A 57068-nucleotide genomic window follows, 5' to 3' on the forward strand; every position below is an offset into this window, starting at 1 on the left:
ATAAGCCGCACTCAGGCCAACAGCCATTGCCCCGGGGAGAAGACTTTTTAGCTCTTTGTCGACTGCTTCAAACCGACCTGTCGATTTTGACAAGAGAGTCTCAAACTCTTCAATGTTTGATTTCGACAGTTCTTCGTACTGGATGCGAATTTCAGAGAAGGCATCATCTACTCTGTCGCCTAGATTTCCTAGGTTTTCAGAGAGCGCTGTGTAAGCAGATTCCAATTCGTCTTTAAGACCTGGTACGTGAGATACCTTTCCATCCGTCGAGCTTATATCTTCACCATGAATTGCCTTGTGAATGGCATCGATCTCAGTTTTCTTTTTTACTGCATTATTAAGAAGTAGTTGAGCACTTTCGCCGTTCTTCTTAATCTCTGCGAGTAATTCCTTTGTCTCCACGAGACATTCTGGAAGTTTTTTACTTTCCTCTAAATAGGCAGTGAATTCAGTCGCCTGCTTTTCGAGCAACACAGCAGCCTTGTCTAGCTCATTCTTTTTTTGGTTTACTTCTGCGATAAGCTGCGTTGCTTGAGCCTGAAGCTTTGTGATTTCATCCCGACGCGTGGTTGCATCGGTGACTAATGCCGTAATATCTGCTCGCTCTTTGATGGCCCCAGTCTTGAGCGTACCAATTTCTTCTAGAGCGCTTGTAAAAAGGCCTTCAATGTTCTTGACGTTGCTCTGACTCTCTACCGCTTTTGCGGCCGCTTCTCTGGCGGTGCTCTCTGAAATAGGCGAAGTCGTCCTGACTTCGTCGCGTAGGCTAACTATCTGCTCCTCGGCCGAGCGCTTGTCTTCGGCTACTGCTTTCTGCAACCCCTCTAAAGTGACCCAGATTTTATTTTTGAATTGGTCAAATTCTTGTTGATCGACTTTGGCGTCGAACATCCCCATTTTTCCCCCTTGTAGATTAGATAAAGCTTCTTTTTATTGTTAAAACTGTCAAATAATAATTGATTTTATGTTAGGCGGGAATGCAAGCCTGTTGATTTGCGCGCAGAATTGATCCTTTCCATTTTCCCATCACTCACTGACTTCCGAAGGCGGCTACGCGGTCATCGCCAAAAGTGCAGCAACACTCAGCGCTTTCGGCAACGACCCGGCAGTTGAGATATAGAGAGGAAGCGTGCTTGCGTTACTTGCTGCAGTGTCGCAGTGGTTCCAGAGCGAGCGCGCGCGTGACATATTTGATGTTTCCTTGGCGAAGTTTAGCGAGCGAGAGCGATCCAATATCCAATTAAATCAACGAGTTAATCCAACTCATAATCCGTTGGTGCCGTGTTCGACTCACGGGGGGCACCAGTAAGCAAAAGGGTTGCAGACCGATGAGATCTGCAACCCTTTTCTCTTTTTTGCTTGTGTCACCGCCGTGTGTCAACAGGCACATCGAAACGAAAACTGCGAATAATGCTGCGCCAGCAGTTGCAGCATCTCCGGTTCGGTCAAGGGCGGGCCGTCGACCTTGATGCGGGCCGGGAAGAATGTGCAGCGTTGGGGTTCGATCTTGCCCGCCAGGATGGGGCTGGAGGCAATCGCCGCCGTTACCGCGTAGGGAAAGATCGCATCGGTATGCGTCAGGTCCGATTTCATCACTAGCCCGGCGCGGATCTGGGTGACGGCCGAATTGTCGGCGATACAGACCACATAGACATTATCAATGCTGCCATAGGTCTCGGGTTCGACCTGGTACATGCAGTGCGTGGCCGATTGGTCGGCGTCGAACAGGCAGTCCAGCAAAGGCATGGCAAACGCCGCCGAAAATACTTTCCCCATTGTGATTCTCCTTTTCAAGTCGTCATGGCCGCGCGTCGATCAGGGCGGCGCTCGTGCTCAGAATGTTTCCGTGATGCCCTGCGGTAGCCGGATGCCGCCGCTGACGATGCGCAGGAACAGTTCGCCGCTGTGAGCCGGGTCGCTACCTTGCGGCAGCAGGGCCACCGGCGCGTTATAGGATTCGGTGCGGGAACTCTGTTCGCTGGCATAGGATTCAGTACGGGAACTCTGCTCGCTGGCGATTACGGGAGGAGGGGCGCGCAGCGTGAGCGTGCCATCCATGTAACGCATCACGTAGTTGTTCGAACTCAGGCCCGACACGCCGATGCGGTACTGCCCAGCCTGGGTTGCGCCTTGCGCATTGCCGCCATATGCCAGGGTGCCGGTCAGCGAAGCTAGGCTGTCGCCGCCGACGAAACCGCTGTAGCCTGCGCCGTTGCCGCCGGTCCACGGCGTGCCGGCAGTGGCGGCAGCATCATTGGCGGTGACGATCAGCGTGGCAGGGGCAATGCGCAGGCTGGCGCCGCTGATGGCGATGTCGTAGCCCTCCTGGCCGGAATACAGGCTCCCCAGGCGGAGCGTCCCGGCACCGGTGCTGTAGTTGCCCGCGTCGCGCGCGGCGCTGGTATAGGTCAACGCGCCCGACAGGACGGCGCCATTGCTGGTGGTATAGCTCAGGGTGCCGCCGGTGGTGCCGTCATAGTCGCGCACGCCGCTAACGACGGTGACCGTAGTCGGGCGCAGGAAGCTGCGCAACAGCGGCAGCGTATTGCCGTCATAGATGCGCCACTGGCTGCTGCCGGTGCTGTTGCCGATGTCCCAGCCGGCCGCAGCGTAGGTCGAGGCCAGGCTGGCCTGGCTCGCAGTCAGGCCGCGTGTGAGGGCATCGATTGTGCCGTCGTTGCCGCCGTATCCGGGGCCATTGGCATCCAGCCAGAACGATGACCGGATGCTGGAGACCGCTCCGTTGTAGCCCACCAGTGCGCCCTGGTACCTCACCGCTGCGCGCACCGACCCGCTGGCGTAGCTGTAGGAGATGGTGGCGCCCGGCACGTTGTAACCTGCCAGCCCGCCCACGTATTCATCGCCGCTGACGTTGCCCGAGGCGTAGCTGTTGTTCACCGTGCCGCTGTTGGAACCCACCAGCCCGCCGACGGAGCGCACGCCGCCGACTGTGCCACTGCCCACCGAATCGACGATCCAGCCGGAACTGCCGCCGGCGACGCCACCCACGTTGGTCACGCCGTAGACGGTGGCGGCGTTGATGATGTGTTCGCTGCGGGTGTAGTTTTGTCCGACCACGCCGCCGACGTTGTTGTTGCCCGAGACGTTGCCGCTCACGCGCACGTTATAGAGTTCACCGAAGCTGGTGCCGACGGCGCCGCCGACGTTCTCGTTGCCGCTGATGTTGACGTTGGCCAGGTTGAGGTTGCGCACCATGCTGCCGCCGCTGGTGTAGCCGATGAAGCCTATCCAATCGCTGGATGGCCGCTGTATCGTCAGGCCCGACACCGTATGCCCCAGGCCATCGAAGATGCCGCGGAACTCCGCGCCCCTGGTGCCCAGCGGGACAAAGCCCAGCCCGCCGTTCCAGCCGGCCGTGGCGCTCGCATCGATATTGCTGCCCAGCGCAAAGTAACGGGTGGTGACATTGTCCAGGCTGGCGTTGACGGCTTGCAACGTGGTCAGGTCATTGATCACGGTGTAGTTGTTGCCGGCAATGGACAAGCGCGGATTGCTGCCCGACAGGGTGATGGCGGCGTCGCTGACGGTGAAGCGACCGGTGCCACTGGCGGCGCTGCCGCCATTGGCGGTGTTGGGATTGATGACCAGTCCGGCATGGTTGCCGGTGGCCGTGACATCGGCCTGCACCTTGACGTCGTTGGCGGCCGTCAGGGTCAGCGTGGTGTCGGCGCTCCAGCTGACGCGGTCGGTGACCAACAGGTCGCCGCGTCCGGCGCTGCCGCCGCGGCTGCTCTGCAAGACTACGTTGCTGGCGTTGAGGCTGGCGCTCAATGCGGCGCCGCTGATGTCGCCGCCGCTGGCGGCGACCTTGAAATCCACCGGATCGATCAGCCAGGTGCCGGTCGCGCCGGCAGCGGCGCGAGTGTCGATCCGCACGTCGTCGGCCACCTGCACGCGGGCGGCGCTGGTCTCGATGAAGCCGCCATCGCCATTGCCGTTGGTGGCGGATGCATCGAGTGTGCCGCCCACCTTGACCAGGCCGTTCTGCATGTCGCCGATCAGGACGATCTCGCCGTGGCGCCGGTCGACGCTGCGCGCCTGGATCACGCCGGTGTTATTGACCACCGCCTGCGCCAGTGCGTCGGCCGCTTGTGCACTCAACAGTACGGTGCCGCCATCGGCCACGATCAGCTGGCGGTTCTGCGCCAGCGCCTGCGCGGTGCCCTGGTCGATGCGCACCTGCAGCAGGCCATCGCCATTGAAATCGAGCGTCATGGCGCTGCCGGCGGCCAGCGTCACGTTGCCCAGTCGCGCCGTGAGCGTACCGTCGTTGCTGACCTGGCCTCCCAGCAGCGCGATGAAGCCGCCATCGGCGGCCGTGATCTGGCCGCGATTGGTGACGTTGCCGGCATTGCCGCTGAAGCGCAGTTTTCCATTCATGAAATCCTGGTCCGACAGACCAAGGGTGGAGGCCACCAGGCCGTTGACGTTGACGCTGGCGCCGGCGCCGAACAGGATGCCGTTGGGGTTGATCAGGAATACCCTGCCGTTGGCGTTGAGATTGCCGAATATCTCGCTGGCGCCGCTGCCCAGTACCCGGTTCAGTGCGATTGCATCGCGCGAGGGCTGCACGAAGTTGACGGTTTCCCTGGCGGCGATGTTGAAGCTGTTCCAGTTGATGGCAAGCTTGTCGCTGCCCTGGGTGATGGTGGTGACGGCGCCATTGCTGGCGATGTTGCCGTTGCCCGCGGTGACCACGCCACCGGTTGGGGCGGCACTGGCGGTGGCGGCTGCCAGCAGCAGCAGGGGAAACAGGGTGGGGCGGCCGTAGGCACGACCGGCGTGACAGAGAAGTCGAGGCATGACGTGTTCCTGTAAGGGTCTATCGGAGGGGAGTCAGAAGCTCTTGGCCAGTTGCAGCCAGAAGCGCGGCGACTTGTCTGGCTCGGCGGTGGCGGCCGGGCCGGTGCGCCAGGCCAGTGTCGTTTGCAGGCGATATCCTTGTGGATGGTTCCAGCGCGCCCCCAGCCCGACGCCGGACAGATGGCGCAGATTGGCGCCATCGCTGGCCAGCGGGCTGTGGTTCAGGCGTCCGCGTGCGGCGTCGACGAAGGAAAATGCCTGCCATTGATATGACAGGGCGCGGCGCAGTTCGACGTTGAGCATGACCGCATCGTCGGCCGGGGCTTCGCCGGAGGGGGAGGCACGCACGGCATAGGGGCCGCCCATCGAGAATTTCTGTGCCGAATCCAGATTGCCCGCGGCATATTGGGCGCTCAGCTGAAGCAAGCCCTCCCATTGCGATCCCAACGCCTGCAGCCGGGTGGCCTGCAGGCTGCCATAGGAAAAACGGCCTTCGGTACGGTGCCCGATCTGATCGTCGGCGACCTCGGTGGCCGGCAGTTGCAAGCGGCCCAGCGTCACACCCAGCAGGGCCCGACTTTGCCCGCCGCCCAGCCAGCCGTCAGAGCTGTCTACCGTCACTGCGGTAGTGGCGGCATCGATGCGTTTGTTGCGGCGCGAATCGATGAGGCCGATGCGATCATTGAAGCGCTTGGTTTCCAGGCGCAACTGCAATCCCACATTGAGGCGGCGGCTGCGCACCAGCGGGTAGGCCAGGACTGCCGATCCCAGTCGCGCGCTACCGGACGCATCGAGCCGCGAAAAGTCGGAGCCCACCCGATACGCCATGGCCGCATACGAAACATTGAGGGTGGCGCCAGCCGCTCCCAGCGGCAACTGATAAGCCAGGCGGCCGTAGTTGAATCCGCTGCCGGAGCTAATGGCGTTGAACTGCAGCTGGTCGCCGATGCCCAGGGGATTGTTGAGCGCCAGCGCGGCGTTGGCATGCACGGCACCGGTATAGCGATTGCCGTGGTTGTCCAGGCTGACTTCGCCTTCGACATTGCGCTCATCGGCCACCTGCACTTCGAGGTCGGTGCTGCCCACCGAGCTGCCCGGGGTCAAGGCCGAGCGCACTGCCACGCCCGGCAGGTCGTTGATCAACAGCAGCTCCCGTTCCAGCCGGGTGCCGGCCAGCGGCAAACCCAAGCCGATCCGGTCCAGCCGTTGCCGCAGCGTGGCGCTGTCCATCCGCGATTCGTTATGCAGCCGGATTTCACCCAGCCGTCCTTCCAGCACCAGCAGGCGCACCAGGCCCTGGTCCAGCCGCTGGGCGGGCAGATAGGCGCGCGCCAGCAGGTAGCCATGCTCGCGGTAAAAGCAGGTGATGCGGGCGGTGGCTTCATTGAGCGTGGCCAGGCTGCGCTCCGGGCCGATCAGGTCTTGCAACAGCTGGGCCAGGATGTCTGGTGAAAACGCCACGGCGCCTTCGATACGAAAACCGCTCACGGCAAATTTTTCCTGACCGATGTCTGCCGGCGGCGGCGTGGCCCCGAGCGGCGCTTCCGGCGGGAGGCTCTGGTTGCCGGGCGCGGCCAATGGCTGCGCCGGCCGCAGGTCGCGTAGCAGTTCGCCGGCACCCGGCAGGCTCTGCGCGTGGGCCGCCGAGGCGGCCAGGCTCAGTACCGGGCCGATGACCCATAGCGTGCGCCGGGACATCTTGCGATTATCCGCACGCAAGCCGGCGGACCACTCCCCTGTTGTGTTTATTGAGGCAACCACGTCGCTTCCCCTTTTTATCGCCGGGCGAGAAAGCCTGGCTGTCGACACTGCTGGTTTTGTTGCGCCTGTTTATTCGAGGCCGGCGCGTCGAGGCGCTGGCGTGAAAATACTGTAGGACAATTCGCCGATCGAATGTCTCAACATTCCTCACGCCGGGGAACCGATGTAAAAGTGTTATCGGGCAGTGCTGTCGGGAACAAATGCAGTTTGAACCTTGAAACAAAAACGGCGCCCGAGGGCGCCGTCATCAAGGTCACTGCTTGCTGAAATAATGTTACGGGAAGACGCCGAACAGATCGTCGACGTCGTATCTGCGGTGGGTGCCAGCAGCGGGGCCCGGGTTGGCAGGTTGGTAGTGCTGGTCCACCTCACGCGAAGCGTCAGGCAAGACCGGCGATGTCGTCTGCGGTTTCACTTTGCTCCTTTCTCGATCGGTGCGTCTCGCTTGTCTGGTCCGGCCGTTACGTTCCCCCAAGCCTTGCGAACAAGGGGCCGGTCTCTCGTCTGTTTCGGTCAATGCCGGGGAACTGGCCGCAGCGATATTCTGCTGCGGCCGGATGCGCTATTAGGGTCAGGCGCCTGACCAGGTTTGCCGAGCCATCGGCCGCAGTCGCACGGAGCGCCGTGTGAACGTGGCTGTTCGGCGGGAAGCGCGGTCACCGGCCAGGGCGAAGCAGGGGGGGATTCCGCCTTCGCCGGTGCCGTTGCGGTGCGACCGATATCGCTCGCGCAAACCATGTTCATGAATGTTGCCGGAGCAGCTATGGTTCCATCCAGGCATCATTTTCCTGCTGCTCTTGCTCGTGATGGGCGACATCAGGCTCATCCATGCGCAGCAAGGTCAACAGCAGGCTTGCATGTTCCTGCGCGGGCGCGTCGCCGGTATCAGCGCACGGGTCCCACTGCGGGTCATGCCTATGCGCCAGCGCCTGCAGGATCATTTCTTCGGCCAGGGCCTGGCAGGCTTGGCTACGGCGTTCGCGTTGCCTGCCGGCAGTCAGGTTGCGCCGTTTTCCCTTCGGGTGTGGTGGCGCGACAGTTGCGGCCAGATGCAGCGCCAATTGGCGCGTCAGGTCGCGCAGGCCTTGTGCTGCTTCATCGCGCATCTGGAGCAGCTCCCGGGCGCGGAAGGGATCGGCTTGCATGGCGCGCAGTTGCGCCAGGGGCGGGGCGGTGTTCATCGTGTTTTCCATCATTTGCTCCCGGAGGCTGCAGCGGCTGGGTAAGCACGGCTCAGCGCATGCTGCAGGCGCGAGGCATGTTGCCTGCCTTCGACGCTGGTCAAGGAAGTGGAGAAGACGTTCCGGTACTTCTGGGTCAGGAAGGTTTTCATGAAGGGGGCCGCGTGCGTCTCCCAGGTTCGCTTGTAGAGTTCATCGTGCAAGCTTGTTACCTGCTCCGTCGTCAGTGCCGCAAAGCGTTCAGGATTCTTCTCTTCCGCTCCGGCAAGAAGTTGTTGTACATAGTCCCGGTAGGCTTGCTCAACGGTGAGGGGGAGATCGGGCAGGTGATAGTGCCGGTTCACGAACAGAGAAAGTTCTTGCCCCAAATCAGTCAACTGCTCTTTCGATAACCTGTCGCTAAGCTGCTTGACCACCGCTTTGGCAGTGGCCAGGGTCGGTTTGGGTGCTTCCATGTCCGGATGGTTGTCCCCTTTCGCCGTCTCCCATTCGGCGCCGACCAAAATCAGTTTGGGCAACGGTTGGCCGTCTGCGGACTTGGGGGAAATCGGTTCGATCTGGATCTCGATAACTTCCTCGGTTGGCGCGGCCGGTGTTGGCGGTGCAGATGGAAAAGTCTGTGCACGTTGAGGTCCTCCGGCGTAAGGGACGTCGCCTGGCATGCCATTCCAGGTGGATGCGCGTCGGGCGCTTCCAGCCCCAAAACCCGGTTGTGGCGGAGTAGCATAGGCGGCGAAATTCGGCGCCTGATACAGGGCTGGATCAGGGGGGCGGGCGGACCAGGAAGGCGGCGGCGGTGGAGCATAGCCGCCGCTAAACGGCGGGCGCGTATTGAAACTGTTTCGGCGCGGCATGCCGCCACCGCCGAAGCCGAACGGCGGCGGAGGAGGTGGTGGTGCGGTATTTTCAGGCGGATCGTAGGCGTGAGCGTAACGCGGATCGAAATTCGATGAAAATGGATTCGATGCATCGGCGCGCACAAACTTTGGATTCTGCTCGAACGGGTTTTTCCGGTCGAACCTGCGTCGGGAAGTCGATGCGGCGGGACGCGTGCGGGGGGGCGAGGTTTCGTCCCCTTCTTCATCCGACGAGAGCTGGCCGTAATAGCGCCGGGACTCGCGAATCGGCGTTTCATCTTCTGGCCGCCCATCTTCAAAGTATCCCGCATTGCGCGCGGCGGCAGCGGCAGCCCGTGTCTGCTTCCTGGCCTCCGCGGCTTCGGCCTTCGCTGCTGCAAGGGCCTCCACTTTCTGCTTGAGCTTGTCCGGCGGCGTATCCAGCACCACATAGTACTCATCTTTGTGAGCGGGAATGGCTATTTCTCGATAACCGTCAAGGTTGAGGAGAACCGGCTTGGGCCGATCGGGAGCCACCACCACATAGGCCAGTATGACACCGGTCACGCCGGAGAGGTCGCGATGGTGCGTCCTGACCTGTGCCTGGTTGCCGAGGCGCTGCCGGAGCTTGGCAGGCAAGGTATGGAAATTGTAGCTGTACATCTCGGGCCGCGCGGCGGTTTCCGGTGCGGCGGCCCGGCCGGCATCTTCCTTGGCGCCGGTGGACACCTTGGCATAGCCCCTGGTGGTGGGCTCTTCTGCTTCAGGCGCTGCGGGCTGGGCTGGCGCCGGGCGTCCGATCGTTTCCTTGCGGCCACTGACGTTGGGATAGGTCGATGCACTCGAGGCGGCGGGTTGCACAGTGGCGGTGCTGGACACCGGGAGCGCACCGCGGCCGACCGCTTCCTCCTTGCCGGAAATGCTTGGGTAGGACAAAGCAGTCGAGGTGCGTTGCGATACCTTGGCGGCGGGCGGCTGTGCCGGTTCTTGCTGGCTGGGTCGATTGACGCCGGGCTTCACGGCCGCCGTCGCAGGCGGCGCGGTTTGTGCCGACGCGACCTGCGCCTTGGCCACGTCCTCTGGCGGCGCCTGCTCGGTTACCCGCACGGGCGGCGCACTGCGCCAATCCGGCTCTGGCGACGGGAGGGCGGTCTTCTTTTCCGGCGTCGCTTGTTGCTCGTTGGCCTGCGCCGAGGGGGGCGTCGTGCTCACCACAACTGCTGGTGCATTACGCCAATCCACCGCTTGCGATGTTTCGGTTTCTTTTGCTGCGGTCATTGTGGGCTTTGGGGCTTTGGCAGGACTTGGCGCCACAGTCGCTGCCGGTGTTTCGACGGTGACCTGAGTGACCTTCGGCACGGCAGTGGACGCGGGTGTCGCGCTTTTGTCCGGCGCTGTAACCGGTTTGATGACGGCCACAGGCGGTGTCGGGGACGCCGTCGCTGGTTCCGGGGCCTTCGACGTCTTGGCCGGTTCCGACTGCCGTGTGACCACACGAGGGCTTGCCTGGCTTGCGGCGGGTGGTGTTTCTCGCGTGGTCGTTGGCGATGTGGACGGTTTGCTGGTTGCCACAGGGGCAGGCTGAGCCGAATCCTGCTTTTGCGCTGCCAAGGTTCTGGCCTGGGGCGCGACCGGAGTTGAAGCTGCCGATGGCGCGGGTACGGCATTATCCACTGCGCCGGTACTGGCCATTGGCATTGGCGTCACGATCTTGGTGGCTGCATTGCTGGGGGGGGCCACGGGTTTGGTCGCGTTGTCGACGGCTGTCACCGCTGATGGCTTGGGCTGCTGGACCTTGGGCGTCGCGGGTACGGACTGTGTCTTTGCCTGCACCGTGTTGCTGGCTTGCCCTGCCGGGCGCGTGACGACCGCAGGCACTGCCTGGCTAACGGCAGGTGGTGTTGTTTGCGATGCCGATGTGGGCGTGGAGGACTTATTGGCACCGACTGGAGCGGCCGATACGTTATTGGATACAGCTGGCGATGGTTTGGTGACGGTGCTCGCGACAGGCGTGACGGCCTGACGTACAACGGTTTTTTCCGCTTCCGCCACGACCGATGCGGCCGGTTCAGCATTGGTGGCAACACTATTGCTTTGTTGAGCAGGCGTCTTGGCCTGCTTGTCTGCGGCCACGATAGGAGCGGTCGATGCCTTTGCCGGCATCGGGGCAGTGTTTTTTTGCGGCGCGCGTTCGGCAGCCTCGGGTATGGGGTGGCTCACGTGGCCGGGTGCCTCTGCCGTTGCTGTCGTTGCTGCAGCTTGTTTTCTTTCAACTGCTGGGACAGGCTGGGACGGCGTGACGGGCATCGACGCTTGCACCGTGACCGGCTTGGTCTGGCTTGCGGCCGCGGTGACGATTGGCGTTGACGCTATCGATGGTGGTGGCGCGGCAGACGTGGTCCCGCGGGTGCTGGCAGTTGGCTTGGGACCGACGTTTTTCGCGGCGGCATTGGCGGGCGTGCCGCCATCCTGTTGCGGCGCAGTGTTGCGGGTCTCACTGGCAACTACGGGCGCTGGCCGGGCGGCGCGGTCGCGCGTCACTGACGGCGCAGGAGTGTCTTCATCCTGGGCGTCTTCCGCCGTGGGCTTGGGCGGTTGTGACTGTGGGGCGGGCGTGGGCGCCGGCGAAGAGACTGCGCTCTTTGCAACCGGGCTTGGTGCCGCATCAGCGTTGACATTATCCGTGACAGCCACCGCTGCGGATACTGATACTGGAGGCGCATCCTGCGGTTCAAGCACCGACTCCACCGCATGCTTCTCTGCCACCGGAGTCGCCGGGTCGCGCTTGCGATGATGGGCCGGCGCGCTGGACTTCTTGGTGTGCGATGAGGAAGCTTTGGTGCGGGCAGGTGTCATGCCCATGCTGGCGGCCATCCATCCAGCGATGCCGCCAGGCGCTGCCTTCTTCTTGCTCTCGCTACTGGTGCGACCAGCGCGCACGGAGCGCGTGTCATCATTCTTGTCCGACTGGCGTGCAGGCTTTTCCTTGGCCGGCGGCGTTGATTTTGCTGCAGGGGTGGAATCCCGGCGGGGCGCCTTGGAGGGCGTGGGCGCATCGTCGTCCGAACTTTCAGTGTCGCTGTCGGATTGGTCCAGCTTGTCCAAGACTTGCTGTTCCAGCTTGGCCAGTTCGGCATGTACCGTATCGAGCAGGCCGCGCAGCTTCTCGGCACTCTGTGCGTACTGGCGCGGCGGCAGACTGCCGTCTTCGGACAGCGGAACCGGCATGTCGTCGATTGCCTTCAACTGGCCCTTGAGCTTATTGTTTTCCAGTTTCTCTTCATCAATCTCTTTCAGCACGTCGCGTATTTTCAGTTCCGTTTCCCGGCTGACACCGGCCGCATCGAGTTTGTTGTTGAGCGCCGTGAATTTTTCGTCATATTTGGGTAGCTCGTTCCTGAGGCCATCTCGTCGCTTCTTCAGTGTGGCGATCTCGACATCGATGTCATCCATTTCGGAGGTGAACTGCGCGATCTTTTTATCGAGCGCCTGGCTGCGATTCTTGTAATCGCTCTTCCTGATTTCGTTGCGGTCGTGGCGCCGCTTCAGGCTTGACAGATCGTGCTTGTATTCGTGACGTTTTTCCTTCAGATCTTTGCGTTCGTCATAGTACGAATCGATGTTTTTTTCCACATCGGTCAGGCCGATGCTTTGCTCGGTGCTTTTTTCGTCCTGTACCAGTTCATGTTTTTCGCGCACCAGGGCGTGCTGCGATTCGGACATCTTGCCAAAACCGTCCAGCTTCTCCTGATGGGCTTGCAAGCGACTGTCCGACTGCGCCAATTGCTCCTGCAGGCCTTGGTAAGTCCTGGTATCAGCGGCGAGCCGTGCGGGAATCGACTGCGCCGTGGCGCTCAGCTTGATGAAACGGTTATAGAGTGTGTTCTCGGGTGAGCCGGTAGCGGCATGCTTGCCGTACTTGGTGATGAACGAGGGGACCGTGACCTGGATCTTGGCTCCAGGTTTTTCGGATTTTTCGCGCGATGTGCGCGTGTGGCGCGACGCGTGGGATGACGGCTCCGCATGGGATTGGCCGCCTTTGATAAATGCCTTTGGCATGACTGTTTGCTCCAGATGTTGGTGAACTGGGCCTTTCGGTCGATGCTTGCCGCAAGAGGCTGATTGCCTGATGAATCCTTTCTCGCAAGAAGACAGGGCGGGATGACAACGGAACCCGGAAAAGCCCTTGCTTCTGAGTCGGGCGCCGAAGCAAGACGGTTCCGTGATATCGGTAGCGCTGCATCGATATCGCAGCGCCGCTGGTCAATGCAGTGCGCGCGGGCGCGGGCCATGCAGCGTCGAGAAGCACCAGGTGCCGCTGTCCGGTGAAAAGACGGCGCACTCATCGCCTTGCCCGGTATCGCTCCACAGGGTGTGGTACTGGTGCCTGCCCATGATGGGTGCCTTGGACAGGGCGTCATCGGCGCAGAGTGCAAGCTGTTGGTCAGACCAGTTTGAGGTCAGGCGCACCTGTTGGCTGTACTGTTCGCCGCCGACGCGTTCCCACCATTGCTCGACGAAGTCCAGCACCTCGCGCTCGATGTGCAGCTGCGATATGCCATGCAGCGAATGCGCCATGAGGACCGGCACCGGCAACAACGGCGTGATCAGCATCTGCTGGTCGTCGAGCAGCAGGTCGTTGGTATCGGATGCGAAGAATCCCAGCGCCAGCATCAACCTGCGTTGCTGTTCCGGTTGGCCGGACATGATGCGTTCGAGGTCGATGCGTTCCAGCGGGGCGCGTTGCCAGCCCGGCAGCCCCAGGCCCAGCAACTGCTGGCGGTAGATCTCGGCGTCCAATGCGGAGGCAAAGGCCAGCACCCCGGCTTCGCCGCCGTTGCGAATATGAAATGTGTGATGGCTTTCTTCGCCGGGCAGGCAGCCGTCGGCCGCCTTTACTAATCCCCACAGGCGTGGCGCAATGGTTTGGTCGGCAAAAGTCGGATCGAACATGTCGCGCTCCTGGCTCATTGTTGTTGTCAAGCAGGCCGCGCGGGGCGGCCTGCCAACATGAGTAGCGCAATGTTGCCGACCGGTTCCGCCGATATTTTCTTTCAGTAGCCGCTTATGCAGATGCGGTTGAGACGGGCTACATCAGCGCCAGAGCTTGCGCGGTCTCATCCACTGCGCGTCCCAGCTTGTCGATCAGTTCGTCCAGATGGGCGTGCTGTGCGATGAGTGCCGGCGCGAGTGCCAGGCGATCGCCCACGGCGCTCACCAAGAGGCCATGCTGCTGCGCGCGCAAGCTGCAATAGTGCCCGGCCAGGCCCACTTCGTCGAAGCTGGCCCTGCCCTCGGGAGCCGGTGACAACTGCAGCGCAGCCACCATGCCGCTGCCCTGGATCTGGCCTACCATGGGGTGGCCGTCGAAGCGCTCGCGCAGGCAATACTGGAAATACAGGCCGGTATCGTGCTCGACGGTCTTCATCAGACCGTCGTCATCCAGCACGCGCAGGGTGGCCAGTGCGACTGCCGCCGCCAGTGGATGCCCCTGGTCGGTAAAGCCGTGTGCGAACGGACCGCCCAGGCTGGCGAGCGTGTCGGCCATGCGCTCTGATACTGCCAACGCTCCCATCGGCACGTAACCCGAGGTCAGGCCCTGGTCCAGGATCATGGCGTCGGGACGGATACCGAAGTGGTCGCTGCCGAACCACCGGCCGCAGCGGCCGAAGCCGCTGACAGCCTCATCCATGCACAGCAGGATGTCGTACTGTTCGCAGATGCGCTGGATTTCCGGCCAGTAGCTGTAGGGCGGATAAATGACGCCGCCGTTGCCTTGAAACGGTTCGGCCAGGAACGCACCTACACGTTGCGGCCCGAGCTCCAGCAGTTTGAGTTCCAGTTCACGGGCTGCAGCCAGGCCGAATTCATATTCGGTCAAAAATCCGTCGTAGCCGAACCAGTACGGCGGCGCGATGTGGCACACCTGGTCCAGCGGCAGATCGTCGAAGGCATGGCCGGCGCCATGGCGGCTGCGGCGGTGGCTGATGATGATGCGCTTGTCTGGCTTGCCGGCCAGTTCCCAGAAATGCCGCACCGAACGGCAGAGCAAGTCGTTGGCTTCGGCGCCGGAGTTGGCGTAGAGCACACGCTGCATGCCTGGCGGCAGCAGCTTGAGCAGCTTGGTGCCGAGCTCGGACAAGGGCGCATGGGTAGCCTGGAGAAATTGGCCGCTATGGCCCGGCGCGTCGAGCTGGCCGGTCGCGGCGTGCACCAGGGCTGGATGGCCATGACCGAGCGTGGCGCAGGATTGGCCGCAGACGCCGTCCAGGAATCTGGTGGCATCTGCGTCCCACACATACATGCCTTCGGCTCTGGCGAATACGCGGAGTTGTTCTGGCCGCAGCAGGGCATGGTCCTGGAAGGCGGACCGCACATGGCGTGCAAGATGGATGGCCCGATGGTCTTGTTTGGCCAGGGCAGGGCCGACGAAATGGTTCATGGCAGTGAGCGCATGGCGCTGGTTGTTGCGGTGGAAGGTCGCGGCATGGGCCGCCTAGATTGATGGGTGTAGCGCCTCGTCCAAGGGTTCCAACGACATGCCGCGCCGGGCATGCCCAGGAAAAAATAAAGTGAAAGCGATTGTTACTGGCCCTGGCCGTTGAGCTGTCGGCATTGGACGCGCAGTTGCGACGGCGTGGAACCGCGCGCGCCAGAAGACCGACTCATCTATCCACTCATTCGATGGAGAAACAAGATGGACATCAATCCTATCAACACGCTCAATACGGTAGTGAGCAATCCAATCGGCATCATTACCGATCCGCTGGGTACGCTGACCGGCGGTGGTGGCGGCAATGGCAACAACGGCGGCGGGTCCAAGAACGGCGATATCGTCTGATCGTGGCGTTGCGGCGCAATTCACGCGCCGCAACGCCGCCTTGGCCGCATGATTAAAAAAATAAAACTGGGGAAGTATGTCGATACACCGTTACCACGCCTTGATCGATCGTTTGTGCGAGCAGTTGTCGATCGAAGTCAAGCCGACCATGTACCAGGCCGCGCAGATCGAAGTCGATGGAGTCGGCTTCACGCTGTTCCATGCCGGATTGATGTTGTCCGACAGCGTGCACATGCATTGCGATTTCGGCGCGTTGCCAGGCGCCGCGCGTGAAGCGGTGCTGCTGCGCCTGCTAGAGACGCAGACGCATCTGTTCGGCGTATGCGCGCCGGTGTTCACCTATGACCGCATGCGCGACAGCGTCGCCTTGATGTGCCGGTTTCCGCTGAACGAGGAAGCGGATGCGGCATCGACGCTGGAATTGCTGCGCTTCTTTTCCGGTCTGGCAAAGCGCTGGCGCCAGGATCGATTCACATTCGTGTAGCAAGCCGCAAGCCATCACGAGTGGTGGCCATCTCGTCCATCATTGCCATCGTCACCGTATCGATAACAACGAAAAAGGGCTGGGTCCTGTGCGATACAGGACCCAGCCCTTGAGGCCTGATGCGATGCTCTGACCATCCCGCTTCACGGGGCTGGTTCAACCACCAGTGATGTCACCTTGCTGGCCCACGCTGTCGGCCGAATTCTTGCCCTTCACTTGTTGTAATTGATCAACCGGCACGCCGGTCATGGCCGACAGTTTGTTCAGTTCCGCGTCGGAAATGTTGCCTTTCTTGAGCTTCTTGATCAGGTCCTCGAGCTCATTGGAGCCACCGCCGCCGTCGCCGCCAGCGCCATTGGCGCCATCGGACTGTGCGGCTTCCGGATGGCGTTTTTGCAGCTCATCCGCAATGGCCTTTTGCTGCCACTGCGGCAGGTTGCCTTGCAGCAGGCCTTGCAGCAGTTCCTGGTCGGATTTTCCCGACAAGCCGTCCTTGAAGCCTTTGACTTCATTCGCCGATGGAGTCTCGCTGCCGCCGGTCACGCTGCCGGTGCCGCCATTGAAAGTGATATTCATGCTCATGCTGTTTCCTTACAAAAATAGGAGGGGCTGGTGTACTGCCACCATGGGTGAACCCGTTCCGTCCTTTGGTTCCAGCGTTGGGAAATGAATCATGCTCCAATCAAATTTTTTTACGGACCCCGATGAAGCACCTCTTCCAAAATGAGTGGGTGCCATCCCGACCAACGGCGTCATGTCTGGCCCGGAGCAGTTGTGGAATGTTTCCATCCACAGGGCCGGGTGCCGTGATCAATTGTTTGGCTCGCCGGGAAGAAACATCAGCATCGGGATGGAACCTACGCCCCCTGCCGTTCCACTTAGCTGGGACCGCGGGGACACAATGCGCTGCGGTAATTTTTAACTTTTCATGGAGGTTACTATGTCTGCAGGTCCAATCAGTGGTGCATCTACCGCAAGCACCGCTACCCAGGTGCTTGAGCAGAACGTCGTCAATACGAACGCAGAAATCGCGGCGGCGGATGACCTGTCCCACACGATCGACAAGAAGAAACGCGATAACGTCAAGAGCTACATCTGATCGGTTGGCGGATAAGTTTTTTGAGTACGGTGGGACTCTTGTGGGTCCCACCTGCATTTCAATCCCGAGTGAGGAAACGACCATGTCTACTTTCCAGAGCCAGATGGCTGGCGGATATCAATCGCAAGGCAATCCCAGCATGCGCCAGGGCGCTGCTGACCCCATGGTGGGCAATGCCCAGGCCGGCGCCGAGCAGGCCATGGAGTTCCAGTTGTGGGTGTCGCAGCAAGCCACCTCGCTGGCCAAGATGAAGGTCTTCGCCACCATGGCCAAGAACGTCAACGACCAGCAATGATCGCAACGCCGATCCTGCACCGCCATCAGGAGCCCGCATGCAAGATTCGATCAACACCGCCGGCAGTTCAGCCGCGGTAGCGCGTACCAGCAGCGCGCGCGCCATCCGTACGCAACAGGCTGTCAATGACGAAGTGACCAACGTCGACAACGTCAACATATTCCTCAAATACGCGAAGAAGGCGGAAGAGACCGCGCAAGCGGCGATCTGAGGTTTCATTGCATCGCCCGGGCGCGCGACAACTCGCACGCCAACCGCCGCAACTGGCCGGTATGGGCATCTTCCTTGGCGGCGCTGCGGGCATTGCCGGTTCCATGCCTGCGGCGCCGCCTTACGTGTGCTCCATCATTTGACGTCATGCCATCCCGCCCGCAATGTCTGGTGGCCGATGGAACCTGTGCTGCACCACTTGCGACCCAGTACAGCGTCTGATGAAAACCTTTTGTCATTTTTCTTTTGGGAGTCCGCCATGGCAGTAGAACTTACGACCGAATCGATCAATGCTACGGCAAAGACCATTGCCCAGCAAAATAGCGTGAACGCATCAGCCGAGGAAGTCGATGCTTTCGACGTCATGTTCAAGATGATGAAAAAGGGTCGCGACGCCGGCCAGCAACTGGTCTAGGTATCGCAAAGGGGAGAGAGCAGCAAGCGATCCGGGTGCGCCGATGGCGGCACCTCGGGACCGACGGTGCGGCTTGGGCGCTGCCGGGGCGAGCAATCAAGGGGCCAAGTGAGGCAGGCGGCTTGTCGTCTGGTCCATGCAGCAGCGTCGCACCATTTCCATTTCCGCATATTGCCGCGGCCGGCCGCGCCGCGACCTCAGGCCGCTTGTCCCAACGGGACAGCGTGAGCATGTCTTCGGAAAAAACCGCTCCCATGTTGGCGGACTGGAACTAACAACTTCGTCGAGTCACTCAACAACGAGTCCGCTATCCCTTGAGTTTTCGTGCGTCATCGTCCGGCAATGGCGAGGTCAGCAGGTTATTACGCAGTGGTGCGGCCGTCGGAGTAGTTTGTTGCCCCTTTTCCCGGAGAACGTATGTCCAATACATTTACTGTCACATCCAACAACAACTATCAGAATGGTTCGCCGGATGGTGAACTGACCCTTACCCTGCGCCTGCGCGGTGCCAACGAGTCCGACTACAACGATATCCACAACGGCAATTCATCGAACAAGAATTCGGCCTACGTGGAGTTCGATCTGCCGCCGGCAGCCAAGCGGTTCCTCGACGCCATCCTGGGTACCGGCGGTAACGGTTCCAAGATGTCCGAGGCCGACGCCGCCAATACCATCAGCCAATTCCAGCAAGACAACAAGACCGGTCGCCTGAAGCCGTCGCAGCTGCAGGAAATGGCCAACGGCTATTTCACCGGCAAGGATGGCAAGACCACCCGCGTACCGGACAACGTGCAGCAAGCCGCGCAGATAATGATGGCCAATGGCGGCGAGCTGTTCAAGAAGGTCGAATCGGCCACTGATGGCAAGTACGACGGCGAACTGGGGGAAGGCGACGCCGCCAATGCGATCAAGAAGGGACGCATTTCCGACAAGCCCAGCGGCGGCGGCCAGGACTTCAGCGGCCTGCTGCTCAATTTCCTGATGTCCGCCCTGATGAACGGTTCGTTGTCCAAGCACCAGCCTGACGACTACGACGCGGCCAAGACCATCAACCAGTTCCAGAAAGACAATGACATCGGCCTGCTGTCGATCAAGCAGATGCAAGAGCTGGCCAATGGCTACCACACCGACAAGAACGGCAATACCAAAAAGGTTTCCAGCGACGTGCAGCAGGCCGCGCAGGCATTCCTGGACAATGATGCCGAATTGTTCAAGCGTCTGGAATCGGCGACCGACGGCAAATTCGACGGCCAGTTGGGGCAGGGCGACTTTGGCCAGGCACTCTCCAAGGGCCGCCTGTCTCCATCCAGTCAGTCCAACGGGGATTGGTCCAATAACGGCTCGATCACCATCGATATCGGCGGCAGCAATGGCGTGAACTTCGGTAATGACCAAAACAGCGGCAAGCCGATGAGCGACAAGGACGCTGCCTTTACCTTCCAGGACTTCCAGAAGAACAATGGCCTCGACCTGACCTCGCCGCAAGAAATGAAGAAGATTGCCGACACCGGCTACTTCACGGGCAAGGATGGCAAGGAGCATAAGGCGGATCCGGAAGTCCAGAAGGCCGCCCAGACCTACATGGCCAATGGCGGTGAACTGTACAAGCGCGTCGAGTCGGCCACCGATGGCAAGAACGACGGCATGCTGGGCCGGGGTGATCCGGACAATGCCTTGAAGAAGGGCCGCCTGGACGGCACCGGCAATGGCAACGGCTATAACAACGGTAACGGCAACAACCCAGGCAACGTCAACGGCAACAATGGCCAGAACAATGGCAAGCCGATGAACGACAAGGATGCGGTCTTCACCATGAAGGACTTCATGAAGAACGAGGGTATCGACCTGATTTCTTCAGGCGGTATGAAGAAGATTGCCGACACCGGCTACTACACCGGCAAGGACGGCAAGGAGCATAAGGCAGATCCGGAAGTCCAGAAAGCCGCCCAGACCTACATGGCCAATGGCGGTGAGTTGTTCAAGCGCATCGAGTCCGCCAACACCGGCAAGTACGACGGCTTGTTGGGCCAGCTCGATCCGGACAAGGCAGTCGAGAAGGGCCGCCTGGACGGCACCGGCAATGGCAACGGCTATAACAACGGTAACGGCAACAATCCCGGCAACGTCAACGGCAGCAATGGCCAGAACAATGGCAAGCCGATGAACGACAAGGATGCGGTCTTCACCATGAAGGACTTCATGAAGAACGAGGGTATTGACCTGATTTCGTCGGGCGGTATGAAGAAGATTGCCGACACCGGTTACTTCATGGGCAAGGATGGCAAGGAGCATAAGGCAGATCCGGAAGTCCAGAAGGCCGCCCAGACCTACATGGCCAACGGTGGCGAGCTGTTCAAGCGTATCGAGTCCGCCAACACCGGTGAATACGATGGCTTGTTGGGCCAACTCGATCCGGACAAGGCAGTCGAAAAGGGGCGCCTGGACGGGACCAGCAACGGTAACGGCAACAACCCTGGCAACGTCAACGGCAGCAATGGCCAGAACAACGGCAAGCCGATGAATGACAAGGATGCAGTCTTCACCATGAAGGACTTCATGAAGAACGAAGGTATTGACCTGATTTCGTCGGGCGGCATGAAGAAGATCGCCGACACCGGCTACTTCATGGGCAAGGACGGCAAGGAGCATAAGGTAGATCCGGAAGTCCAGAAGGCCGCACAGACCTACATGGCCAACGGCGGCGAGCTGTTCAAGCGCATCGAGTCCGCCAACACCGGTGAATACGACGGCTTGTTGGGCCAGGTCGATCCGGACAAGGCAGTCGAGAAGGGCAGGCTGTAAGCGTTGGTTGGTAGTTGAGCAAGCAGGCGCGATCCGCAGCAGCGATGCCCGGATCGCGCCGCAGCAAGGAATAGATGATGAACATGAGAGTCAACCCAGGCATTGATCCCTCCAGGGCCGATGGCCTGGTGAAGCTGATGTGGGAGCACAGCGAGCTGCTGGACGACTATGCCGTAAGGCAGTCGGTACCGCCTGCGGCGCAGCCCGGCTACGTCGATGCCAAGGCGGCCCCATCGACAGGACTGCCGCCAGGCAGACGGCCGAGCTGGGCCCAGTCGCCGCGCAGTGTCGGCCGGACCGTGCCATCGGCGCCTTCCAAGGCCGCCCTGACACGCGTGAACCATGCCGGCGAGCAGGATTTGCCGGCCACCGTGTTTCTCAACGGCGTGAGCGGTTACGTGCCACCGATTCCCCGCGACGACCCGCAAGAAGCACCATTGAAGACCGAAAAAACGCGCCAGGCCACGGTGAGCGGCATGGAGCGCGATGAACGGAGGAAGGCCGCCAAGCGGAAAAATTACACGCCGGCGCCAGGCTCGCACACGCCAAACCAGGTCCGTTATCAATTGTTGCAACGCTCGCGTGCCATCTTGAATCTGGGCTTGCCGGAGATCTATCTGGGCTTGCGTGTGCAGATCGGTTGAGTGCGAAAAACTGTTTTCTTCGTATTACGTCATTTTCCAAAAGAAAGGTAAGACGCCATGAAAAACGCTTCCAACCTGGATGATGAAGTCTCGTTCGGGAACGCATCTCCGTCACGCAGGACACTGCGCCTCGGCGCGCAGCAAGCACTGATGAACGCCGACCTGGACGAGGACTTCCCCTGGCATCGCATCCGTCGCATGTCACGCAAGTGAGCAGCAGATTGGCGGGATGGCCGGCAGGCAGCCCGGCTTCCCGTCGCCCGGCCGGCCTGGATGACACAAAGGCCGGCGCAGCGGACCACGGATGCCGCAGCAATCACGCTAGAGGAGAGCGCAGTGGAGTGGAATGACAGTTATGAGAAGGGGCTCGACTATGTGCCGACCTTCGCGATGGAGCAAGGCCCGAGCCATCTGAATTTTGCGTGTGTTTCCTATGGCATCGAGCCGGTGCCGGTCGACGAGCCGTTTACCTACATGGAACTGGGATGCGGATTGGGCCTGATGGCCAACGTGTTCGCGGCGGCCAACCCCAAGGGGAAATTCTTTGCGGTCGACTTCATGCCCTCGCATGTGAAGGCCGCCCAGGAAATGGCCGAAGGCGCGCAGCTGGACAACCTGACCGTGCTCGAGGCCAGTTTCAAGGAAATGGCCGAAGGCAAGATCGCGCTGCCCCAGTTCGATTACGTGACGATGTATGGCATCTACAGCTGGGTCGATGGCGTCAACCGCGGCCATATCGTGGAATTTCTGCGCCGCTACCTCAAGCCGGGCGGCGTGGTGTATGTCAACTACAACGCCATGCCCGGCTGGACCGCATCGCTCTCGCTGCGCCGGCTGCTGCGCGAGGCGGCCCGCAACCAGCAGGTCTGCACCAAGGACAAGCTGGCCAAGGGACGCGAGCTGGTGCAGGGCCTGGTGGACGTCAAGGCTCGCTTCTTCACGCAGATCCAGTCCAGGCAACTGGACTACCGCTTGCAGAACCTGCGCAACGCCGCCGATGACAATTACCACGCCCACGAGTATCTGCACGATGGCGCCGATCCCATGTACTCGATCGATGTGATGCGCGAGATGGCCGGGGCCAAGCTCGACTTTGCCGGTTCGGCGCTGCTGAGCAGCCAGTATCACGATATCTACATGAGCCGCGCGCAGCAGGATTTCCTGGCCTCCATCCCGGACCCGGGCCTGCGCGAACTGGCCTGCGACCATATCTGCAACACCCCGTTCCGGCAGGACATCTTCGTGCGCGGGCGCCGCCGCATGGCCCCGGCGCGCCGTCGCCAGTGGCTCGAGCGCTGCGGCCTGGCGCTCACCATCCCGGTCTCGCAGGTGACGCCGCTGCTAGAGTTTCCGGCGGGAAGATTCGAAGTCGAAGCCGCGCTTTACCAGCCCATCATGCAGGCGCTGCTCATTCGTCCGCATTCGCTGCTGGAGCTGGCCGCGTTGCCCGAGTTGCGTCAGCGCGCAGTCGGTTTCGATGACGTGGTGCGCCTGGCCTCGCTGTTGCACGAGTCGGAGCAATGCGCCATCTTCTTTCTCAGCGCAGCCGGCGTCGACCGCCGCCCGGCCGAGCGCCTGAACCGCCTGCTGGCGGCTTCGGCACGCGAATCGGATGCGTTCCAGGTGCTGGCCTCGCCCCTGCTCGGGGGCGGCTTGCGCTCGGGACTGTGCCAGCGCATCGCCTACGACCAGATCGTGCACAACAGCGTGGCGCATGGCAACTGGGTAGCACCGATGGCGCAGGCCATGCGCCGCGAGAAGCCGGCGCTGGAGCAGGAACAAGACCTCGGCATGGCCATGGCCGATATCGCCCAGGGCATCATGGAACAACGCTGGCCAATTTGGAAAAGCCTGAACATGGCGCCGCAACCTTTAACCGACATGGGGTAACACCATGCTTTGCAGCTTGAATTTGCTCGTCGCTTGGGAATCCGGCCTGAAAGGGCCGTTTTCATTGGTAGAATCATTGGCCACATCGCGCGCTTCGGCGCGCAAGAACGCACATTGCGCACAACCAGACAGGATTGCGATCTTGCAAGACGAACAAGACGACATTTCCGGACAGGAAGTCAAGCAGCTGCTGCTGGACCTGATGCACTACTCGGGGCAGAAGGCCGCAGCGCGGCCCGCGCTGGAACTGCAGATCGGCGACATCCTCACCCGTACTTCGGTGGAGCCGGCCGGCATCGACCTCTACCTGTCGGTGACAGGCCTGCTGCCGCCGTGCGATGCGCCCATGACAGCCTCGATGGCGCCGCCGGCGGCGTTGAGCGAGGAAGGCAATGACAATTGCGATTTCCTGTGGCACGCCGATGAAGGCCGCTACGTGCTGGTCCGCAAGATCGCCCTGCGGACGTTGACCGACGAGCGTGGCGTGATGGATGAAATACTCAATACGGCCGATCTCGCCACACGCTGTTTCGACGAGATCCGGCCCAAGTCGCCGCCGCGCCGCTAAGCTGGCGCGGCAGCCTGCGCCAGCTTAGCGGCGCGAAGAATTCGGGGTGCTGCTGGAAGAATGTCTGGAAGACACCGGGCTGTTGCCGTATTCGTTGCGCACGGCCGCGCGCACGCGCGAGACGCGGGAACGGACGGTGCCGATGGGGATGCTCAATTGTTGCGCAGCCTCTTCGTAGGTGGCGTCGCCGTCGAGTACGGCTTCGAAGGTGTTGCGGATCTGCGGCGACAGTTCGCTCAGCAAGTCGTCCACCTTCTGCGCGATCTGCCGCAATTCATAGGCCATGGCCGGGTCGGCGCTGGCGTCCACCAACTGTTCCATGAAATTTTCGTCGACCATTTCATAGCGATCGGCGGTGTTGCGGCGCACCTGGTTGCGGGCCAGGTTCAAGGCGATACCGAACAGCCAGGTCGATGGCTTGGACAAGCCCGAAAAACGGTGTGCGCATTTCATCGCTTCGATGAAGGTGTTCTGCACCACGTCCTCGGCATCTTCGTGGCTGCCCACGTAACGTTGCACGAAGCGCTGCAGATGGGTACGGTGCTGGGTATAGAGCGCCACCACGTCGATCTGCACGGCCTGCGGCGCCGGCTCGGCCTGGGTTTGTGCGGCGGTGCCGACGTGTTGATCTTGCCCATGGCGGTCTTCCGGTTCCTCCGCCTGCAAGTCGTCATCTTGCGCATCGCCCTCTTCGGCGGACAGGTCGACAGCGAAGACGTGGTGGGATTCGAGCTCTATCGTTTGGGCTTCAAATACTGCTTGCATGGCATTCTCCTTGGGTGAAACACCGGTGTTGGTTGAGTGCGCAAGAGCATCTGGTTGCCTGCGCTCATCTGGTATGGGCGCAAGATATCAGCGGGTCCGGCAAGCGTGATCATTCTTTGAACATTCGTGAGACTTTGATAAATGTTGAGGAATTATCCTGCGCCGGTTGGAACCGCCTGACGGCTGTTTTCCCCATTTGACTGCGCATGGAACCTGCCGCCTGGCGCATGCCACCCACGGCCATGAATGCCTCCATTAAAGGATCTTCCAATAATCTGCCGCTGGAACAGCCGCCGGTCGTTCCGCTGCCGCCGCGCGCCAATTCCAATCTGAGACAACATCAGCCGCTGAAGAACCAGGCGCAGATGTTCAACGATGTGGAAAACACGCTGCAGGAGACGCTTGAATCATTCAAGGCGCGCAGCGGCACGCGGGTGCTGCATCATCTGAAGCACGCGCTGCAGGACCGCCCGCGCGTGGTGGTGCCGCGCCAGCCGCAGTCGCAATCGCAAAAGCCCGGGGCTAACGCCAAGCGTGGCGGCGCCGCATCGCGCGGCAACGAGGCGCAGCGCGAAAAGAGCGAGCGCAGTGAGCCGGTCCAGGCGCTGGACAAGGCGGTGCTCAATGAAGTGTTCGGCGTCAACGGCGACCTGGTGGCCGAAAACCTGTCGATCCTGTTCGCCGGCCTGGGCCAGTCGCGCCACAAGGATCGCGAGACCCGCGAACGCTTGCAGGAAAAGCTGCTGCAAGAGCAGGAACTGGTGCTGCATGCGGTCAACCTGCTGCTGCAGACGCGCGAGCGCGTCAAGGATTCGCCCAGCGAAGACCGCGTCAAGGACATGAAGGTGGCCAATGCGACCGGCCAGATCATGGGAGAAATATTCGGCACCCGCTTCTCGCGCATCCGCGAGGAGCTGGCACAGGACCCCGATATGCCACCGGTACAGATCATCGATGCCGAGAAGGCACCGGTGAACTTGCGCGAGATACGCTACGTCATCGGCGCCAACCGCGACATTTTGGTGGATGTGTTCCTGTCGACGCTGACCATCGCCCGTTCAGTGGCGAGGAATTTCCCCGGATTCGTCAACGATGCGCTCGACGTGCTGAGCAGCCACATGGTCGGCTCGATCCTGATGCGCAAGGAAATGCGCGAGCATCCGGAGCGCAGCATGGGGTTGTACGCACAGTCGATGGACGACGGCAAGGGCTTCAAGCTGGTGCGCTCGGCCTTCAAGATTTCCGATGACATGATCAACAAACTCACACGCATCCAATGAAAGTCAAAGCCGATAGTGTCGAAGCCATGCTGATCCTGGTGACTGCCGCCGAAACCGGCTGGGGCAAGGGCAAGGTCGCGCAGCTCATGGCGCAGTTGGTGGATATGTCCGATACCGACAAGGATCTGCGGGCGCGCGCCTATCGCGAGGTACGCAATGCGATTTCGCAGTTGCCGCTGGGGCTGTGGCCGCAAGACAAGCTGTCGGCGCGGCGCGAACTGCTCGATGAGCTGAGCCGGCAGATCACGCTGCTGCAGGACCGGATGTCCAACCATCCGACCCTGGCCGAGCTGCGTGAGCAGGAGTGGCGCGCCACGCTGGCCGGCTCGGTGCGTCGCGCCAACGCGCCGGGCCCATGAACGCGGCCGGCGCAGCAGGGGCAGGGATGATCCGAACCAACGATGACGCAGGGGGAACCGCCTTATGAATGACTTGATCGTCCGGCTTATCGCCAAAGCACGATTGCAAAATTCCGTTGCATTGTGCGACCTGGACAGCGGTTTGCATGTCTTCGCCTATCCGCTGGAGTACTGCATGCTGGTGGGGCTGGGTGTGGGCGCGGATGCGCCGATGCAGGCCAGCGATCTGCTGCGGCGCCGTGCTGCCGACCTGCGCCGCTTCGGCGGCTGGTTGCCGGCGCTGTTCAATGACGGCAGCCTGTACGTGGTGCGCCGCCTGAGTTCGGATGAGGAAGACGGCGGGGGGCTGCTCGATGACCAGATCGCTCTGGGCCGGGAGCTGCTCAATTGATCCATTCCGCCTCCAGCGCCGGCAGCATCCGGCCGCTCCCCTCGGAACTGGGCGAGCTGGGAGAAATCCATAGCGTCGGCCAGGTCGCGCAGCTTCCCAAGTCGCTGCCGCAACTCACTCCAGGCGAGGAAGCCGCCTCGCTGCCGTCGGCGGAACTGCCGGCCGATCCATTGCAGGCGGTGGTCAAGGAGTTCCTCGGCGCCGCCGCCACCTTCGACAATCTGGTCTGGCGTGGGGACCCGATACCGGTCATGCGCAGTCTGCAGCGCATGATGGTGGAGCATTCCCTGAAGCTTGAGGAAGGCGCGGCGCGCATGCCCATGATGAGCGCCTTGAAGCTGGTGGAAAGTGCAGTGCAGATGCGTTTGCGGCTGCAGCAGATGAAGCGCAGCCATGCCGATGTCGACACCCCGCAACCGGAGCAAGACAATGCGCAAGAAAAGGCAGCATGAAGGAGCGCAGCCTGAGCTGCTGGCGGCGACCGGGCTGGTCTGGGGGCACTTGAACGCCTATCAGTATGAACAGGCCTACCAACTGGCGCTTGGCTGCCTGCAGCTATGGCCGGCAGATGAAAAATTGCAATTGATGCGCGACCTGGCCGCTGCCGAGGTACTGGAGCCGGTCGATACCGGACGCTTGCGCGTCATGCGCACGCCCGTCAACGCCGCCTGGATCGATCTGGTGCTGCGACGGCTGGACTATCACACCACAGCCGTACCGGCGCCACGGGCAACGACATCCACAGGGGAATACCAATGAAAATCATCGGCATCGTCACGCTGCTCAACAAGGTCGCCATGCGCGTGGGGCAGCGCGCCGAACTGCTGGCTGCGGCGCTGGTGATCGGTATCGTCTTCATGCTGGTGCTGCCGATGCCGATCTGGCTGCTGGACATGCTCATCGCGTTCAGCCTGTGCGCGTCCGGCCTGATCGTCATTGTCGCGATGTACATGCCCGGTCCCACGGCCTTTTCGACTTTTCCAGCAGTGCTGCTGCTGACCACCCTGTTCCGCCTGGCGATTTCGGTGTCGACCACGCGCCTGATCCTGCTCGACGCCGACGCCGGGCACATCGTGGAGACCTTCGGCAACTTCGTGGTGGGCGGCAACCTGGTGGTGGGCCTGGTGATCTTCCTGATCCTGACCGTGGTGCAGTTCATCGTCATCACCAAGGGCTCGGAACGGGTCTCTGAAGTGTCGGCGCGCTTTTCGCTGGATGCCATGCCCGGCAAGCAGATGTCCATCGACAGCGACTTGCGCGCGGGCATCCTGACCGCCGAGGAAGCCAAGGCCAAGCGTGCGCACCTGGGCATGGAAAGCCAGCTGCACGGCGCCATGGATGGCGCCATGAAGTTCGTCAAGGGCGACGCCATCGCCGGCCTTTGCATCGTGGCCATCAACCTGATCGGGGGTATCTCGATCGGTATCGTGCAGCGCGGCATGGAAGCCGGCCAGGCGATGCAGGTCTACTCCATCCTGTCCATCGGCGATGCGCTCATCGCGCAGATCCCGGCGCTGCTGATCTCGCTGGGCGCGGGCATCATCACCACCCGCGTCGGCGATGGCGGCGACGAAGGCGACACCAACATCGGCCGCGATATCGCCGGGGAACTGTTCGGCGAACCCAAGGCGCTGCTCACGGCGGCCGGCATCATGCTGTTGTTCGGCCTGATTCCGGGCATGCCCACCTTCATCTTCGTGAGCCTGGCGGTAGGCTTGGCCGTGGGCGGCGTGGCCGGTTTGCTCAAGCCGCTGGCCGACGCCGAGATGGCGCGCCAGTCGGAGGAGCAGGAGCGCCAGAACGCCGGCATCGTCGACCTCACCAACTTCGCCGCTACCACGCCGTTTATCCTGCGCCTGCCAAAGGCCATGCTGGACACCCCGGAAGCCGAACAGATCCGTACGGCGGTGCGCCAGATGCGCAATGCCATCCTGGAAAAGCGCGGCATTCCCGACTTGAAGCCGATCGAGTTCGAATTCGAGGATTCGGTACCGGAAGGGCGGGTGCTGTTCATGATGTCCGAGGTGCCGCTGGTCGACGCCGACATCATGCTGGGCTGGAGCGCCACGCGCGAGCCGCTGGAACGGGTCCAGGAATTGGGCTTCGAAGCCTTCGAACGCAACATTCCGGGGTCGCGCCGGCGTCGCGTCTGGATCAAGGTGGACGATCCGGTCAAGCTGCTCGACGCCGGCGTGCTGGCCGAACCCTGGGAAAGGGTGTTCGCCGCCGACGTCGAAGTCGAGATGCTGCGCAACTGCCAGATGTTCGTCGGCGTGAACGAAGTGATCCGCTTCACGCGCTGGGCCGAGCGGCGCTATCCGGAACTGGGCAAGGAAGTGGTCAAGACCGTGACCCTGCCGCGCCTGACCGAAGTGGTACAGCGCCTCACGCGCGAAGGCGTGTCGCTGCGCAACGCGCGGCTGCTGCTGGAGACCACGCTCGATTGGGCGCCCAAGGAGCGCGATCCCGACGTCATCGCCGACTACGTGCGGCTGGCCTTCAAGCGCCAGCTATGCTTTGAGGCCTCGCGCGACGGGCTCATCGAGGTGATCCTGCTGTCGCCCGAACTGGAAGACCAGCTGCGTAATGCCATGCGCCAGACCAGCCAGGGCAGCTACCTGGACATCGACTCCGAACTCGAACAGATGATCCTGGACCGCTTGAACGAGCTGTCCACCAACGTCAGCACACCCATCGTGCCGCCGGTGCTGGTGACCGCGGCCGACATCCGCCGCTCGGTGCGCAAGCTGATCGAGGAAGAATTCTTCCCGGTGCCGGTATTCGCCTTTTCCGAGCTGACCCAGCATGCCAAGGTCAAGCCGGTGGGAATGATCGAAGTCTGAAAATTGCCCCGGCTCAAGGAACCGATGTGATGTGGCAGACATATATGGGTCATAGGGGAATCATTGCGCCGCCGTGGACTGCCTGAAGGGTCCTGGCGGGAGCAGGTCCCGACGCCTGCGCGGATGACTTGTCTGAAGCGCCGATCGCAGTCTGACACGAACCATTGAACAGAATTGGATTGCGTGCGAATGCCGGTAGATCGCACCTTGCGAACCGGCAGTTCGCCGCATCCTCACGGAGAACAACATGCCACCTAACACATTCCCAGGCAATTCCGGCATCCCGCCGGGCTTGCATCCCCAGGACTACCAGGAGCATCTGGTGCAACCATCGCAAGAGCGCCAATCGCATATGCGCGCTGCGGCGAACATGATTGGTCAACAGTTCGGGCAATTGCGATATGCATTCAATATGCCGCAGCAAGTCCCTCTGGAGAGGCTGGCCCACATCATGAACCAGAAGCTGGGCAACGAAAAACTGGGAGCTGCGCGCACTTCCGAGGTTGAGAACAGCAACAACGCAATTTTTGCCTATGTCCAACAGGGCATGCGCGAACTTTATTCGGAAGCGGGAGGGGATCTGCGAGAAATGGGGCAGCGTATGCAAAACCCTGCTCATGGACATCCGCCCAGCATGCAGCGCCGTCCTGTTCCACCAAGGCCGGACGCGGCCCACGAGTACGGATTCACCGCACCCCGGTCGTCGTCACGGGATGCGGGGGCTGAAGCACTTCGCGCGGCGGTAGGGTTCGACTTCAACAAGTTGTCACCTGAAGTTCAGTTGAACGTAATGGAGCAGGACAAGGCCATTTCCAAGCGTACTGCACACAACGCCAGGGCCAATACGCAATACAAGACGCCGAGTCAACCTTGGCGCCGCAATAATCATGTGCAAGAGCCGGACCAGCATACCGATGCCGATGAGCGTATCGACGAGGACCATCCTTACCAGGACAGCGACGTGCAATCGTTGGAATCGCATCCGCTGTATTCGCCGCCCCGCCGTAATTCCGTGGACGAGCCAGGTGGTGTCGTTGAGGAGGATATCTACGGCGTGTCCGACGATGAGTCCGATGATGGCGGCAAGCGCCCGCAACTGCCGTCTAGGCATACGGCTGTCGAGGCGCACGATGAGGCGCCCAATGCGGCTGACAGTCGACCGGCACTGCCTCCGCGGCGGGCCTCTGAAACGACAATGTCCATGAGCCAGGTGATGCAGCCTACGGAGTCGCTGTCGGACTTTCCGCCGCCGCCGCGGCGGATGCTGCAAGCGACGGTGACCACGCCTCCAGGTTTCAGGTCCGACTTGCCGCCGAGACCGATGGCGTCCGCGCGTCCGGAGCCACCGATATCAAATAATGGCAAAGAGCGGCAGTTGCCGCCGCGCCAAGCACAGACACCATCATCTGCGCCAGGCGCGACTGGTGTGATCAAACGTAAAGCCGCGCCTCAGGTCCAGGCGTCGGCGCAATCCTCGCCGCCGCCGATGATACCGGCCCATGTGAATGATTGGGTCGTCAACGAGGCCTCGGATAAAGAAGCGGAGTTGCTGTTCCTTGCGCTCGCCTCAAGACTGGGTCGGGCCGTGTGAGCCGATCTTTCTCGCTGATGCAAGCCGGACCTTGCGTCATCGGAGCAATGCAATGGTTGCTGGTCCGGTTCCCGGCCCCGATTGATGTGCCATTTGATGCGACATGGAGCGTATAAATGAAATTACTTGCAAAAGAGTTGCAGCCTGCCCGCCCCGAACCGCCGATGACCGCGGCACAGGCGAAGGAGATCATCGATCGCGCCAGCAAGGACGAACGCATGTCGGCAGAGCTGGATGCGCTGCGGTTGAAATGCTGCACGTTCATCGACAACCTGATGCGCGACGTCAACTTGGACCTGGCGGAAAAGCAGAAGCGCACGCCCGCTTTGCTGAAGAGCCCGCAGCAGGTCTCGCAGGCTTCCCCCACCTCGTTGCGCTCGGCCTCGCGCGATCGCGAGGCGATGGCGCGCAAGCGGCGCGAGCTGGCCGAGGCGATGGTGCTGGGGGTCTTGTTCAACCTGGACAATCCGCAGTGGGATCCGCGCGACCCTGGTACTGCACGCTCCGAGGAAAACTTCCTGGTGGCCCTGGTCAAGAGCGCTTTCAAGTAATCGATGGAACCAGAGCCGCCGTTGGCTCACTCAATGCCAGAGCCCTAGGGCGAACATGTTTCTGATGGAGCAAGATCATGCATGAACTGCGCATTCTGAACGGTTACCATCGCGGCGCCACGCTGCCGCTGACGGAGCCCGGCGACCTTAGCATCGGCGCCGACGAAGACGCGGACGTGGTGCTGGCCGATCCCGGCATCCTGCCACGGCACGCGACTTTTACCCTCGCTGCCGGCGGCTGGACGCTGGCGGCCGCCGATGGCGTCATCCGCGACGCCCATTCCAACGCGACGCCGCCACAGCTGGCGCTGTCGTTCGGCGATTTCGCCCGCGCCGACCGTATCTGGCTGACCGTGGTGGACGACAGCACCCCGTGGAGCGATCCGCCGGCCGAGCCGCAAGACCAGCCGGAGGCGGATGCAGCGGGCGAGGATGAGGCGGCGACACCCGAGGAGGCTGCCGTTGCGCCCGACGCCATCGCCGCGGCGGACCTGTTCGATCCGAACGAGGAGCAGGCGCTGGAAGCGGCGCAGCAAGCACAGGCGCCCGCGAACCATGCCGCCACCGGCGATGGCGGCGAACGCCGTGGGCGCGGCTATCGCATGGTGCTGGTTGCTTTCGTGGCTGCCATCGCCTTGTCGGGCGCGGCGGCCTACGGGTTGACCAGCCATCCCGACGTCTCTGCCAAGGAAGCACTGGCGCGCCAGGCCGAGCTCAAGCGCTTGGCCGCCTTGCCGCGCCAGCTGCCGGCCGATGAATTGGAACTGGCGTTGCGCAAGCGGCTGGATCAGGTCGACCTGCTTAACCGGGTCACGCTCGATCTGGGGCCGCGCGAATGGATCATCCGCGGCGCGCTGGGCGAAGAGGATGCCGAGCGCCTGCAGCGCATGCTGCGGGCGTTTGCCAAGTCCTATGTGATCGACTTCCCGATCAGCGTCAAGATCGGCAACGCCGAGTCGATGCTGCCGTTTCGCATCAGCCAGGTAATGACCGGCGTTGATCCCAGCATCGTCACTGACGATGGACGGCGCCTGTACGTGGGCGACGAATATCGCGGCGTGCGGCTGGTGGCGGTGGCCGGTAACCAGCTCAAGTTTTCAGGCAAGCATGCCCTGAACGTGTCATGGTGATCGCATCTTCCGCTTTTCGCGAGGATGTCGGCGCGCGCCTGGCGCAACTGCGCGCGCGCGTGCCCGACTGGCAGGCCGGTTTGCCGCTGCGCCCCGGCTTTACCAGCCAGGGCCGGGTGGCGCAGGTGCTGGGCACGCTGATCGAGGCGCATATGCCGCCGGTGCAGATCGGTGAACTGTGCAACCTGTTCAACCCGGAGCAGCCCGGCAAGACCATGCTGGCCGAGGTGGTGGGCTTTACCGACAAGGCCTCGATCCTGTCGGCATTGAGCCCGCTGGAAGGGGTATCCACCCGCACCGTGATCGAGCCGCTGCGGCGCGCCCATTCCATCGAAGTGGGCGACCATCTGTTCGGGTGCGTACTCGATGGCTTCGGGCGCTGGATGTTCCGCGCCCCCGCCGCCAGCGAGAACGTGGCGACCTGGAAAGCCATGTCGCCGGTCATCCGCGACGCTCCGCCTGCGACCAGCCGGCCGCGCATCTCCACGCCGCTGGCCACCGGGGTACGCGCCATCGACGGCTTGCTGACCATGGGCATCGGCCAGCGCATCGGCGTGTTCGCCGGTCCTGGTTGCGGCAAGACCACGTTGATGGCCGCCATTGCGCGTGGCTGCCAGGCCGACGCCATCGTGTTCGGGCTGATCGGTGAACGCGGCCGCGAACTCAACGAATTCCTGGAGCACGAGCTCGACGCCGAACTGATCCGCAAGACCGTGGTGGTGTGCGCCACCTCCGATCGCACTTCCATGGAGCGCTCGCGCGCCGCCTTTACCGCCACGGCGATTGCCGAAGGCTTTCGCGACCGCGGCAAGAAAGTGCTGCTGCTGGTCGATTCGCTCACCCGTTTTGCGCGCGCCCAGCGCGAGATCGGCCTGGCTGCGGGCGAGCCGCCGGCGCGCGGCGGCTTCACGCCCTCGGTCTATACCATGCTGCCGCGTCTCATCGAGCGCGCCGGCGGCACGCCGCAGGGATCGATCACCGCCATGTACACCGTGCTGGTGGACGGCGAATCGGCTTCCGACCCGATCGGCGATGAAGCCAAATCGCTGCTCGACGGCCACATCCTGCTCACGCGCAAGCTGGCCGAGCAGGGCCATTATCCCGCCATCGACGTGCTGGCCAGCATCAGCCGCGTGATGAGCAACGTCACCACGCGCGAGCACCGCGGGGCGGCTTCGCAGTTCCGCGAACTGATGGCCCGCTACCAGGAAATGGAGTTGCTCATCCGCCTGGGCGAATACAAGTCCGGTACCGATCCGGTGGCCGACCGTGCGATGGCCTTGCGGCCGGAGCAATTGAGCTTTCTGCGCCAGGACACCAGCACCAGTTCCGATTTCGAGCAAGCCATCGATACCCTGATGGGCATGGCCGAATGAGAGGCGCAAGCGGATTTGGCGCCAAGCCGGCCAGGCGCGAGGTGATCGACGTACCCGAGCCGCGCCGGCCGGACCGCCGGCTCGACCAGCTGCTGCACGTGCGCAAGCAACGCCTGAGCCGCCTGGAACGCGAATGCAATGAGGCGCGCGCGCAATGGCGCGAACTGCGGGCCGACCTGACCCGCCAGAAACAGGCGGCGCGTCAGGCCAAGATACGCGCCCATGAAGAATGGCTGGCTGCGCGCTCGGCGTTCTTCAGCATGGCCTTGACCAATGGCGAGTTCAGCCGCGCCAAGACGGTCTACGAAAAAATGAAGATCGAGGCCGACGTGCTGCACATCGAATGCCGTGCGTATGCCGCCCGCTGTCGCGCTTCAGGTGTCGAATTCTTTCTGGCCAGGCAGCATGTGACCGACGCCACCAAGCAGCAGGAAAAACTGGGCGTGCTGCGCGACGAAATGAAGGCGGCGCTGCTGGCGCAAAACGCGGAGGCGTAAGCATGACCCTGATCCCGATTTTTTCTCTGTTGAGCGAATCTCCATCCAGCGTGCCGCCGCCCAAGCCGCGCCGGCCGGTGCTGCCGCCCAAGCCGGTGGCGCTGCCGGCGCGCGAGGAAGCGCCCGAGCCGCGCCCGGCGCCACGCCAGGCGCAGCCGCAGCGTGCCGGCACCGCTGCGCGCGGCGCGGCGCCAGGCAGCGCCAAGTCGGGTGCGCGCCAAGCCGCCGAGCGCGACCAGCGCGACGCCGCCACCGACCACGATCAAATGCTGCTGGGCCAGGGCGGCCTGATGCCGCTGCCGCCGCAGACCGGTGGTGGTGGCGGCAGCCAGCAAGGCGACGCACAAGGCGAGGGGGAGCAAGACATGGGCGGCGGCACGGGTGCCGTCCTGGCAAGCGGCGAACTCGATTGCGACATGCTGGCCGGGCTGCTGCCGACCGAGGGTGATGACGGCATCTTCGAAGTGCTGCTGCCTGACGGCTCCAGGCTGGGCGTGGCGGTGGATATCGGAGAGCATCATGTTGCCTATCTGCTTACCCCCTCCTCGGAACAGTTCCGTGCGCAAATAAATAAGAAAAAAATGGAACTGCAAAAAGCCCTGATGCAACGTATGCAGACAGATGTCAGGCTTACGGTGCTGTAGAGCGGGCGGGCTGCGGTCGCAGTGGCATTGCGACATGGCTTGACCGGTTTTCTCCGTGGCCTGTGCCGATCCACTCGCATCCACAGGCGTTCATGTCCGACCTTTCCCAAGATTTTTCTTCGCCAGGCGCCCAGCGCTGGGACTTGCTGGCCGAAGCGCCGGTGGTGTCGCGCCCGCAGGCCGAATTGAGCCGGCTGGTCGGGCGCGGCATGCGACTGGCCTGGCCGGGTGCTGCCGAACTCCTGGTGCTGCCTGCCGCCGCGACCAACACGCAGCGCCCGGGCGTGCAGTTGGACCTGGCCGCCGGCGCGCTACTGGTGGCAGATGGCGAGCGCCTGGTCAATGCCATGTGCGGCATCGACATCGCTGCCGCCCCGCTTGATGGCGAGGCTTGGCCAAGCTGGTTGGCCGGGGCCATCGCCGGCCGCCTGCAAGACACGCCGCTGGCCTGGCTGCAGGGGCTGCGGCCAGTCGCTCCCGAGGCCGGAACGGATGGCCTGCTGCCGCTGGGGCTACGCCTGCGCGATGGCCGGCATGCCATCGATACCACCGGCTGGGCCCCGCTGTCGCTGTGGCAGGCGATGCTGCGCGAGGCCACGCCGCTACGGCTGCCGCGTGCGCGCTGGCTGCCGCTGGCCGTGAGCGCCATCGTCCCGCTGGCACGCCATCGCATGCCGCGCACGGCGTTCGATGCGCTGCGTTGCGGCGATCTCATCTTGCCGGATTCGCCGTGTTTCGACATCGACGGCACAGGACGTCTGCTCCTGGCCCAACGCCACTGGCGGGTGCAATACCTGGATCGCCAGCGCCTGCAAATATTGTCAGAGGAGGAAGACGTGGACTACCAACAGTACGAAGAGGCACGCGACGAACACGATGAAGATCTCGCCGACGACGGCGCACAGGAGCGGCCCGACGGCTCCCAGCCGGACCAGGCGGAAGCAGTGCAGGCCGAGGATCTGTATCAGGACGATGAAGCTGCCGATCGCATCGACCAGCAACTGGCCGAGCCGGACCTGCAGGCCGATGGCCAGAGCGAGACCGGTGCCGATGCCGCCTTGGGCCAGCCGCACCCGGCCGGCGCAGACAAGCTGAGCGGCAAGATCGTGATGTCGCTGCGTTTCGAACTGGGGCGGTTGAACCTGACGCTGGACCAGCTCGGCGCGCTCGGCGAGCAAAGCGTGCTGGTGCTGCATGACGCCTCGCCGCAGTCGATCGCCATCAGCGCTGCCGGCGTGCAGGTTGGACGGGGCGAGGTGGTGGCGGTGGACGGCCGGCTGGGAGTGCGCATCACCCAGTGGAGCGGGGCATGCTGAGCGGGCAGTTCGATGTCGTTTCCTTCTCGGTACTGCTGGCGCTCATGGCGCTGGTGCCATTGATGGTCGTGACGACCACCTCTTTTTTGAAGATATCGCTGGTGCTGCTGGTGCTGCGCAACGCCATCGGCGTGCAGCAGGTGCCGCCCACGCTGGCTATCTACGGGATCTCACTGGCCCTGTCGGTGTTCATCATGGCACCCACCGTGCAGGAAGTCGGCAAGCGCGCCATGGCGGTCGACACCACGCATCCGGCCGCTTCGCGCAGCACGCCAATTCTGCAGCGAGCGCAAGATTCCTTCGAGCCGCTGCGCCAATTCATGCTCAAGATGAGCCGCGCCGAGCAACGCGAGATGTTCCTGGCCTCGGCCAAGAAGCTGTGGCCCAAGGAAGCGGCCAAGGATGCCCAGGCTACCGACGCGCTGATCCTGATTCCCGCCTTCGTGGTGTCGGAGTTGCAGACCGGGTACGAGATCGGCTTCCTGATCTACATTCCGTTCGTGGTGATCGACCTGTTGATTTCCAACTTGCTCATGGCGCTGGGTATGCAGCAGGTGAGCCCGCAGACCATCACCATTCCGCTCAAGCTGTTGCTGTTTACGCTGGTCGGCGGCTGGGCCAAGCTGCTCAATGCCCTGGCCATGTCTTACCTGTAACGCGCCTGACGCGCGAATTCGCCTCACCCAACTCCAGGAGCCCGGCATGACCGATACCATCACCTATTTCCAGCAAGGCCTTTGGATGGCCGTCATGATGTCGGCGCCGCCGCTGCTGATCGCCACCTTATGCGGCATGGGAGTGTCGCTGATCCAGGCCGTCACCCAGATCCAGGACCAGACGCTGCCTTATGTGGTCAAACTGGTGGCGGTGGCGGTGACGCTGGCCAGCATGGGACGCTGGATCGGCGTGGAGATGATCCGCCTGGCAGAGCTGGCCTTCACCATGATTCCCGACATCGGACGCTGAGCAGATGCCGACTTCGCTGCTGCTCGACATCAATGCCGTGCTGGTGACCATGGCCCTGGTCACGCCGCGCGTGCTGGTGTGCCTGGTGATCCTGCCCGGCTTCGGCCTGAACGTGCTGACCGGCATGGCCAAGAACGCCGCGGCCATGGCGATTGCCTTGCCGGCAGCGCTGCCGACCTTCTACTTCGTGCAGCGCAACGCGCCGGACATGCTCACTTCGGGCGTGATCGTGTTCAAGGAAGCCATCATCGGCTTGATCTTCGGCATCCTCATGGCCATTCCGCTGTGGGTGGTGCAGTCGATCGGATCGATCTTCGACAGCCAGCGCTCGCCGATCCAGATCCAGGCCAACAACGCCTCGGTCGACCGCGATGCCAGCGCCATCGGCGCCATGCTGTTGCAGGCAGTGGTGCTGGTGATGGTGCAAGCCGGCATGTTCTCCGCCATGGCGCGCATCCTGATCGAGAGCTATGCGGTATGGCCGGCGTATGAACTGATGCCGCCGTTCGAACCTGGCCATTTCGACATCGTCATCAAGCGCTTTGGCGAATTGCTCTGGTACATCGTGGTGTATGGCGCGCCGGTGCTCATTCCCCTGATGCTCATCGAATTCGGCTTTGCCATCATCGGGGTGTTTGCCTCCAACCTGCAGGTCTCGTTCGCCTCGGCCCCGATCAAGAGCCTGGTGGGCCTGGTGATCCTGCTGCTCTACTGGTCCACGTTTTCCCATTACGTGGCGGGAGATTTCACCCATTTGCTCGACCTGGTGGCGAGCTTGATGGAAATACCTTGATCGCAGGGAGGATGCATGAGCGACGAAAAGAGCGAAGAGCCGACCGACAAGAAGATCGAGGATGCCAAGGAGAAGGGCCAGATCGCCGTCAGTCGCGATCTGGCCCGGCTGGCCACGCTGGTAGTGGTGATGGAAACAGTGCTGGCTACCGAATCGCTGTGGCGCGGAGCCTTGTTCAACATCATGAACGGCGGCATCGAAGGCGTGGGGCAGGATTTCCGCACCGTGATGGAAAACCAGCTGACCGCCTCGCTGACCTTGCTGGCAGTGTTCTTCGTCGGCGCCTTCATCATCTGCCCGGTGGTGGCGGTGGCAGCGCATTGGGGGCAGTTCGGCGTGCTCATCGCCACCGAGTCGCTGCAGCCCAAATTCGACAAGCTCAATCCGGTCAACGGCCTCAAGCAGCTGGTGTCCAAGAAAAAGCTGATCGAGCTCCTGATCACGGTGGGCAAGGCCGGGCTGATCGCCTTTCTGATGTACAGCGCCATTCGCGGCCAACTGGCCAATATCGTTACGCTGGCAGGCGGCGAGCCCAAGGATATCTACGAAGCCTTCCTGACGCTGATCCGTTCCATCTTCCACATGATCGCGGCGGTGTGCCTGGTCTTGGGTGCGATCGATTTCGCGGTGCAGAAATACTTCCACAAGAAAGAGCTGATGATGGACAAGGAAGAGATCAAGCGCGAATTCAAGGAATCCGAAGGCGACCCCATGATCAAGGGGCAGCGCAAGCAGCTGGCGCGCCAGTGGGCCAACGAAGCGCCTGCGGCCAAGACCGAGGAGGCCAATGCGGTGGTGGTCAATCCCACCCACTTCGCGGTGGCCATGTTCTACGATAGTGCCGAGGCCATGGTGCCGATGGTGCTGGCCAAGGGGAAAGACGACGTGGCCCAGGCCATGATCCGGCGCGCCCATGAATGCGGCATCCCGGTGATTCGCCACGTCTGGCTGGCGCGCACCTTGTACGCCACTTGCCGCGACGACACGGCGGTGCCGCGCAGCAGCTACCAGGCGGTGGCGCAGGTGTACGCGGTGGTACACGAGATGCTGGCCAGCGGCGATACCCAGCGCGTGGTGGAACTGGAGTCGCTGGGCGAGCCACCTGTCCCGGCAGCCTTATAGGGAGGACGCATGGCCAATCCGCACGATATCGTCGACCCTACCGCACTGCATCCCGAACGAATGGCGCCGGGCGAGGCCCGCAACCGGCGCACGCGCCACGAAATCGAGCTGCGTATCGTGGCCCATCGACGGCAGGCGGCCGCTGAACGGCAGGCTGACATCGATGCCGGCGCCGATGCCGCCGCGCCAGACAGCGGCCAGTCGCTCATCGGCGCGCTGGCCGATGGCGCGCCGCCCAAGCGGGGCGGCGACGATATCCTGAGCTGGTCGCTGACGGCGGTCTTTCGTTTTGGCGGCGACCTCATCGCCGACGACGAGCCGGCATCGCAACGCCACACCATCATCGGCAGCGGCGACCGCGCCCATCATCTGGCCATGGCGCCGGGAACGCCCGCACCGCAGCCACGCCAGCCCAGCGCCAGGCGCGACGCGCTGATCATGCCACCCAAGCCCAAATCCAGGGCCGAGTGCCAACGGCGCTGCGGCAAGAACGGGTTTTGCGATCCTTCCTCGGACCTGGGCTGCGGCGGCGAGCATTGCGGCAATCCGCTCATGCGCCATCCAGGCATGCTGTGACAGCGGCGTTGCATCGCTGGAACCTTCCGTTGCCGTTTTCCACTCAAGAACTGTTCAGTCAGATTTCGATGGAGTGGAAATATGCAGCAAGCGCCATTACAGCCAAGCGTGACCCTGAACGACCAGTCCGCCGGCGGACCCCGCAGCAACGGCCTGCACATGGAGATCCAGTCCGGCAGCGCTGAAGGCGAGCATTTCAAGGCCATGTTCGAGCAGTACATGAACAAGGATGCAATGCGCATCAAGCCCAACACCAATTCGCTGGGCAGCGCGCTGGCGCAGCGCACCACCGGCCTGGCATCCGAAATCAAGCAAGACCAGATGTATGTCTCCAAACTGCTCGAGAAGGCCAGCGTCAGCGGCGACTCCATGCAGCTCATGCGCGCCATGATGGCGCTGAGCGATTACCAGATCCGTGTGCAGACGATTTCCAAGACCGTATCCAAGGCGTCTTCCTCTGTCGATTCACTGACCAAACTTCAATAACCGGGGGCATGCATATGCCGAAGACAAGCAATCTGCAGCCGCGCAGACCGGTGGCGCGCGGCATCCTGTTACGCGACCTGGCGCGCCTGGCCTGCCTGGCCATGCTGCTGGTGCTGTTGAGCGCTTGCAGCAGGATGGTCATCCTGCAGGCCGGATTGACCGATGCCGACGCCAACGAAATCATCCTGACCTTGAACCGCCAGGGGATCGAGGTCGACAAGCAGAAGAGCAAGGAAGGCGTCACGCTGCTGGTCAAGGACGCCGAGCTTTCGCGCGCCACCGAAACCATGACTGCGGCAGGTCTGCCGCGTCGCAGCCTGTCCAACCTGGGTGAAGTATTCAAGAAGCAGGGCATGATCTCTTCGCCCATGGAAGAGCGCATCCGCTACATCCACGGCCTGTCCGAAGAACTGGAGTCGACCATGCTGCAGTTCGACAACGTGGTGGCGGCGCGCGTGCACGTGGTGCTGCCGGAGCGCATCGCGCCGGGCGAGCCGATCCAGCCTTCTTCGGCCGCCGTGTTCATCAAGTACCGCCCGCCGCTGGATGAAGACGCGGTCATGCCGCGCATCCGCCGGCTGGTCGCATCCAGCATTCCGGGCCTGGCCAGCGAGGATGGGCGCAACAAGGTGTCGGTGGTGATGATGCCGGGCGAAGCGCCGGCGCCAGGGATCGAATGGACCATGTTCGGACCATTCACCGTGGCCGCGGCATCGGCTACAGGGCTGGCGCTGAGCTTCGGCCTGCTGTTGATAGTGGCCCTGGCCAGCCTGGGTTACATCGGCTTGCAAAAGGCGCTGCGTCATCCGCGGCTCAACCGCCTGGTCGCCAACTTCGTCGCACGCCGCGCCGGGAAGGCGGCCGAGAAGCAGGCCGAGAAGCAGGCCAAGGCGCAGCAGAGTACGCAGGGTACGTGATGCAGGAGGCCTTGTCGGACGATTTCCTCGATTGGTGGTTTGCGCCCTGGACGTATGGGGAGCTTGCCGCCGGCTCGGGTGTGATCGGGCAGGTGGCAGCCAGCACACTGGGACGGCGCGACAGCTACCGTCACTGGTGCGAGCAACATGCCGTGGCCGCCGTGCTGCCGGCATCGGCGGACCTGCGCTGGCAGGGCGCGGCGCTGCGCGATGCGCAGCAATTCGCGCTGGCGGCAACCTTGTACGGCGGCTTGTTCGCCGCACGCGCCCGGCGCACCGAAGAACTGGCGGGGCTGACGGCGCCGCACCGGCGCTGGTGCCTGAGCGTAGCGCTGACACAGCCGCTGGCCGGATGGACCTCCGAGCTGCCCGGTCCGCTGGCCAACGCACGCACACGAGGTGTGCTGGAACTGGCGTTGCGGCTGGAGCAGGCGTTTCCCGGGATGTGGTCGCGGCTACGGCTGCTGCTGGCGCCTGCCGACGATGTACAGATGGCGCCGCAACTGCGGCAGCCGCTGCCGGAGACGGTGCGGCTGCGCGAGCGCGAGCGCACTTGCTGGCAATTATGCGTCGCGCGCGCGGCGGCGTCCTAGATGAGTGCCGAGAACGGAGTCTGGAACATCATGCAGCAAGAACAGGCAATGAATTCTTTTTGCGTCGCTGCGCTGGCGCTGCCGCAGTCGCTGCGTCCGCGCTTTGGCGTGGTGAGATCGGAAGCCTTCGCCGTGACCGACGAGGCCGGCCAGGCTGCCGCGCGCATGCTGGAGCAAGCCCGCCAACAAGCGGATGACCTGATGAAAAAGGCGCGCCGGCAGGCCGATCACCTGATGCGCGACGAACAGCGGCGAGTGGCCGAGGAGGCGACCCAACTGGTGCAGGTGCTGCAGCAAATGCAATGCGAGGTGCTCGAGCAGGCACAGGAATTGGCCATCGAGCTGGCCCAGCTCACATTCGATCGCCTGGTGCTGGAGACTACTCCGCGCGAACGGCTGGAGGCGGCTTGCCGGCGGGTACGCGCGGAGGCGCCGCCGAAACTGGCCGAGGCGGTAGCCTGGATGCATCCGCTGGACAAGGCCGAACTGGCCGCAGCCGACGCCATGGCATGGCAGATCAGGGAAGACGATCGCTTGCCGCGCGGCACCTGCCGGCTGGAGGCCGCCAGCGGCGAATGGCGCGCGCAGTTCGACCTGGCAGCGGCCGCCTTGCGCGCAGCGCTGGCAGAATTCGGCGCGCTTGGCGCGCCGGCGGTCGATCAGAACCACGTTGCAGACCATGAGCAAGGGGACGACAACCCGAACGCCCCCGAAGCGCATGGCCAGGACGAGGAACAGGAGCATGCCGACGAGAGCGAAGAGGAAGAGCAGGGCGCTGGCGCCTCATGGCGGAGATAAAAGTTGAGACTTTTGTGGGGCATGCGAGCGAACCGGATGGCAGGGGGAGGGCACATATCCATGCATTCCCATCTGTCAATCGTGAATCGGCACGCCGGTTTGCTTACGCAAAGGAGAACGACCATGTCCGCCAACAGCCATCCTTATTTGCAGACGCTCGGCAAGCTGAACAATCGCTTCGAATCGACTGCCGATCAGCTGAGCGATTTCAACCGGCGCCAGGCCGATGGCGAACATCCTGATCCGGCCGAATTCATGGACTTGCTCAACAAGCAATCGGTCACGCGCACGGCCATGACCGCGCAGTTCGGCCTGCTGCAAAAGCCGCTCAAGACCGTCCTCAGCGAAACCCGTTAACCCATGCGGTCCGAAGAACTGGAGCAGTGGCTATTGGCGCTGCCCCTGTCGGAACCGTGTGAAATCGACGGCGAACGCGTTTATTTCAACATTGCCGACGATGGCGCGGAGCTTGGCCTGATCTTGCTCCCGCACCCGTCCGACGCCCAGATTACCGAAGCCATCCGCGCCGGATTCCAGGGCGCCCTGGAGTTCGAGGCGGGCCTGGGCATCGGCGAGGATGGCGCATTGTTGCTCAATCGTTGGCTGCCCCAGGCCGAGACCTGGTTCGACGCCGCCGACGCACTCGAGGATTTGCTCAACCAGGCCGGTCTGTGGCGGGCCGCCCTGGGATACGTCACGAAGACCGGCATCCGGCGGGATACCGGAATCAATCGGGCCGAAGAGCGCTTGCGCGCGGCCATCAAGGGGGATACACCATGAACGTCAGAGAAACCATCAAGTCCTGGGGCATCGGCATGCTGCTGGCCGTGCTGCTGCTGTGGGGCACCACGCTGCATGCGGCGGTGCCGGCGGCATGGAAGGATGGTGGATTTTCCATCAATGCCAATGGCCTGACGGTGCGCGGCGTGCTGGATGAATTTTCACGCACCTACGGCGTGCGCCTGCAGATGAGCGCCGACGGCGGCCAGATCATCAAGGGCCGGGTCAAGGCCGACAACGGCGTGGAATTCCTCAACCGGTTGACCGGTTCCTACAAGATGCGCTGGTTTGTCTACAACGATACGCTGTACGTGGTGCCGTCGACCGACAATACCTCCTCGCGCATGCAGGTCGGCGACGACGCCGTGATGGATGCCAAGGCTGCGCTGGTCGGCCTGGGCCTGTTCGATGAGCGTTTCGGATGGGGCGAGTTGCCGGACGAAGGCGTGGTCATCGTCAGCGGCCCGCGCGCCTACGTGGACCTGGTGCGGGAGGTGCTCATGCCCACCGGCAAGAAGGAAAAACTGCGCGGGCGGCAGGTCATGCTGTTTCGCCTGACTTACGCTACTGCCAATGACCGCGTCATCAATTCGCGCGGCAAGGCCGAGACCATCCCCGGCATCAAGACCATCCTCACCAATCTGCTCATGGGCGCGCATGGCGGTGAAAAACTCACCGGCAGCAGCAACCGCTTCGACGCCGATAGCCGCAAGCGTTCGCGCACCGGCAAGATCAGCCGCAGCGAGTCAAGCGAAGGCAACCCTGGAAGTGGCGAGCGTTTTTCGCCCCTGTTTGCCGCACCCGGCAGTAACGGGCGCAACAACCTGATGGCCCCGGGCGCATCCCAGGGCGACTATGACAATGGCGCGGGCGCCGGTAACGGACAGGAAGGCGAGGGCAAGAACCAGCCGCCACGCATCGAAGCCGATCCCACCCTCAATGCCATCATGATCTATGACGACATCGCCAAGAAAGAGATGTATGCGTCGCTGATCGCCCAGCTCGACGTCAAGCCCCAGCAGGTCGAGATCGAGGCGCTCATCGTCGATATCGACCGCAGCCGGCTGGCCGAAATGGGCGTGGAGTGGGGCGTGCGCGCCGGAGTGGTCGATACCGTGGTCAACGGCACCACCACCCAGTCCAGAGGCACCAACCTGCCGTTGCCGGGCGCGACCCTGCTCATCAGCGATGCGGCGCGTTTCTATGCCCGCCTCAAGGCGATGGAATCGAACGGCGAGGCCCGCGTGCTGGCGACCCCGACCGTGCTGACGCTGGACAATGTGGCGGCGGTGCTGGACCTGAGCCAGAGCGCCTACGTATCGATGATCGGCGAGCGCGTGGCCGACATGTCCGATATCACGGCAGGGACCATGCTGCGCGTGATCCCCCGCATCATCAATGACGGCGGCCACACCCGGGTGCGGATGGAAGTCGATATCGAAGACGGCTCGCTGAACAACAACGATACCAATACCTCGACCACCACCAATGGCAGCGGCAGCACCAACATCGCCGCCAGCGTGACCCGGTCGACCATCAATACCCAGGCCATCATCGATGCCCAGCAGACGCTGATGATCGGTGGCTATCGTGCCGAGTCGCTGATCCGCAACAAGCAGAAGGTGCCGGTGCTGGGCGACTTGCCGCTGGTGGGCGGATTGTTTCGCAGCGAGTCCAAATCCAACAGCACCCGCGAGCGACTGTTCCTGATCACGCCGCGCATTACCAGTTTCGATGGCACCCGCCTGGCATCCAATACGGCAGCCCGCGGCAAGGCAGGCGCGGCGCCGGCCAATCCGATGCCGCCGACCGCGCCCCCATCGGCGCCAGGCATGCCGCCGATCCCGGTACCGGCGCCAGTCAACAGTTCGCAGATATTGCCGGCGCCTGCGGCAGCGGCCACCTCCAGTAGCACGCCACCGGCCATGCTGCCCCTGCCGGCGAATCCACCGGCGTCGAGTACGCAAAGCGCAACGGAAGAGCCGGCGCTGGCCAGTACGGCGCCTGCGGGTGGCTCGTTGATGGGGGTGCGCCTGCCGCTGCGCAAGACCAAGAACCGTTGCGTCAGGCCTGGCGGTATCGTCGGGATTCTCTAGTGTCCCGAGTCAGAACACTAGGGCCTGCTTATCATCCCGCAGCAAGGGAGCGCCACGGCGCTCCCTTTGCGTTTTGGGGGCGCAGATTTTTTCGTCGGGCGGTGGAACTGCCGCTCAGCCAGTTTCACTCATGTTCAGCGACCGGACAGTCAGGTGATGGCTGGGTGGTCGGCCAACAGGAAACGGTGTGCAAGGACGGCGAGATTGCTGTTTCGTCCAGTTCCGGTGCGGTCATATTTGTTGAGAATTTCACGCCCCGGTTTAGTTACACTGTGCAACATGTTGAGACGGAAAGCGCCAGCAAACGCTGGCCGGGCAAGGACAGGGATCATCGCATGGCGTACCGCGCCGACGTTGAATTGTTCACTGCAATGGTGAGCAAGCGATGAAAGAGATGCAAAAGAATTAAGCAACATTCGAAACTCGGGCAACAGCACATTTTCAGGATTTCAAGCGATTTCAGGCCGGGCATTACCCGTTCCGTTTCGCACCGGCGGCCTTGCGCATGCAAGACGCAGGGGACTCTGTTTGCCTTTTTTTAACGTTGTCGTTCAAGGGATGCGTCATGGTTCGCTCAAACATTGCAGGCTGCTGCCACGGCAGGCGGTTCAGGTTGGTGGCTTGCGCTTTTGTTGTCACGCTGGGCTCGGGCTGGGCCAGCCAGGCCGCTGCGCAAGCGGCGCTGCCGTCCATGAGGTATGTCGGTACCACGACCTTTGCCAGCGCCGAGGATGGCCGCTTCCAGTTGGTGGCCGGCGAGCCGGAACTGGATGACTGCGACCCGTTGCCGCTGGCCAGGGCTGCGCTCGCCAGCGATACGCTGGTGCTGGCCAAGGCCGACACCGACAAGAAGCCGGTAGTCCGCCCGGCACGGGCCGGCAAGAGCGCTGTCACCACCGAAACCTTGATCGATGCGGCGCCAATGGCAGCCGCGCCGGCAGCCATCGCCGTGTCCGCCGACGCCACCCGCACCTGGGAGATCGTCGTCTCCGACAAGACCCTCAACGCCACCATGGCGCGCTGGGCTGCTGCGGCCGGATGGCAACTGCTGTGGGAGTTGCCGGTGGACTATGCCGTCGAGGCCCGCACGCAGGTCCGCGGCACATTCGAAGAAGCCGTGTCGATCGTCGCCAGCAGCATGGAGTCGGCAGAAATTCCAATGAAAGCAGTCTTTTATCAAGGCAACAGAGTGTTGCGCATCATGGCCAAGGGGAGCGAATGATGAGGGCCTATTCCAGCAAACTGCCGCTGCTGTTGCCGCTGGCAATCCTGATCGCCGGTTGCAGCGGGCTGGCCAACAAGCTTGAGGTCAAGGTTGACGAGGAGGCCGAACGCGCCGCTCGCCTGAGCCGCGACGTGGGCCGCACCGCGCCCGGCACCGTCATGCCGTCGTCCCCGCTGGTCAAGCACGAAGCCGGGATCTGGCTGGGCAAGACGCCGATCAAGCTAGGCCAGCCTTCGCTGCCGCCGATCTTCTATGAACCGACTACCTTTGATCGCACCATCAATTCGCTGACCGAACTGGCTGAACGGATCACCCTGCGCTCGGGCATACCGAGCAAGGTCAGCCCGGACGCGCTGGAAGTCTCCGGTGGCGCGTTCCGCTCGCGCGGCGTTCCGGGCTTGCCTGGCCTGCCCGGTGCGGCAGGACGCGGCGCCCCCGGCATGGTGCCGGGGGCTGGCCCCATGCTGCCCCTGCCCGCTGGCACTCCCGGCGAAGGCATGAGCAGCCCCGTGCAGCCGGGACGCGGCCCGGCGGCCAATACCGGCCAGGCCCAGCCGACCTTCACCGACATGCCCAATGGCGTGCGCATTGCCTATAACAGTGGCTCGCTGAAGGGCTTGCTCGATACCGCCGCCGCCCGTTTCGGGGTGTCGTGGAAGTTCAGCGATGGCGTGATCCAGTTCTTCCACACCGAATCGCGCAACTTCCAGATCAGCGCCATTCCGGGTGACTCGACCTTCTCGGCCACCGTCACCAGTGGCGCGACCTCCACCGGCGGCACCGGTGGTGGCAGTGGCGGCGGCGGCGGTGGTTCCGGTGGCGGCGGCAGCTCGTCCTCGGGCGTGAACGCCAACAATACCCAGAACACCCAGGTCGCGTCCAAGCTGTCGGTCTATACCGGACTGGAGTCGGCGATCAAGGTGATGCTGTCGCCGTATGGCAAGGTGCTGGCTTCGCCTGCCACCGGTTCCATCACGGTGGTCGATACTCCTGATTCGTTGGAACGCATCTCGTCCTACATCGATGGCGAGAACAAGTCGCTGTCGCGCCAAATTGCCATCAACGTGACCGTGCTGTCGGTCATCTTGCGCGATTCGGACCAGTACGGTATCAACTGGACCGCTGTCTACCGCAGTCTCAACAGCAAATTCGGCATCTCCAACGCCTATGAAGGTGCTACGACCACCGGCCTGGTGTCGTTCACCGCCGGCGTCCCGGCCGGCGGGACCTCCAAGTTTGCGGGTAGCCAGGCGGTGATGCAGGCGCTGTCCGAGCAAGGCCGGGTGCGGCGCCAGACCACCGCATCGGTGGTGACGCTCAATAACCAGCCGGTGCCGGTGCAGGTGGCGCGCCAGACGACCTACCTGCAATCGCTGCAAACCTCGCTGGTAGCGCAGGTCGGGTCGACCACGTCGCTCACGCCCGGCGTGGTCACGGCCGGATTCAACATGAGCATCCTGCCGCACATGCTGACCAATGGCACCGTGATGCTGCAGTTCTCCACCGACATCTCGACGCTGCGCCGCATCCGCACCATCATCGGCACCAGCGACTCCGACGGCAAGGTCACCTCGCAGATCGAGTCGCCCGAGCTGGACACCCGCAACTTCCTGCAGCGCGTGGCGATGAAGTCCAACGAGACCCTGATCATCAGCGGCTTCGAGCAGACCGACGACGACCTGGGCCGCTCGGGCGTCGGCGAGGCCAAGAACATGGCGCTGGGCGGTGGTTTCTCGGCATCCACCAACAAGGAGGTGATCGTGGTGCTGATTACCCCGGTGGCCATGGGCCCGGCGTCCTGAGGAAGATGACATGGCCGGCTATATCACCACACTAGAGAAGCACAAGTTCGTCTGCGGCCTGTTCTGGCAATCGCTGTCCAAGCCGCGCGAACTCAACCGTGAAGCCGCCGAGCTGGGCCGCCGGATCGATTCCGACCTGATGGTGGTCCGCATGGACCACACCACGGCCCAGGCCGGTTTTGCCCAGACCAGGGACGGCATCAAGCGCGGCATGTATTCGCTGGCCGCGGTGGTATCAAAGACGCTGGCCATCGAAGGTGCGTTCTACGACGGCGAGCAGCAACCGGTGCACAACTGGCTGGGCGCCTTCAAGCTGCCTGACGGCCACTGGGTCTACTTCGCGGTGCGCGACGCCAACTTCCTGCCCAATGGCGACTTCGCCGGCACCAAGGAAGAGGTGCTCGACCGCTTGCACAACGATTACGCGCTGGGCGGATGGAACGTGGTGCTGGGTGAGGACGAGTTGCGTTCGTTCGGCTTTCACAACTTCCAGCCGCGCGACATCAAGAGCTTCATCCCGCAGCGGCCGGACGGCAGCATCCGCATCCACAAGTGGTGGGGCATGCGCCAGATCGGCGGCCGCCCCAGCTGGGTGCCGATGGCCGCTGCCGCCGCCGTGATTGGCGCCGTGGCGCTGGGCGGCACCTACGGGTGGAAGATCTACCAGCAGAAGAAGGAAGAGCGTGAACGCGAGATCGCCATGCAGCAGGTGCGCGAAAGATTGATGCGCGAAGCCTCGGTGGCCGCGCGTCCCTGGGCCAAGAAGGCCTCGCCGGTGAGCCTGATGCAGAGCTGCCAGAAACAGTTCACCCATCCCACGGCAGGCGGCTGGGTGCTGGAGTCCTATACCTGCACCCAGGAGGCGCAGACCTATGCATGGGGCCGGGGCATGTCGACCGTGGCCATGTTGCGCGAGCAGATGCCGGACGCCGTCGTGGAAGCGACGGGAGAGCGTGCCAGCTACGCGCGCCCCCTGAAATTGCAGGCGCCGCAGAACGAAGATTTGAAAGACACCCGCGAGACGCTCGAGCCGTTGCTGTCGCGGCTGCAGATGATGGGGGTGCCGATCAAGGTCAGCACTGCGCCGACGCCGCAATTGAATACGAGCGACCAGCAGTGGCAGCCCAATTGGCGCAGTTACCTTTTCAAGCTCGTCGCCGGCGGCATGGAGCCGCTGGAGATCGCCGAGATTCTCAACCGGCCGGGTGTGCGGGTCGACAAGGTGGTTTATCAAGGATCCCAGTGGATCATGGAGGGAACGATATATGCGAAATAAGACCATTGCGCTCAAGACCGCTATTGCAGCGCTGGCGGTAGCAAGCGGGACGGCGTTTCCCGTCCACGCCGAGAGCACCTCCGAGAGCCTGACCCGGATCGAGGCCGAGACCATGGTCTTGAAGGCGCGGGAAAAGCAGCTCGAAGTGCAAGCCAGCATCGTCACCAAGCAAAACGAGATCGCTGCCCGGCAAAGCGTGACGGCCGCGCTCAACCAGCCCGAGGTGGTGGGCGACCCGGTGGTGCGCGCCATCGAAGGCATCGGCAGCCGCATGTATGCCACCTTGCAATTGAGCGATGGCAGCATGGTCGATGTGCAACAGGGCGACACCCTGCCCGGCGGGATGAAGATTGTCGCGGTGCACCCGCGCGAGGTACTGGCATCCAACAAGGGACGCCAGTTCCGCCTGGGAACCTATGCGCCGGTGCTGACCGGATTCAACCCGAACTTCCCCGGACCGGGCGTGCCTCCGGCTGCACGAGGAGTCGCGAGATGAAACTGCGCCTGCCACGCCGCCGCGAACAGCCGCAAGGCACGCCCGCCGGCACCCATGACGACGTACCGCGCTTCGACGGCCTGCAGGTGTTGAGCCACGGCGGCCTGTTCGAGGCCAGCCAGGAAGAGCGCAAGCTGCTGTGCCTGCTGGGTGACGGCCGTCTGCTGGTCGTGGCCGGACAAGAGCTCAATCCCCATGTCATGTCCTACCAGGGACGGCTGGAGCGGCTGGGGCAGCCGTATCAGGTGGAGTCCAGCGGGGTCGAGGTGATCTACCGCATCAACCGCATCGGCGGCGTGTTGCCCGAGGAGCGCCACCAGGAGCACACTATGATGCAGGTCACCGCCAAGGACCTGCTCAACAAGGCTTGCCGTTCACGCGCCTCCGATATCCATCTTCGGGTGCGCAAGAACTGCACCGAGATCTACTTTCGCATCCACAACGACCTGGTGCCGGTAGGCGGCCAGACCCGCGAATATGGCGACCGCCTGCTGGCTACCTTGTATGGCGCCATGACCTCGGTCTCGGATAGCTCCTACAAGCCCACCGAGCGCCAGGACGCCGCCATCTCGGATCGCGACAAGCTGCCGCCGGCGCTGTACGGCGTGCGTATTGCCACCGTGCCCACCAGCGAAGGCTCGGTCATGGTGATGCGTCTGCTCTATAACGATGCCGGCGACAACATCGATCTGCGGCCGCTGGGTTTTTCCGAAGCCCATGCCATCGCGCTGCAAAAGTTGAAGGAGCAGCCGGTCGGCCTGAACATCATCAGCGGCCCCACCGGCTCGGGCAAGTCGACCACGCTGCAGCGGGTGCTGACCGGCGAGATCATCGAAGCCGAAGGCAAGCTGCACGTGCTGACCATCGAGGACCCGGTCGAATACCCGATCGAAGGCGCGGTACAGACCGCCGTGACCAATGCCGGCAGCGAAGAAGAGCGCTCGCGCGCCTTTGCCGCCGCCATCTCCAACGCCATGCGGCTGGACCCCGACACCATCATGATCGGCGAGGTGCGGGATCGCGCCACCGCGCAAAACGCCCTGCGCGCCTCGATGACCGGGCACCAGGTGTGGACCACGGTGCACGCCAACAGCGCCCTGGCCATCGTCGACCGACTGCTGGACCTGGGTTTGCCCGCCAGCCTGGTGGCCGACCACCACGTGGTGACCGGCCTGATCAGCCAGCGCCTGGTCAAGAAGCTGTGCCAGTGCTGCCGGCAGCCGCTGGCGAAGAATCCCGAAGCGCTGCCGCCGGCCATGCTGGCGCGGGTGCGCCAGGCGGTGTCGGCCAATCTGGAAGGTGTCTGCGTGACCGGCCCGGGATGCGAAGAATGCAAGGGGCAGGGTACGGTGGGACGTTCGGTGGTGGCCGAGATCATCATCCCGGACGACCATTTCTTCCGACTGGTGCGCCAGGGAGAGAAGACCGAGGCGCTGAAGTACTGGGTCAACGAACTGGGCGGCAGGACCATGCTGGAGCACGCCATCGAGAAAGTGGCGCGCGGCGAACTCGACCCGCGCATGGCCGAGCGGGTGGTGGGTCACCTGGTCTATGACCGCGCGCCGGTGTTGCCCTTTCTGACCGTGGTGGAGGGGCGCAGTGCTACCTGATATCAACCGCCTGTGGGCCAAGACGCAATTCACCGATACGGCGCGGCTGCGCCTGTACCGCAAGATGTCCAAGATGCTCAGCAACGGTTTGCCGCTGTTGAAGGTGCTGGAAGAATTGCGCGACCGCGAATCGCATAACGGCAAGAAATCCAAGGAGCCGCTGGCGATCATCCTCGACGATTGCCGCCGCAGCGTGCAGAACGGCCGGCTGCTGTCGGAAGCGCTGGATGGCTGGGTGCCGAAGTCGGAGCAGATGATCCTGATGGCCGGCGAGCAGTCCGGCAAGCTGGAGCCGACCCTGATCTCGGTGGTCAACGTGGTCCAGGCGCGCAAGAAGATCAACGCGGTGATCGTGGGCGGCATGGCTTATCCGCTGGCGATCCTGGGCTTGGTGCTGTCGTACATCTACCTGTTCGGGGCCAAGGTCATTCCGCAATTCACGACCATGATGGACCCCAACAAGTGGCAGGGGGCGGCGCGCTCGCTGTACCTGATGTCGCTGTGGGTGCAGCACTGGATGGGATGGACCTTGTTGGGCATCGCCGTGGCGCTGGTGATCCTGTTCGCGTCGCTGCCCCGCTGGCGCGGCAGCCTGCGCATCTGGGCCGACCGTGCGCCGCCTTATTCGATCTATCGCCTGATGGTGGGCAGCGGTTTCCTGCTGGCGTTCTCGGCCCTGCAAGGCGCCGGCGTGACAGTGGAAAAGGCGCTGATGCGCTTGTCCAGCGGCGCCCAGCCCTGGTTGCGCGAACGTCTCGATGGCGCGTTGCTGGGCGTACGTTCGGGCCTGAACTGTGGCGAGGCGTTGCGCAATACGGGATATCAGTTTCCGTCGAAGGAAGTCATCGACGATCTCTGCGTCTATGCGGAGTACAAGGGATTCGCCGAGGCCTTGCAGCTGTTGGCGGATGAATGGATGGAGCAGGGGGTGGAAATCATTTCCCTGCGCATGAAGCTGGTCAACGGACTGGCGGTGGTCACCATGGCGGTGGTCATTGGTTGGCTGGTGATCGGGTTCTTCGGGATTCAGCAGGAAATTGCGGCACTTGCCCGCGCTCATTAATGCTCTTAACGCAGTTCTTTCTTCCAACAGGGGTTAATCATGCACGTCGAAAAAATGAGTGGTTCACACGCCAGGGAAATTCGCTCCAACAGCAAGGTCGCCCGCCAGCAAGGCGCGTCGCTGCTGGAAGGCATTGCCTACCTGGGCATCGCCGCCATCGTGGTGATGGGGGCGATCTCGCTGCTGACCGGCGCCTTCAGCAGCGCCAAGTCGAACCAGGCCAATGAAGAAGTGATCGGCTTGCGTACCGCGGTGCGCAAGCTGTATATGGGGCAGACGTATCCAACCGCCGGCATCCCGACCCTGCTGCAAACCGCCAAGGCCGCGCCCGGCACGCTGGCCGCCGACGGCACCACGCTCAAGAACAGCTGGGGCGGCACAGTAGCCATCGCCGGATCCGGAACCGGCTTCCAGATCACCTATCCATCGGTGCCGAAAGACGTTTGTGTGAGCATGTTGTCGGGCGCCAATGGCTGGACCTCGGTGCAGACCAACGGTGGAACCACCCTGACTACTTTCCCGCTCACGGCCGATAACGCCACTACCCAGTGTTCGGCGGCCGACAACTCCATCGTCTACACATCGAGCTGATTACCGGCGCTGTGACGAATGCGCTGGCGGGCGCAGCTGCACCCGCCAGCCCGACCTAACGGAGGGCTCCTCATGTGGAACGCTGCAGTAGTGGCCATCCTGATCGCGGTGGCGGGCGTGTTTGCAACCAAAAACTCGCGGACGCTGGATGGCGTCCAGGCCAGCCTGGCCGCCAGCACGGCGGCCGAGATGGGCATCTATCGCAACGCCGTCATCAATTATTTCACCGCGCATGATTCAAGCCCGGGCGTCGTCACCACGGCCGTCCTCAAGAGCGGCGGCTACCTGCCGTCGTGGAGCCGCCTGTACCAGCAGAGCACGCCGCTGGCATGGAGCAATTACCGCGACGCCTCCGGCATCATCTACATCTACACCACGACGCTGCCGGACCGTAATCTGGTCGCCGAACTGGCCAGCCTGGCGCAGAACTCGGTCTTGTTCGGCGTCTATGACAGCACTACCAACAAATTGCAGTCGCCGACAGCCGGCAACACCAATATCCCGACCTCCGCCATTTCCGCCATGTCGATCCCCAACGGTGCGCCGGTGTGGATCGCAATGATCAAATGAACATGATGCCGACCCGTCCTCCTTCTGCCATGCGTCGCCAAAGCGGTGTTGCGATGCTCGAAATCCTCGGTGCGCTCGCCATCGGCGCCATCCTCGTGATGAGCCTGTCCAGCATGATGGATACCTCGCTGGAAGACACCAAGGGCCAGCAGGCGTCCTATTACCAGTCGCAGATCGTGGCCGCCGGGCAAAAATACATCGCTGCCAAGGCCGCCACGCTGACGACTTCATTGCCGGCAGCGGGATCGTTGCTGGCGGTAGGCGTGGCGCAACTCAAGACTGAAAAATTCCTGTCCGATGGGACCGCTGCCAAGAATGTCTATGGCCAGACGCCGTGCGTGCTGATCCGCCAGCCCGATCCCGGCGGCAACCCGGGCAAGTTCGATGCGCTGGTGGTCACTACCGGCGGCGACCAGATTCCCGAGAAAGTGCTGCCCGTGGTTGCCGCCAACGCCGGACCCAACGGCGGTTATATCAGCACCTTCGACTTCAACAACGCCAAGGGAAGCAACTGGAGCAGCAGCACGACCTCTTATCGGACCACCACCTGCAGCGGGGGCACCAACCTGAGCGGTAGTGCCAGCGACGGCGGCCACCTGGCATCCAATCTCTTTTTTGATGGGCCGGGGCAGTCTTCTGCCGATTATCTCTATCGCAATGTTATTTCCGGGCGTCCCGAGTTGAACCGGATGAATACGCCGATCCGCATGGCGGACATGGCGCTGGTGAGCTCCGGAGCGAGCTGCCTCGATGCGGATGGCGTGAACCGGGCTGCCGTTGCCATCGACTCCGTCACGCGCGGCCTGCTGGTATGCGGCACGAACAACGTATGGAGTTCGCCCTCGCAGTGGAAAGACCCGGTGCAGAACTACGCCGACCTTCCAGGCGCCGGCAATACGGCGGGCGACGTGCGCATGGTCAGGGGCCTGGCGCGCGCCTTCACCTTTAACGGTGCGAACTGGGTCGCGCTGGCGGTGGACCAGAACGGCAACATGAACGTGCCCGGCACGTTGACCGCCGGCGATGTCACCACCGGCAATGTCACCGCCAGCAATGTGAATGCCGGCAACGTCAATGCCTCGCAAAATATCGTGGCCGGTGGAACTATTCATGCCACTGGCGACATTAGTACTAGTAACAACGTTTCGGCCGACCTGGACGTCAACGCCGCGCGTGCGGTCAATGCAAAGGACGTCTATGTCGCCCATAACGTGGTCACCGAGGGGGTGCAAGTCAATCGCTGGATATCGTCGCCGGCTTTCACCGTCGGCAACAATACCTTTGTCGCCGGTACGCCTTGCAACTATGCGATTTACGATCCGTGGGAAAACTCGACCCACATCGTGTATCCGTTCGGGACGATCGTCATGGACAGTAACTACCGGCCGCTTATTTGCGGCGCAGACAAGACAATGAGATATGCAAATGGAACTTATTCACCCTGAACGACCCCGCTGGCTGGTGCGCCTGCTGTTGCAGACCGCCGCCCTGATCCTGGCCTGCCTGGCTTGCGCGCCGGCACTGGCTTGCTGGAATGAGGTGGCTTCGTGGTACGGCGTCAACGTGCACCTGCTGTACGCGATCGCCAAGACCGAGTCCAACCTGAACCCCAAGGCCATGAACAAGAACAAGAATGGCAGCTATGACATCGGCATGATGCAGATCAACAGCAGCTGGCTGCCAACACTGCGCAAGTACGGTGTTACCGAAGAACAATTGAAGGACCCCTGCGTGAATCTCCAGGTGGGGGCCTGGATCCTGGCCCAGAACATGGCGCGCATGGGCCTGACCTGGGAGGCGGTAGGCGCTTACAACGCGCGTAATCCGCAACTGCGTATCAAGTATGCCCAGAAGGTATACAAGAACATACCCCAAGAGATACTGATGCAGGCGTCCAGATAATGTTAATGGGCCCCGGGCCAGGCTTGAAGGCAATGCGCAAATGATTTAAACGCGAAAGGGAGGTGGCATGCATCCTTCGATTGAATTTTCGCTCGACCTACGATATTTCGCTCAATTGGCCGGTTGATGACTCAGCAGGCGGGATACCGTTATGTACGCATAAATATTAGTTTTTGCGAACAATTGCGACGGCGCGAGCAGGTATAGTAGACTCCCCTTTCATGATGTCAGTTGTCGGACCGATCATGGAAAACACCTTTGGTGGGCGGTCAAATCCTTGCACAGCCCGGGGTCGCGGCGGTCAAACATGTCGGAGAAAGCAGCGGGAAGCAGTCCGTCGCTCTCCCATCAAGACTAAAAAGTGCTTTACAAAAATCAGGTGGCCGAATGTCAAATGACCATTTCCACGCACGCGATCTCCAACGGGAATTGCTCGCGCTCGTCAACTCTACGCAGACTTTCTCGGACATTCATATCGAGCAAGACCAACCGCTGATGCTCAAGACGCCGCGCGGTTGGCAGCAGGTGCACGATATGCCGGTGTCGATCGAAAACCTGGCGCCGTTGCTGGCGGCCATTGACGAAGACTGGGAAGACAAGATCATCGATGGCGCGCTGGATTGCCCGTTCGTGCTGGGGGAATGGCGCTTGCGCTGCAATATCTACCGCATGGGACGCGGCAGCAAGGTCGCCGTCTCGATCCGCCGCTTTCCGCTCGAGCCACTGGCGCTGGAGCGCACCGGTTTGCCAAGTTACGTAAAGACGGTGCTCGAAGCGACCAAAGGCATCATCCTGGTGACCGGCCCCACGGGC

Annotated in this window: 58 protein-coding genes (1 of these 58 running past the window's edge); 47 read left to right on the forward strand and 11 right to left on the reverse strand. The window is 62.6% G+C overall.

Annotated elements, in window-relative coordinates:
- The 8 genes from AKL28_RS12550 to AKL28_RS12585 form a co-directional block, all read right to left on the reverse strand.
- The coding region (locus AKL28_RS12550) for a hypothetical protein (protein WP_156226315.1) at positions 1–891 on the reverse strand (891 nt) is incomplete at its 3' end.
- Between the two features lie 486 nt (positions 892–1377).
- Positions 1378–1776: a hypothetical protein gene (locus tag AKL28_RS12555; protein ID WP_050468485.1), complete on the reverse strand. Its 399-nt coding sequence runs from the start codon at positions 1774–1776 to the stop codon at positions 1378–1380.
- A 57-nt stretch (positions 1777–1833) separates the two neighbouring features.
- Complete coding sequence (locus AKL28_RS12560; RefSeq protein WP_050468486.1) at positions 1834–4824, reverse strand: two-partner secretion domain-containing protein; 2991 nt, start codon at positions 4822–4824, stop codon at positions 1834–1836.
- Between the two features lie 33 nt (positions 4825–4857).
- Positions 4858–6522 (reverse strand): ShlB/FhaC/HecB family hemolysin secretion/activation protein, encoded by a 1665-nt coding sequence (locus tag AKL28_RS12565; protein ID WP_050468487.1) that lies wholly within the window; start codon positions 6520–6522, stop codon positions 4858–4860.
- An 824-nt stretch (positions 6523–7346) separates the two neighbouring features.
- Entirely contained in the window at positions 7347–7766 is a 420-nt protein-coding gene (locus AKL28_RS12570; RefSeq protein WP_156226316.1) for a hypothetical protein, read from the reverse strand.
- Between the two features lie 11 nt (positions 7767–7777).
- Complete coding sequence (locus AKL28_RS12575; RefSeq protein WP_050468489.1) at positions 7778–12661, reverse strand: hypothetical protein; 4884 nt, start codon at positions 12659–12661, stop codon at positions 7778–7780.
- A 204-nt stretch (positions 12662–12865) separates the two neighbouring features.
- Positions 12866–13555, reverse strand: a complete 690-nt coding sequence (locus AKL28_RS12580) for a hypothetical protein (RefSeq protein WP_082221484.1) — start codon at positions 13553–13555, stop codon at positions 12866–12868.
- A 136-nt stretch (positions 13556–13691) separates the two neighbouring features.
- Positions 13692–15044, reverse strand: coding sequence for an aminotransferase class III-fold pyridoxal phosphate-dependent enzyme (locus tag AKL28_RS12585; RefSeq protein ID WP_050468490.1), 1353 nt, complete (start codon positions 15042–15044; stop codon positions 13692–13694).
- A 255-nt stretch (positions 15045–15299) separates the two neighbouring features.
- Here AKL28_RS12585 and AKL28_RS24445 point away from each other — a divergent pair, with 255 nt between their 5' ends.
- Together AKL28_RS24445 and AKL28_RS12590 are read left to right on the forward strand one after the other, a co-directional pair.
- Entirely contained in the window at positions 15300–15443 is a 144-nt protein-coding gene (locus tag AKL28_RS24445; protein WP_156226317.1) for a hypothetical protein, read from the forward strand.
- A gap of 76 nt (positions 15444–15519) precedes the next feature.
- Complete coding sequence (locus tag AKL28_RS12590; protein ID WP_050468491.1) at positions 15520–15927, forward strand: CesT family type III secretion system chaperone; 408 nt, start codon at positions 15520–15522, stop codon at positions 15925–15927.
- Positions 15928–16083: 156 nt separating this feature from the next.
- Here the strand turns inward: AKL28_RS12590 and AKL28_RS12595 are convergent, their stop codons facing one another.
- Complete coding sequence (locus AKL28_RS12595; protein WP_050468492.1) at positions 16084–16509, reverse strand: hypothetical protein; 426 nt, start codon at positions 16507–16509, stop codon at positions 16084–16086.
- A gap of 358 nt (positions 16510–16867) precedes the next feature.
- On the opposite strand from AKL28_RS12595, the gene AKL28_RS24450 reads away from it, so the two are divergent.
- The 9 genes from AKL28_RS24450 to AKL28_RS12620 all read left to right on the forward strand — a co-directional run bounded on the left by AKL28_RS24450 (position 16868) and on the right by AKL28_RS12620 (position 23850).
- A complete protein-coding gene (locus tag AKL28_RS24450; protein WP_156226318.1) occupies positions 16868–17026 on the forward strand; it encodes a hypothetical protein in 159 nt (52 codons plus the stop codon).
- A gap of 82 nt (positions 17027–17108) precedes the next feature.
- Positions 17109–17321: a hypothetical protein gene (locus AKL28_RS12600; protein ID WP_050468493.1), complete on the forward strand. Its 213-nt coding sequence runs from the start codon at positions 17109–17111 to the stop codon at positions 17319–17321.
- 37 nt (positions 17322–17358) lie between these two features.
- On the forward strand, positions 17359–17532 hold the full coding sequence (locus AKL28_RS24455; protein ID WP_156226319.1) for a hypothetical protein: 174 nt from the start codon (positions 17359–17361) through the stop codon (positions 17530–17532).
- Between the two features lie 258 nt (positions 17533–17790).
- Positions 17791–17946, forward strand: a complete 156-nt coding sequence (locus AKL28_RS24460; protein ID WP_156226320.1) for a hypothetical protein — start codon at positions 17791–17793, stop codon at positions 17944–17946.
- Positions 17947–18363: 417 nt separating this feature from the next.
- Positions 18364–20748, forward strand: coding sequence for a hypothetical protein (locus tag AKL28_RS12605; protein WP_050468494.1), 2385 nt, complete (start codon positions 18364–18366; stop codon positions 20746–20748).
- Positions 20749–20831: 83 nt separating this feature from the next.
- A complete protein-coding gene (locus tag AKL28_RS12610) occupies positions 20832–21392 on the forward strand; it encodes a hypothetical protein (protein ID WP_156226321.1) in 561 nt (186 codons plus the stop codon).
- Between the two features lie 57 nt (positions 21393–21449).
- Entirely contained in the window at positions 21450–21605 is a 156-nt protein-coding gene (locus AKL28_RS24465) for a hypothetical protein (protein ID WP_156226322.1), read from the forward strand.
- 123 nt (positions 21606–21728) lie between these two features.
- Positions 21729–23282 carry a class I SAM-dependent methyltransferase gene (locus AKL28_RS12615; RefSeq protein ID WP_050468496.1) on the forward strand — a complete coding sequence of 518 codons (1554 nt, stop codon included), beginning with the start codon at positions 21729–21731 and terminating at the stop codon, positions 23280–23282.
- 142 nt (positions 23283–23424) lie between these two features.
- Positions 23425–23850 carry a hypothetical protein gene (locus AKL28_RS12620; protein WP_156226323.1) on the forward strand — a complete coding sequence of 142 codons (426 nt, stop codon included), beginning with the start codon at positions 23425–23427 and terminating at the stop codon, positions 23848–23850.
- Positions 23851–23874: 24 nt separating this feature from the next.
- Here the strand turns inward: AKL28_RS12620 and AKL28_RS12625 are convergent, their stop codons facing one another.
- Positions 23875–24615, reverse strand: coding sequence for an RNA polymerase sigma factor (locus AKL28_RS12625; protein ID WP_082221476.1), 741 nt, complete (start codon positions 24613–24615; stop codon positions 23875–23877).
- 242 nt (positions 24616–24857) lie between these two features.
- On the opposite strand from AKL28_RS12625, the gene AKL28_RS12630 reads away from it, so the two are divergent.
- From AKL28_RS12630 to sctC, 25 genes are all read left to right on the forward strand, one after another.
- On the forward strand, positions 24858–25895 hold the full coding sequence (locus AKL28_RS12630) for a hypothetical protein (RefSeq protein ID WP_156484702.1): 1038 nt from the start codon (positions 24858–24860) through the stop codon (positions 25893–25895).
- A complete protein-coding gene (locus AKL28_RS12635; RefSeq protein WP_050468499.1) occupies positions 25892–26254 on the forward strand; it encodes a hypothetical protein in 363 nt (120 codons plus the stop codon). The genes AKL28_RS12630 and AKL28_RS12635 overlap by 4 nt, the downstream gene beginning before the upstream one ends.
- A gap of 64 nt (positions 26255–26318) precedes the next feature.
- On the forward strand, positions 26319–26645 hold the full coding sequence (locus AKL28_RS12640; RefSeq protein ID WP_050468500.1) for a hypothetical protein: 327 nt from the start codon (positions 26319–26321) through the stop codon (positions 26643–26645).
- Complete coding sequence (locus tag AKL28_RS12645; RefSeq protein ID WP_050468501.1) at positions 26642–27097, forward strand: hypothetical protein; 456 nt, start codon at positions 26642–26644, stop codon at positions 27095–27097. Before AKL28_RS12640 ends, AKL28_RS12645 begins: the two co-directional genes overlap by 4 nt.
- Complete coding sequence (locus AKL28_RS12650; RefSeq protein ID WP_050468502.1) at positions 27075–27404, forward strand: hypothetical protein; 330 nt, start codon at positions 27075–27077, stop codon at positions 27402–27404. The genes AKL28_RS12645 and AKL28_RS12650 overlap by 23 nt, the downstream gene beginning before the upstream one ends.
- Positions 27401–29488: a type III secretion system export apparatus subunit SctV gene (sctV, locus tag AKL28_RS12655; protein WP_050468503.1), complete on the forward strand. Its 2088-nt coding sequence runs from the start codon at positions 27401–27403 to the stop codon at positions 29486–29488. The genes AKL28_RS12650 and sctV overlap by 4 nt, the downstream gene beginning before the upstream one ends.
- A gap of 247 nt (positions 29489–29735) precedes the next feature.
- Positions 29736–31079, forward strand: a complete 1344-nt coding sequence (locus AKL28_RS12660) for a hypothetical protein (protein ID WP_156226324.1) — start codon at positions 29736–29738, stop codon at positions 31077–31079.
- 116 nt (positions 31080–31195) lie between these two features.
- Positions 31196–31630, forward strand: coding sequence for a hypothetical protein (locus tag AKL28_RS12665; RefSeq protein WP_231602417.1), 435 nt, complete (start codon positions 31196–31198; stop codon positions 31628–31630).
- A 77-nt stretch (positions 31631–31707) separates the two neighbouring features.
- A complete protein-coding gene (locus AKL28_RS12670) occupies positions 31708–32760 on the forward strand; it encodes an FHA domain-containing protein (RefSeq protein ID WP_050468506.1) in 1053 nt (350 codons plus the stop codon).
- Positions 32754–34136 carry a FliI/YscN family ATPase gene (locus tag AKL28_RS12675; RefSeq protein WP_050468507.1) on the forward strand — a complete coding sequence of 461 codons (1383 nt, stop codon included), beginning with the start codon at positions 32754–32756 and terminating at the stop codon, positions 34134–34136. Before AKL28_RS12670 ends, AKL28_RS12675 begins: the two co-directional genes overlap by 7 nt.
- Entirely contained in the window at positions 34133–34633 is a 501-nt protein-coding gene (locus AKL28_RS12680; protein ID WP_050468508.1) for a BTB/POZ domain-containing protein, read from the forward strand. Before AKL28_RS12675 ends, AKL28_RS12680 begins: the two co-directional genes overlap by 4 nt.
- A 2-nt stretch (positions 34634–34635) precedes the next feature.
- The gene (locus AKL28_RS12685; protein ID WP_050468509.1) at positions 34636–35277 is read left to right on the forward strand and encodes a hypothetical protein; all 642 of its coding nucleotides are present in this window, start codon (positions 34636–34638) and stop codon (positions 35275–35277) included.
- A gap of 92 nt (positions 35278–35369) precedes the next feature.
- The gene (locus AKL28_RS12690; RefSeq protein ID WP_050468510.1) at positions 35370–36593 is read left to right on the forward strand and encodes a FliM/FliN family flagellar motor switch protein; all 1224 of its coding nucleotides are present in this window, start codon (positions 35370–35372) and stop codon (positions 36591–36593) included.
- Entirely contained in the window at positions 36587–37249 is a 663-nt protein-coding gene (gene sctR / locus AKL28_RS12695; protein ID WP_050468511.1) for a type III secretion system export apparatus subunit SctR, read from the forward strand. Before AKL28_RS12690 ends, sctR begins: the two co-directional genes overlap by 7 nt.
- A gap of 46 nt (positions 37250–37295) precedes the next feature.
- Positions 37296–37559: a type III secretion system export apparatus subunit SctS gene (gene sctS / locus AKL28_RS12700; protein ID WP_050468512.1), complete on the forward strand. Its 264-nt coding sequence runs from the start codon at positions 37296–37298 to the stop codon at positions 37557–37559.
- A gap of 4 nt (positions 37560–37563) precedes the next feature.
- Positions 37564–38352 carry a type III secretion system export apparatus subunit SctT gene (gene sctT / locus AKL28_RS12705; protein ID WP_050468513.1) on the forward strand — a complete coding sequence of 263 codons (789 nt, stop codon included), beginning with the start codon at positions 37564–37566 and terminating at the stop codon, positions 38350–38352.
- Between the two features lie 15 nt (positions 38353–38367).
- Positions 38368–39474 carry a type III secretion system export apparatus subunit SctU gene (gene sctU / locus AKL28_RS12710; protein ID WP_050468514.1) on the forward strand — a complete coding sequence of 369 codons (1107 nt, stop codon included), beginning with the start codon at positions 38368–38370 and terminating at the stop codon, positions 39472–39474.
- Between the two features lie 9 nt (positions 39475–39483).
- Positions 39484–40050, forward strand: a complete 567-nt coding sequence (locus AKL28_RS12715) for a hypothetical protein (RefSeq protein WP_050468515.1) — start codon at positions 39484–39486, stop codon at positions 40048–40050.
- An 81-nt stretch (positions 40051–40131) separates the two neighbouring features.
- Complete coding sequence (locus AKL28_RS12720; RefSeq protein WP_050468516.1) at positions 40132–40536, forward strand: EscI/YscI/HrpB family type III secretion system inner rod protein; 405 nt, start codon at positions 40132–40134, stop codon at positions 40534–40536.
- Positions 40537–40550: 14 nt separating this feature from the next.
- Positions 40551–41453, forward strand: coding sequence for a type III secretion system inner membrane ring lipoprotein SctJ (gene sctJ, locus AKL28_RS12725; RefSeq protein ID WP_082221485.1), 903 nt, complete (start codon positions 40551–40553; stop codon positions 41451–41453).
- Positions 41450–42046, forward strand: a complete 597-nt coding sequence (locus AKL28_RS12730; RefSeq protein WP_156226325.1) for a hypothetical protein — start codon at positions 41450–41452, stop codon at positions 42044–42046. The genes sctJ and AKL28_RS12730 overlap by 4 nt, the downstream gene beginning before the upstream one ends.
- Entirely contained in the window at positions 42047–42844 is a 798-nt protein-coding gene (locus AKL28_RS12735; protein WP_156226326.1) for an HrpE/YscL family type III secretion apparatus protein, read from the forward strand.
- Positions 42845–42967: 123 nt separating this feature from the next.
- The gene (locus tag AKL28_RS12740; RefSeq protein ID WP_050468518.1) at positions 42968–43201 is read left to right on the forward strand and encodes a hypothetical protein; all 234 of its coding nucleotides are present in this window, start codon (positions 42968–42970) and stop codon (positions 43199–43201) included.
- A 3-nt stretch (positions 43202–43204) separates the two neighbouring features.
- Positions 43205–43624 carry a hypothetical protein gene (locus tag AKL28_RS12745; RefSeq protein ID WP_050468519.1) on the forward strand — a complete coding sequence of 140 codons (420 nt, stop codon included), beginning with the start codon at positions 43205–43207 and terminating at the stop codon, positions 43622–43624.
- Positions 43621–45720 (forward strand): type III secretion system outer membrane ring subunit SctC, encoded by a 2100-nt coding sequence (gene sctC / locus AKL28_RS12750; RefSeq protein WP_050468520.1) that lies wholly within the window; start codon positions 43621–43623, stop codon positions 45718–45720. Before AKL28_RS12745 ends, sctC begins: the two co-directional genes overlap by 4 nt.
- Before the next feature lie 149 nt (positions 45721–45869).
- On the opposite strand, the gene AKL28_RS24470 is transcribed toward sctC, so the two are convergent.
- Positions 45870–46136, reverse strand: coding sequence for a hypothetical protein (locus tag AKL28_RS24470; RefSeq protein ID WP_156226327.1), 267 nt, complete (start codon positions 46134–46136; stop codon positions 45870–45872).
- Positions 46137–46336: 200 nt separating this feature from the next.
- Between AKL28_RS24470 and AKL28_RS12760 the strand changes: the two genes are divergently transcribed.
- The 11 genes from AKL28_RS12760 to AKL28_RS12810 form a co-directional block, all read left to right on the forward strand.
- Entirely contained in the window at positions 46337–46942 is a 606-nt protein-coding gene (locus AKL28_RS12760; protein ID WP_231602418.1) for a toxin co-regulated pilus biosynthesis Q family protein, read from the forward strand.
- The gene (pilN, locus tag AKL28_RS12765; RefSeq protein WP_050468564.1) at positions 46942–48747 is read left to right on the forward strand and encodes a PilN family type IVB pilus formation outer membrane protein; all 1806 of its coding nucleotides are present in this window, start codon (positions 46942–46944) and stop codon (positions 48745–48747) included. The genes AKL28_RS12760 and pilN overlap by 1 nt, the downstream gene beginning before the upstream one ends.
- A 10-nt stretch (positions 48748–48757) precedes the next feature.
- Positions 48758–50023, forward strand: a complete 1266-nt coding sequence (pilO2, locus tag AKL28_RS12770) for a type 4b pilus protein PilO2 (protein ID WP_050468522.1) — start codon at positions 48758–48760, stop codon at positions 50021–50023.
- Positions 50013–50519 (forward strand): type IV pilus biogenesis protein PilP, encoded by a 507-nt coding sequence (gene pilP, locus AKL28_RS12775; RefSeq protein WP_050468523.1) that lies wholly within the window; start codon positions 50013–50015, stop codon positions 50517–50519. Before pilO2 ends, pilP begins: the two co-directional genes overlap by 11 nt.
- Positions 50516–52129, forward strand: a complete 1614-nt coding sequence (locus AKL28_RS12780; RefSeq protein WP_050468524.1) for a GspE/PulE family protein — start codon at positions 50516–50518, stop codon at positions 52127–52129. The genes pilP and AKL28_RS12780 overlap by 4 nt, the downstream gene beginning before the upstream one ends.
- On the forward strand, positions 52119–53192 hold the full coding sequence (locus AKL28_RS12785; protein WP_050468525.1) for a type II secretion system F family protein: 1074 nt from the start codon (positions 52119–52121) through the stop codon (positions 53190–53192). Before AKL28_RS12780 ends, AKL28_RS12785 begins: the two co-directional genes overlap by 11 nt.
- A gap of 39 nt (positions 53193–53231) precedes the next feature.
- Positions 53232–53783, forward strand: coding sequence for a type 4 pilus major pilin (locus AKL28_RS12790; RefSeq protein ID WP_050468526.1), 552 nt, complete (start codon positions 53232–53234; stop codon positions 53781–53783).
- Positions 53784–53855: 72 nt separating this feature from the next.
- On the forward strand, positions 53856–54353 hold the full coding sequence (gene pilM, locus AKL28_RS12795) for a type IV pilus biogenesis protein PilM (protein ID WP_050468527.1): 498 nt from the start codon (positions 53856–53858) through the stop codon (positions 54351–54353).
- 53 nt (positions 54354–54406) lie between these two features.
- Positions 54407–55798: a shufflon system plasmid conjugative transfer pilus tip adhesin PilV gene (gene pilV / locus AKL28_RS12800; RefSeq protein ID WP_231602419.1), complete on the forward strand. Its 1392-nt coding sequence runs from the start codon at positions 54407–54409 to the stop codon at positions 55796–55798.
- Positions 55779–56255: a lytic transglycosylase domain-containing protein gene (locus tag AKL28_RS12805; protein ID WP_050468529.1), complete on the forward strand. Its 477-nt coding sequence runs from the start codon at positions 55779–55781 to the stop codon at positions 56253–56255. Before pilV ends, AKL28_RS12805 begins: the two co-directional genes overlap by 20 nt.
- Positions 56256–56642: 387 nt before the next feature.
- A protein-coding gene (locus tag AKL28_RS12810) for a type IV pilus twitching motility protein PilT (RefSeq protein ID WP_050468530.1) crosses the window boundary here: on the forward strand, positions 56643–57068 show its 5' portion. 672 nt of this gene lie beyond the right edge of the window; 426 of the gene's 1098 nt are visible here — the first part of the coding sequence; it begins with the start codon at positions 56643–56645; the stop codon falls past the right edge of the window.

It is taken from the genome of Herbaspirillum chlorophenolicum (genome assembly GCF_001189955.1).
GTDB lineage: Bacteria > Pseudomonadota > Gammaproteobacteria > Burkholderiales > Burkholderiaceae_D > Herbaspirillum > Herbaspirillum chlorophenolicum.

Coding starts and splice junctions, on each gene's coding strand:
- pilP (WP_050468523.1), top strand. CDS start 50,013: ATGCGAAATAAGACCATTGCGCTCAAGACCGCTATTGCAGCGCTGGCG.
- AKL28_RS12805 (WP_050468529.1), top strand. CDS start 55,779: ATGGAACTTATTCACCCTGAACGACCCCGCTGGCTGGTGCGCCTGCTG.
- AKL28_RS12570 (WP_156226316.1), bottom strand. CDS start 7,766: ATGAACACCGCCCCGCCCCTGGCGCAACTGCGCGCCATGCAAGCCGAT.
- AKL28_RS12560 (WP_050468486.1), bottom strand. CDS start 4,824: ATGCCTCGACTTCTCTGTCACGCCGGTCGTGCCTACGGCCGCCCCACC.
- sctR (WP_050468511.1), top strand. CDS start 36,587: ATGCTGAGCGGGCAGTTCGATGTCGTTTCCTTCTCGGTACTGCTGGCG.
- sctJ (WP_082221485.1), top strand. CDS start 40,551: ATGCCGAAGACAAGCAATCTGCAGCCGCGCAGACCGGTGGCGCGCGGC.
- AKL28_RS12680 (WP_050468508.1), top strand. CDS start 34,133: ATGAGAGGCGCAAGCGGATTTGGCGCCAAGCCGGCCAGGCGCGAGGTG.
- AKL28_RS12745 (WP_050468519.1), top strand. CDS start 43,205: ATGCGGTCCGAAGAACTGGAGCAGTGGCTATTGGCGCTGCCCCTGTCG.
- AKL28_RS12590 (WP_050468491.1), top strand. CDS start 15,520: ATGTCGATACACCGTTACCACGCCTTGATCGATCGTTTGTGCGAGCAG.
- AKL28_RS12630 (WP_156484702.1), top strand. CDS start 24,858: ATGAATGCCTCCATTAAAGGATCTTCCAATAATCTGCCGCTGGAACAG.
- AKL28_RS12690 (WP_050468510.1), top strand. CDS start 35,370: ATGTCCGACCTTTCCCAAGATTTTTCTTCGCCAGGCGCCCAGCGCTGG.
- AKL28_RS12595 (WP_050468492.1), bottom strand. CDS start 16,509: ATGAGCATGAATATCACTTTCAATGGCGGCACCGGCAGCGTGACCGGC.
- AKL28_RS12670 (WP_050468506.1), top strand. CDS start 31,708: ATGCATGAACTGCGCATTCTGAACGGTTACCATCGCGGCGCCACGCTG.
- AKL28_RS24465 (WP_156226322.1), top strand. CDS start 21,450: ATGAAAAACGCTTCCAACCTGGATGATGAAGTCTCGTTCGGGAACGCA.
- AKL28_RS12740 (WP_050468518.1), top strand. CDS start 42,968: ATGTCCGCCAACAGCCATCCTTATTTGCAGACGCTCGGCAAGCTGAAC.
- AKL28_RS12685 (WP_050468509.1), top strand. CDS start 34,636: ATGACCCTGATCCCGATTTTTTCTCTGTTGAGCGAATCTCCATCCAGC.
- sctT (WP_050468513.1), top strand. CDS start 37,564: ATGCCGACTTCGCTGCTGCTCGACATCAATGCCGTGCTGGTGACCATG.
- AKL28_RS12640 (WP_050468500.1), top strand. CDS start 26,319: ATGAATGACTTGATCGTCCGGCTTATCGCCAAAGCACGATTGCAAAAT.
- sctS (WP_050468512.1), top strand. CDS start 37,296: ATGACCGATACCATCACCTATTTCCAGCAAGGCCTTTGGATGGCCGTC.
- pilV (WP_231602419.1), top strand. CDS start 54,407: ATGCTCGAAATCCTCGGTGCGCTCGCCATCGGCGCCATCCTCGTGATG.
- AKL28_RS12605 (WP_050468494.1), top strand. CDS start 18,364: ATGTCCAATACATTTACTGTCACATCCAACAACAACTATCAGAATGGT.
- AKL28_RS12650 (WP_050468502.1), top strand. CDS start 27,075: ATGCGCAAGAAAAGGCAGCATGAAGGAGCGCAGCCTGAGCTGCTGGCG.
- pilN (WP_050468564.1), top strand. CDS start 46,942: ATGAGGGCCTATTCCAGCAAACTGCCGCTGCTGTTGCCGCTGGCAATC.
- AKL28_RS12580 (WP_082221484.1), bottom strand. CDS start 13,555: ATGTTCGATCCGACTTTTGCCGACCAAACCATTGCGCCACGCCTGTGG.
- AKL28_RS12735 (WP_156226326.1), top strand. CDS start 42,047: ATGAGTGCCGAGAACGGAGTCTGGAACATCATGCAGCAAGAACAGGCA.
- pilM (WP_050468527.1), top strand. CDS start 53,856: ATGTGGAACGCTGCAGTAGTGGCCATCCTGATCGCGGTGGCGGGCGTG.
- AKL28_RS12555 (WP_050468485.1), bottom strand. CDS start 1,776: ATGGGGAAAGTATTTTCGGCGGCGTTTGCCATGCCTTTGCTGGACTGC.
- AKL28_RS12665 (WP_231602417.1), top strand. CDS start 31,196: ATGAAATTACTTGCAAAAGAGTTGCAGCCTGCCCGCCCCGAACCGCCG.
- AKL28_RS12715 (WP_050468515.1), top strand. CDS start 39,484: ATGGCCAATCCGCACGATATCGTCGACCCTACCGCACTGCATCCCGAA.
- AKL28_RS12575 (WP_050468489.1), bottom strand. CDS start 12,661: ATGCCAAAGGCATTTATCAAAGGCGGCCAATCCCATGCGGAGCCGTCA.
- AKL28_RS24460 (WP_156226320.1), top strand. CDS start 17,791: ATGGCAGTAGAACTTACGACCGAATCGATCAATGCTACGGCAAAGACC.
- AKL28_RS12565 (WP_050468487.1), bottom strand. CDS start 6,522: ATGTCCCGGCGCACGCTATGGGTCATCGGCCCGGTACTGAGCCTGGCC.
- AKL28_RS12660 (WP_156226324.1), top strand. CDS start 29,736: ATGCCACCTAACACATTCCCAGGCAATTCCGGCATCCCGCCGGGCTTG.
- AKL28_RS12790 (WP_050468526.1), top strand. CDS start 53,232: ATGCACGTCGAAAAAATGAGTGGTTCACACGCCAGGGAAATTCGCTCC.
- pilO2 (WP_050468522.1), top strand. CDS start 48,758: ATGGCCGGCTATATCACCACACTAGAGAAGCACAAGTTCGTCTGCGGC.
- AKL28_RS12720 (WP_050468516.1), top strand. CDS start 40,132: ATGCAGCAAGCGCCATTACAGCCAAGCGTGACCCTGAACGACCAGTCC.
- AKL28_RS24455 (WP_156226319.1), top strand. CDS start 17,359: ATGCAAGATTCGATCAACACCGCCGGCAGTTCAGCCGCGGTAGCGCGT.
- AKL28_RS24450 (WP_156226318.1), top strand. CDS start 16,868: ATGTCTGCAGGTCCAATCAGTGGTGCATCTACCGCAAGCACCGCTACC.
- AKL28_RS24470 (WP_156226327.1), bottom strand. CDS start 46,136: ATGTTGCTTAATTCTTTTGCATCTCTTTCATCGCTTGCTCACCATTGC.
- AKL28_RS12600 (WP_050468493.1), top strand. CDS start 17,109: ATGTCTACTTTCCAGAGCCAGATGGCTGGCGGATATCAATCGCAAGGC.
- sctC (WP_050468520.1), top strand. CDS start 43,621: ATGAACGTCAGAGAAACCATCAAGTCCTGGGGCATCGGCATGCTGCTG.
- AKL28_RS24445 (WP_156226317.1), top strand. CDS start 15,300: ATGGACATCAATCCTATCAACACGCTCAATACGGTAGTGAGCAATCCA.
- sctU (WP_050468514.1), top strand. CDS start 38,368: ATGAGCGACGAAAAGAGCGAAGAGCCGACCGACAAGAAGATCGAGGAT.
- AKL28_RS12585 (WP_050468490.1), bottom strand. CDS start 15,044: ATGAACCATTTCGTCGGCCCTGCCCTGGCCAAACAAGACCATCGGGCC.
- AKL28_RS12780 (WP_050468524.1), top strand. CDS start 50,516: ATGAAACTGCGCCTGCCACGCCGCCGCGAACAGCCGCAAGGCACGCCC.
- AKL28_RS12610 (WP_156226321.1), top strand. CDS start 20,832: ATGAGAGTCAACCCAGGCATTGATCCCTCCAGGGCCGATGGCCTGGTG.
- AKL28_RS12635 (WP_050468499.1), top strand. CDS start 25,892: ATGAAAGTCAAAGCCGATAGTGTCGAAGCCATGCTGATCCTGGTGACT.
- sctV (WP_050468503.1), top strand. CDS start 27,401: ATGAAAATCATCGGCATCGTCACGCTGCTCAACAAGGTCGCCATGCGC.
- AKL28_RS12625 (WP_082221476.1), bottom strand. CDS start 24,615: ATGCAAGCAGTATTTGAAGCCCAAACGATAGAGCTCGAATCCCACCAC.
- AKL28_RS12675 (WP_050468507.1), top strand. CDS start 32,754: ATGGTGATCGCATCTTCCGCTTTTCGCGAGGATGTCGGCGCGCGCCTG.